Origin of the sequence: Ruegeria sp. HKCCA4633 (genome assembly GCF_013034605.1) — a bacterium.
Lineage (GTDB): Bacteria > Pseudomonadota > Alphaproteobacteria > Rhodobacterales > Rhodobacteraceae > Ruegeria.
Map to the genome: position 1 here is coordinate 168,936 of NZ_WQGJ01000004.1, position 56,776 is coordinate 225,711.

At 57.1% G+C, this 56,776-nt stretch carries 58 protein-coding genes and 2 tRNA genes (2 of these 60 only partly in view); 25 read left to right on the forward strand and 35 right to left on the reverse strand.

Annotated features, from left to right (window positions below; genetic code table 11):
- A protein-coding gene (locus tag GOV85_RS12140; RefSeq protein ID WP_171178460.1) for an AraC family transcriptional regulator crosses the window boundary here: on the reverse strand, positions 1-182 show its start. 769 nt of this gene lie to the left of the window's left edge; the window shows 182 of its 951 coding nt (coding positions 1-182); it begins with the start codon at positions 180-182; its stop codon lies beyond the left edge, outside the window.
- Between the two features lie 108 nt (positions 183-290).
- Positions 291-1,157: a branched-chain amino acid aminotransferase gene (locus GOV85_RS12145; RefSeq protein ID WP_171178461.1), complete on the reverse strand. Its 867-nt coding sequence runs from the start codon at positions 1,155-1,157 to the stop codon at positions 291-293.
- 158 nt (positions 1,158-1,315) lie between these two features.
- Between GOV85_RS12145 and GOV85_RS12150 the strand changes: the two genes are divergently transcribed.
- From GOV85_RS12150 to dxs, 6 genes are all read left to right on the forward strand, one after another.
- Entirely contained in the window at positions 1,316-1,828 is a 513-nt protein-coding gene (locus tag GOV85_RS12150; protein WP_171178463.1) for a MarR family winged helix-turn-helix transcriptional regulator, read from the forward strand.
- Positions 1,825-2,526, forward strand: coding sequence for a response regulator (locus GOV85_RS12155; protein ID WP_171178465.1), 702 nt, complete (start codon positions 1,825-1,827; stop codon positions 2,524-2,526). The genes GOV85_RS12150 and GOV85_RS12155 overlap by 4 nt, the downstream gene beginning before the upstream one ends.
- A gap of 69 nt (positions 2,527-2,595) precedes the next feature.
- On the forward strand, positions 2,596-3,522 hold the full coding sequence (locus tag GOV85_RS12160) for a histone deacetylase family protein (protein WP_171178467.1): 927 nt from the start codon (positions 2,596-2,598) through the stop codon (positions 3,520-3,522).
- Positions 3,519-3,761 (forward strand): exodeoxyribonuclease VII small subunit, encoded by a 243-nt coding sequence (locus tag GOV85_RS12165; protein WP_171178469.1) that lies wholly within the window; start codon positions 3,519-3,521, stop codon positions 3,759-3,761. The genes GOV85_RS12160 and GOV85_RS12165 overlap by 4 nt, the downstream gene beginning before the upstream one ends.
- A complete protein-coding gene (locus GOV85_RS12170) occupies positions 3,762-4,628 on the forward strand; it encodes a polyprenyl synthetase family protein (RefSeq protein ID WP_171178472.1) in 867 nt (288 codons plus the stop codon). It abuts the gene before it with no gap.
- Positions 4,629-4,641: 13 nt separating this feature from the next.
- A complete protein-coding gene (dxs, locus tag GOV85_RS12175) occupies positions 4,642-6,570 on the forward strand; it encodes a 1-deoxy-D-xylulose-5-phosphate synthase (RefSeq protein WP_171178475.1) in 1,929 nt (642 codons plus the stop codon).
- Between the two features lie 257 nt (positions 6,571-6,827).
- Here the strand turns inward: dxs and GOV85_RS12180 are convergent, their stop codons facing one another.
- On the reverse strand, positions 6,828-7,646 hold the full coding sequence (locus GOV85_RS12180) for a DUF2189 domain-containing protein (protein ID WP_171178477.1): 819 nt from the start codon (positions 7,644-7,646) through the stop codon (positions 6,828-6,830).
- 274 nt (positions 7,647-7,920) lie between these two features.
- Positions 7,921-7,996, reverse strand: a tRNA-Thr gene (locus GOV85_RS12185).
- Positions 7,997-8,222: 226 nt separating this feature from the next.
- Between GOV85_RS12185 and GOV85_RS12190 the strand changes: the two genes are divergently transcribed.
- Genes GOV85_RS12190 through arsB form a run of 4 tightly spaced genes read left to right on the forward strand, consistent with a single transcriptional unit; the run spans position 8,223 to position 12,332 of the window.
- Positions 8,223-9,056, forward strand: a complete 834-nt coding sequence (locus GOV85_RS12190) for a MarR family transcriptional regulator (protein WP_171178479.1) — start codon at positions 8,223-8,225, stop codon at positions 9,054-9,056.
- Complete coding sequence (locus GOV85_RS12195) at positions 9,053-10,051, forward strand: ArsJ-associated glyceraldehyde-3-phosphate dehydrogenase (protein WP_171178481.1); 999 nt, start codon at positions 9,053-9,055, stop codon at positions 10,049-10,051. The genes GOV85_RS12190 and GOV85_RS12195 overlap by 4 nt, the downstream gene beginning before the upstream one ends.
- Entirely contained in the window at positions 10,048-11,313 is a 1,266-nt protein-coding gene (gene arsJ / locus GOV85_RS12200; RefSeq protein WP_171178483.1) for an organoarsenical effux MFS transporter ArsJ, read from the forward strand. Before GOV85_RS12195 ends, arsJ begins: the two co-directional genes overlap by 4 nt.
- Entirely contained in the window at positions 11,310-12,332 is a 1,023-nt protein-coding gene (arsB, locus tag GOV85_RS12205; protein ID WP_171178485.1) for an ACR3 family arsenite efflux transporter, read from the forward strand. Before arsJ ends, arsB begins: the two co-directional genes overlap by 4 nt.
- Positions 12,333-12,360: 28 nt before the next feature.
- On the opposite strand, the gene GOV85_RS12210 is transcribed toward arsB, so the two are convergent.
- The 4 genes from GOV85_RS12210 to GOV85_RS12225 all read right to left on the reverse strand — a co-directional run bounded on the left by GOV85_RS12210 (position 12,361) and on the right by GOV85_RS12225 (position 15,093).
- Entirely contained in the window at positions 12,361-12,870 is a 510-nt protein-coding gene (locus tag GOV85_RS12210; protein WP_171178487.1) for a nuclear transport factor 2 family protein, read from the reverse strand.
- Between the two features lie 59 nt (positions 12,871-12,929).
- Positions 12,930-13,883: an alpha/beta hydrolase gene (locus GOV85_RS12215; RefSeq protein WP_171178489.1), complete on the reverse strand. Its 954-nt coding sequence runs from the start codon at positions 13,881-13,883 to the stop codon at positions 12,930-12,932.
- A gap of 113 nt (positions 13,884-13,996) precedes the next feature.
- Positions 13,997-14,884, reverse strand: coding sequence for an AraC family transcriptional regulator (locus GOV85_RS12220; protein ID WP_171178491.1), 888 nt, complete (start codon positions 14,882-14,884; stop codon positions 13,997-13,999).
- A 132-nt stretch (positions 14,885-15,016) separates the two neighbouring features.
- Positions 15,017-15,093 (reverse strand) — tRNA-Arg (locus GOV85_RS12225).
- Between the two features lie 115 nt (positions 15,094-15,208).
- On the opposite strand from GOV85_RS12225, the gene GOV85_RS12230 reads away from it, so the two are divergent.
- Both GOV85_RS12230 and GOV85_RS12235 read left to right on the forward strand, forming a co-directional pair.
- On the forward strand, positions 15,209-16,234 hold the full coding sequence (locus GOV85_RS12230; protein ID WP_171092978.1) for a LacI family DNA-binding transcriptional regulator: 1,026 nt from the start codon (positions 15,209-15,211) through the stop codon (positions 16,232-16,234).
- A complete protein-coding gene (locus GOV85_RS12235; protein ID WP_171178493.1) occupies positions 16,231-17,451 on the forward strand; it encodes a winged helix-turn-helix domain-containing protein in 1,221 nt (406 codons plus the stop codon). Before GOV85_RS12230 ends, GOV85_RS12235 begins: the two co-directional genes overlap by 4 nt.
- 3 nt (positions 17,452-17,454) lie before the next feature.
- On the opposite strand, the gene GOV85_RS12240 is transcribed toward GOV85_RS12235, so the two are convergent.
- Both GOV85_RS12240 and hpaR read right to left on the reverse strand, forming a co-directional pair.
- On the reverse strand, positions 17,455-18,153 hold the full coding sequence (locus tag GOV85_RS12240) for a fumarylacetoacetate hydrolase family protein (RefSeq protein ID WP_171178495.1): 699 nt from the start codon (positions 18,151-18,153) through the stop codon (positions 17,455-17,457).
- Between the two features lie 589 nt (positions 18,154-18,742).
- Positions 18,743-19,177, reverse strand: coding sequence for a homoprotocatechuate degradation operon regulator HpaR (hpaR, locus tag GOV85_RS12245; protein ID WP_171178497.1), 435 nt, complete (start codon positions 19,175-19,177; stop codon positions 18,743-18,745).
- Between the two features lie 222 nt (positions 19,178-19,399).
- Between hpaR and GOV85_RS12250 the strand changes: the two genes are divergently transcribed.
- Positions 19,400-20,170 (forward strand): HpcH/HpaI aldolase/citrate lyase family protein, encoded by a 771-nt coding sequence (locus GOV85_RS12250; RefSeq protein ID WP_171178499.1) that lies wholly within the window; start codon positions 19,400-19,402, stop codon positions 20,168-20,170.
- A 4-nt stretch (positions 20,171-20,174) separates the two neighbouring features.
- Here the strand turns inward: GOV85_RS12250 and GOV85_RS12255 are convergent, their stop codons facing one another.
- Complete coding sequence (locus GOV85_RS12255; RefSeq protein WP_171178502.1) at positions 20,175-21,317, reverse strand: DUF3095 domain-containing protein; 1,143 nt, start codon at positions 21,315-21,317, stop codon at positions 20,175-20,177.
- 141 nt (positions 21,318-21,458) lie between these two features.
- Here GOV85_RS12255 and GOV85_RS12260 point away from each other — a divergent pair, with 141 nt between their 5' ends.
- The 5 genes from GOV85_RS12260 (at position 21,459) to GOV85_RS12280 (ending at position 27,309) form a co-directional block, all read left to right on the forward strand.
- Entirely contained in the window at positions 21,459-22,631 is a 1,173-nt protein-coding gene (locus GOV85_RS12260; RefSeq protein ID WP_171178504.1) for an MFS transporter, read from the forward strand.
- A gap of 21 nt (positions 22,632-22,652) precedes the next feature.
- A complete protein-coding gene (locus GOV85_RS12265) occupies positions 22,653-23,684 on the forward strand; it encodes a glycosyltransferase family 4 protein (RefSeq protein ID WP_171178506.1) in 1,032 nt (343 codons plus the stop codon).
- Between the two features lie 103 nt (positions 23,685-23,787).
- Entirely contained in the window at positions 23,788-24,810 is a 1,023-nt protein-coding gene (locus GOV85_RS12270) for an aspartate-semialdehyde dehydrogenase (protein WP_171178515.1), read from the forward strand.
- A 375-nt stretch (positions 24,811-25,185) separates the two neighbouring features.
- Positions 25,186-26,127 (forward strand): hypothetical protein, encoded by a 942-nt coding sequence (locus GOV85_RS12275; RefSeq protein WP_171178517.1) that lies wholly within the window; start codon positions 25,186-25,188, stop codon positions 26,125-26,127.
- A gap of 264 nt (positions 26,128-26,391) precedes the next feature.
- Positions 26,392-27,309, forward strand: coding sequence for an endonuclease/exonuclease/phosphatase family protein (locus GOV85_RS12280; protein ID WP_171178520.1), 918 nt, complete (start codon positions 26,392-26,394; stop codon positions 27,307-27,309).
- A 93-nt stretch (positions 27,310-27,402) separates the two neighbouring features.
- Here GOV85_RS12280 and GOV85_RS12285 read toward each other — a convergent pair whose 3' ends face one another.
- Positions 27,403-28,053 carry a carbonic anhydrase gene (locus GOV85_RS12285; protein WP_171178522.1) on the reverse strand — a complete coding sequence of 217 codons (651 nt, stop codon included), beginning with the start codon at positions 28,051-28,053 and terminating at the stop codon, positions 27,403-27,405.
- Positions 28,054-28,198: 145 nt separating this feature from the next.
- On the opposite strand from GOV85_RS12285, the gene GOV85_RS12290 reads away from it, so the two are divergent.
- From GOV85_RS12290 to GOV85_RS12300, 3 genes are all read left to right on the forward strand, one after another.
- Positions 28,199-28,588 carry a hypothetical protein gene (locus tag GOV85_RS12290; RefSeq protein WP_171178855.1) on the forward strand — a complete coding sequence of 130 codons (390 nt, stop codon included), beginning with the start codon at positions 28,199-28,201 and terminating at the stop codon, positions 28,586-28,588.
- 63 nt (positions 28,589-28,651) lie between these two features.
- Positions 28,652-30,034: a M17 family metallopeptidase gene (locus GOV85_RS12295; protein WP_171178523.1), complete on the forward strand. Its 1,383-nt coding sequence runs from the start codon at positions 28,652-28,654 to the stop codon at positions 30,032-30,034.
- The gene (locus tag GOV85_RS12300; RefSeq protein WP_171178525.1) at positions 30,031-30,768 is read left to right on the forward strand and encodes a C40 family peptidase; all 738 of its coding nucleotides are present in this window, start codon (positions 30,031-30,033) and stop codon (positions 30,766-30,768) included. The genes GOV85_RS12295 and GOV85_RS12300 overlap by 4 nt, the downstream gene beginning before the upstream one ends.
- On the opposite strand, the gene GOV85_RS12305 is transcribed toward GOV85_RS12300, so the two are convergent.
- The 10 genes from GOV85_RS12305 to GOV85_RS12350 form a co-directional block, all read right to left on the reverse strand.
- Positions 30,765-31,115: a DUF2794 domain-containing protein gene (locus GOV85_RS12305; RefSeq protein WP_171178528.1), complete on the reverse strand. Its 351-nt coding sequence runs from the start codon at positions 31,113-31,115 to the stop codon at positions 30,765-30,767. The two genes, GOV85_RS12300 and GOV85_RS12305, sit on opposite strands and share 4 nt — an antisense overlap.
- Before the next feature lie 73 nt (positions 31,116-31,188).
- Positions 31,189-32,853, reverse strand: a complete 1,665-nt coding sequence (locus GOV85_RS12310) for an iron ABC transporter permease (protein ID WP_171178530.1) — start codon at positions 32,851-32,853, stop codon at positions 31,189-31,191.
- A 122-nt stretch (positions 32,854-32,975) separates the two neighbouring features.
- Positions 32,976-34,193: a phenylacetate--CoA ligase family protein gene (locus GOV85_RS12315; protein ID WP_171178858.1), complete on the reverse strand. Its 1,218-nt coding sequence runs from the start codon at positions 34,191-34,193 to the stop codon at positions 32,976-32,978.
- A 19-nt stretch (positions 34,194-34,212) separates the two neighbouring features.
- Complete coding sequence (locus GOV85_RS12320) at positions 34,213-35,046, reverse strand: ABC transporter ATP-binding protein (protein WP_171178532.1); 834 nt, start codon at positions 35,044-35,046, stop codon at positions 34,213-34,215.
- A 111-nt stretch (positions 35,047-35,157) separates the two neighbouring features.
- Positions 35,158-36,441, reverse strand: a complete 1,284-nt coding sequence (locus GOV85_RS12325; RefSeq protein WP_171178534.1) for an ABC transporter substrate-binding protein — start codon at positions 36,439-36,441, stop codon at positions 35,158-35,160.
- Positions 36,442-36,517: 76 nt separating this feature from the next.
- The gene (locus GOV85_RS12330; protein ID WP_171178536.1) at positions 36,518-37,594 is read right to left on the reverse strand and encodes a branched-chain amino acid ABC transporter permease; all 1,077 of its coding nucleotides are present in this window, start codon (positions 37,592-37,594) and stop codon (positions 36,518-36,520) included.
- 3 nt (positions 37,595-37,597) lie between these two features.
- On the reverse strand, positions 37,598-37,855 hold the full coding sequence (locus GOV85_RS12335; protein WP_171178538.1) for a hypothetical protein: 258 nt from the start codon (positions 37,853-37,855) through the stop codon (positions 37,598-37,600).
- A 3-nt stretch (positions 37,856-37,858) separates the two neighbouring features.
- Positions 37,859-38,845: a branched-chain amino acid ABC transporter permease gene (locus GOV85_RS12340; RefSeq protein ID WP_171178540.1), complete on the reverse strand. Its 987-nt coding sequence runs from the start codon at positions 38,843-38,845 to the stop codon at positions 37,859-37,861.
- 29 nt (positions 38,846-38,874) lie between these two features.
- Positions 38,875-39,693 carry an ABC transporter ATP-binding protein gene (locus GOV85_RS12345; protein WP_171092927.1) on the reverse strand — a complete coding sequence of 273 codons (819 nt, stop codon included), beginning with the start codon at positions 39,691-39,693 and terminating at the stop codon, positions 38,875-38,877.
- 52 nt (positions 39,694-39,745) lie between these two features.
- Positions 39,746-41,689: an AMP-binding protein gene (locus GOV85_RS12350; protein ID WP_171178860.1), complete on the reverse strand. Its 1,944-nt coding sequence runs from the start codon at positions 41,687-41,689 to the stop codon at positions 39,746-39,748.
- 294 nt (positions 41,690-41,983) lie between these two features.
- Between GOV85_RS12350 and GOV85_RS12355 the strand changes: the two genes are divergently transcribed.
- On the forward strand, positions 41,984-42,382 hold the full coding sequence (locus tag GOV85_RS12355; protein ID WP_171178542.1) for a hypothetical protein: 399 nt from the start codon (positions 41,984-41,986) through the stop codon (positions 42,380-42,382).
- 21 nt (positions 42,383-42,403) lie between these two features.
- On the opposite strand, the gene mutT is transcribed toward GOV85_RS12355, so the two are convergent.
- From mutT to GOV85_RS12370, 3 genes are read right to left on the reverse strand one after another with little or no spacing between them, the layout of a single operon-like run.
- Positions 42,404-42,802, reverse strand: coding sequence for an 8-oxo-dGTP diphosphatase MutT (gene mutT, locus GOV85_RS12360; protein ID WP_171178544.1), 399 nt, complete (start codon positions 42,800-42,802; stop codon positions 42,404-42,406).
- Positions 42,799-44,025 (reverse strand): bifunctional glutamate N-acetyltransferase/amino-acid acetyltransferase ArgJ, encoded by a 1,227-nt coding sequence (gene argJ, locus GOV85_RS12365; RefSeq protein WP_171178546.1) that lies wholly within the window; start codon positions 44,023-44,025, stop codon positions 42,799-42,801. Before argJ ends, mutT begins: the two co-directional genes overlap by 4 nt.
- 6 nt (positions 44,026-44,031) lie before the next feature.
- Positions 44,032-44,880 (reverse strand): peptidylprolyl isomerase, encoded by an 849-nt coding sequence (locus tag GOV85_RS12370; RefSeq protein ID WP_171178548.1) that lies wholly within the window; start codon positions 44,878-44,880, stop codon positions 44,032-44,034.
- Between the two features lie 176 nt (positions 44,881-45,056).
- On the opposite strand from GOV85_RS12370, the gene secA reads away from it, so the two are divergent.
- From secA to GOV85_RS12385, 3 genes are all read left to right on the forward strand, one after another.
- Entirely contained in the window at positions 45,057-47,774 is a 2,718-nt protein-coding gene (secA, locus tag GOV85_RS12375; protein WP_171178555.1) for a preprotein translocase subunit SecA, read from the forward strand.
- 100 nt (positions 47,775-47,874) lie between these two features.
- The gene (locus GOV85_RS12380; protein ID WP_171178557.1) at positions 47,875-48,792 is read left to right on the forward strand and encodes a hypothetical protein; all 918 of its coding nucleotides are present in this window, start codon (positions 47,875-47,877) and stop codon (positions 48,790-48,792) included.
- A 24-nt stretch (positions 48,793-48,816) separates the two neighbouring features.
- Positions 48,817-50,367: a phosphate ABC transporter substrate-binding/OmpA family protein gene (locus tag GOV85_RS12385; protein WP_171178559.1), complete on the forward strand. Its 1,551-nt coding sequence runs from the start codon at positions 48,817-48,819 to the stop codon at positions 50,365-50,367.
- Positions 50,368-50,370: 3 nt separating this feature from the next.
- Here the strand turns inward: GOV85_RS12385 and radC are convergent, their stop codons facing one another.
- The 10 genes in view from radC to thiO are tightly spaced (at most 35 nt apart) and all read right to left on the reverse strand, a layout consistent with a single transcriptional unit that may run on beyond the window.
- Positions 50,371-51,126, reverse strand: coding sequence for a DNA repair protein RadC (gene radC / locus GOV85_RS12390; protein WP_171178561.1), 756 nt, complete (start codon positions 51,124-51,126; stop codon positions 50,371-50,373).
- 35 nt (positions 51,127-51,161) lie between these two features.
- Positions 51,162-51,896: an ABC transporter permease gene (locus GOV85_RS12395; RefSeq protein ID WP_171178563.1), complete on the reverse strand. Its 735-nt coding sequence runs from the start codon at positions 51,894-51,896 to the stop codon at positions 51,162-51,164.
- Positions 51,893-52,621, reverse strand: coding sequence for an ABC transporter ATP-binding protein (locus tag GOV85_RS12400; protein WP_171178565.1), 729 nt, complete (start codon positions 52,619-52,621; stop codon positions 51,893-51,895). Before GOV85_RS12400 ends, GOV85_RS12395 begins: the two co-directional genes overlap by 4 nt.
- Positions 52,618-53,292 (reverse strand): thiaminase II, encoded by a 675-nt coding sequence (tenA, locus tag GOV85_RS12405; protein WP_171178567.1) that lies wholly within the window; start codon positions 53,290-53,292, stop codon positions 52,618-52,620. The genes GOV85_RS12400 and tenA overlap by 4 nt, the downstream gene beginning before the upstream one ends.
- Positions 53,289-54,224 carry an ABC transporter substrate-binding protein gene (locus GOV85_RS12410; RefSeq protein ID WP_171178569.1) on the reverse strand — a complete coding sequence of 312 codons (936 nt, stop codon included), beginning with the start codon at positions 54,222-54,224 and terminating at the stop codon, positions 53,289-53,291. Before GOV85_RS12410 ends, tenA begins: the two co-directional genes overlap by 4 nt.
- Positions 54,225-54,244: 20 nt before the next feature.
- Entirely contained in the window at positions 54,245-55,210 is a 966-nt protein-coding gene (locus tag GOV85_RS12415) for a HesA/MoeB/ThiF family protein (RefSeq protein WP_171178571.1), read from the reverse strand.
- The gene (locus tag GOV85_RS12420; RefSeq protein WP_171178573.1) at positions 55,207-55,803 is read right to left on the reverse strand and encodes a thiamine phosphate synthase; all 597 of its coding nucleotides are present in this window, start codon (positions 55,801-55,803) and stop codon (positions 55,207-55,209) included. Before GOV85_RS12420 ends, GOV85_RS12415 begins: the two co-directional genes overlap by 4 nt.
- Positions 55,800-56,564 (reverse strand): thiazole synthase, encoded by a 765-nt coding sequence (locus GOV85_RS12425; RefSeq protein ID WP_171178575.1) that lies wholly within the window; start codon positions 56,562-56,564, stop codon positions 55,800-55,802. Before GOV85_RS12425 ends, GOV85_RS12420 begins: the two co-directional genes overlap by 4 nt.
- 2 nt (positions 56,565-56,566) lie before the next feature.
- Positions 56,567-56,761, reverse strand: coding sequence for a sulfur carrier protein ThiS (thiS, locus tag GOV85_RS12430; protein ID WP_171178577.1), 195 nt, complete (start codon positions 56,759-56,761; stop codon positions 56,567-56,569).
- A protein-coding gene (thiO, locus tag GOV85_RS12435) for a glycine oxidase ThiO (RefSeq protein WP_171178579.1) crosses the window boundary here: on the reverse strand, positions 56,745-56,776 show its 3' portion. The gene runs 946 nt beyond the window's last position; the window shows 32 of its 978 coding nt (coding positions 947-978); the start codon falls outside the window, past its right edge — the gene reads right to left on this strand; the stop codon is at positions 56,745-56,747. Before thiO ends, thiS begins: the two co-directional genes overlap by 17 nt.

Below are 56,776 nucleotides of genomic sequence, written 5' to 3' on the forward strand. Positions count from 1 at the left end.
CTCAGTGTCTCGCCAGTCGTTGAGACATGCACCTTAAGCTCACCACGCTGCACAAAATGAAACCGCGCGACGTTTTCATAGCCCGGCACCTGAATGCCGAAGGGCGGTGTGAACGATGTGCGAAAGTAGAATGTGCCACGCAGGGACAGGCGCGTGAGAATATCGCTGAGAAGATCTAACATGCGCCAAAAATACGCTTTCCATACAAGCCGTCCAGATTGCTGGACGCATTGCATGGATATTTGCACTTTCTGCAATGAAAAACCCCCGCCGGAGCGGGGGGCTGAAGCTTACGAGCGGACCAGCTTTTCGTAGTCTTCCGCAATCTCGCGGGTCAGGTCGCCCACCTCGAATGTGTACTCCCCAATCTGCCCGACCGGAGTAACCTCAGCTGCGGTACCGGTCAGCCAGCATTGTTCGAAATCGGCCATTTCCTCGGGCTTAATACGGCGCTCATGCACGGTGATGCCTTTGTCTTTCAACATCTGGATCACCGTCTGGCGCGTGATGCCGTTCAAAAAGCAATCGGCCAGCGGCGTGTGAACCTCTCCATCTTTGACGAAAAAGACATTCGCGCCGGTCGCTTCAGCCACATATCCACGCCAGTCCATGAACAAGGCATCCGAGCAGCCTTTGGCTTCGGCTTTGTGTTTCGAGATGGTGCAGATCATGTAAAGGCCTGCGGCCTTGGCGTGAACCGGGATGGTTTCAGGGCTGGGGCGTTTCCATTCGGCAATGTCCAGCTTAGCGCCCTGCATTTTCGCGTCGCCGTAATAAGCACCCCAGGGCCAGACCGCGACGGCCATGCGCACCGGATTCTTGGCGGACGCCACGCCCATATCTTCGCCCGAGCCGCGCCAGACCAGAGCACGCACATAGGCGTCTTGCAGGCCGCTGGCTTTCAGCGCCTCTTCCTTCGCAGCTTCAATTTCGTCGACCGAATAGGGCATCGGCATATCCAGCGCCTCGGCCGATGCGATCAGTCGCTCGGAGTGCTCCCGGCTTTTGAAGATCTTGCCGTTATATGCGCGCTCGCCTTCAAACACGGACGAGGCATAGTGCATGGCGTGGGTCAGAATATGGACATTGGCCTCACGCCAGGGCACCAGCTTGCCATCCATCCAAATGGTACCATCACGATCATCATACCCCGCCATGCGAAACCTCCTGAACCGGGTGAATTTTCGATTATTGCGCCAATTAAGTCCGATACGAACATATTATTGCGCAAAAACTGCGATTCGATACCGCTCTACCCTTGGAATGTCAATAACGCTGACATAAACTCGGCCCCGAGTAACGAATGAGGCGCACCATGTCCGACATCCGCCCGGCCCCGCGTTATGGGGGCGAAAGCCTGTTGTTTTTGACCGATGAGCAATTACGGCAGGGGATTGAGGCCATGTTTTTCGCCTATCGCGGCTTTACTGCGGACCCTGATCGCATCCTAACCGAAATGGCATATGGCCGCGCCCACCATCGGGCAATCCATTTCATCAACCGTGCACCTGGGACTACGGTCAACAACTTGTTAGCGATCCTTGGTGTCACAAAACAGTCTCTAAACAGGGTTTTACGAACCTTGATCGAGGATGGGCTGGTGGAAAGCCGTGTCGGCACGGTGGACAAACGCGAACGCCACCTATTTCTGACTGAGAAGGGGCAAGCTCTGGAGACGACGTTGTCAGATGCGCAACGCTCCAGGATGCGCGCCGCTTACAAGGATGCCGGTCCCGAAGCTGTGGCCGGATTTCGCAAAGTGCTTGAAGCAATGATGGATGCTGATATGCGTCATGCCTATACGAAACTTCGGGATACGACCTCATGAGCGATATGGACGCCCATCTGCTGATTGTTGACGATGACGAACGCATTCGCGATCTGCTCAAGAAATTCCTGATGCGAAACGGGTTCTTGGTCACTGCAGCTCGGGATGCTGCCCATGCGCGGCGGGTCTTGTCAGGGCTGGATTTCGACATGATTGTCATGGATGTCATGATGCCGGGCGAAGATGGTGTCAGTCTGACAAAATCGCTGCGTGAGACGCACAGCACTCCCATCCTGCTTCTAACCGCCAAAGGGGAAACCGAACACCGGATTGCAGGGCTTGAGGCCGGGGCAGATGACTATCTGGCGAAACCCTTCGAGCCAAAAGAGCTGCTGCTGCGGATCAACGCAATTCTACGCAGGATGCCGGAAACGCCAGCCGAGGAAACAGCCGCGAAGATCCTGTACCTCGGCCCGATCCGATATGACATCGAGCGGGGAGAGATGTGGCAGGGCGAAGATCCCGTGCGCCTGACCGCAACGGAAAGCCAGTTGATGAAGATCTTCTCGGCACAGCCCGGCGAACCGATCAGCCGCGCAAAACTGGTAGAGGATCTTGGGCGCGACAAAGGCCAAGCGCAGGAACGTGCAGTGGACGTGCAGATCACGCGCCTGCGGCGCAAGATCGAGCAAGACCCGAAACAGCCCAGATATCTGCAAACCGTCCGCGGCGCAGGCTATATGCTGGCACCGGATTAAGCGTGCCGCTGCGCGGCGGTTTTGTGCCTTCGGCGAAGGTATTTGTAGCCAGATGAACAGGGGATCCCGATGACAACTGCCCTTTTGACCCATGCTGATTGCCTGGGCCATATCACGCCTGAGGGTCACCCCGAACGGGTGGCGCGGTTGGAGCATGTTCTGAACGCCCTGGAAGGGTTGGAACTGAAACGGATGACCGCTCCGTTGGCGGCTGATGACGATCTGCTTCGGGTGCATCCGGAAGGTTACATTCGCGATATTCGATCCACGCGCCCGTCAGATGGGTTTGCGCAGATTGACGGGGATACGTTCATGTCGCCGGGCTCGGTGGACGCAGCCTATCGAGCCGCAGGCGCAGTGGTGCGAGCGGTCGATCTGGTACTGAGCGGAGACGTAACGAATGCGTTCTGCGCCATTCGCCCGCCGGGGCATCATGCGGAAACAGACACTGCAATGGGGTTTTGCCTGTTTGGCAATGCGGCCTTGGCGGCGAAACATGCGCTGGACCATCACGGGCTTAGCCGCGTTGCCGTTGTTGATTTTGACGTTCATCACGGCAATGGAACACAGGATTTGCTGTGGGACGAAGCGCGTGCCCTGGTGATCACCAGCCAGCAGATGCCCCTTTGGCCCGGTTCGGGACGCCCGGATGAGACAGGGGTTCACGACACGGTTCTTAATATCCCGCTGGCTCCGGGCAGCGGTGGGGCTGACATGCGCGCAGCGTACGAGTCCCAGGCGTTTCCGCGCCTGCGGGCGTTCAACCCCGATCTGATCATCATTTCCGCCGGGTTTGACGCCCATCAGGACGACCCGCTGGCCAATCTGAACTGGTCCACTGGCGACTTTGCCTGGATCACAGCCGAGCTGTGCAAAATCGCCGATGAGGTTTGTGACGGTCGTATCGTCTCGACTCTGGAAGGCGGGTATGATCTGAACGCATTGGCCGCGGCCACACGCGCCCATGTGGAAGAATTGATGAAGGCAGCACCATGACCGATACCCCAGTTGAGCAGATGACATTCGAGCAGGCCATGAAAGAGCTTGAAGCCGTTGTGGGCCAGCTTGAACGCGGCGACGTGGCATTGGATCAATCGATCGCGCTGTATGAACGCGGTGCGGCCCTGAAGAAACGGTGCGAGGACGAGTTGAAGCGGGCTGAAGAGAAAGTGGCCGCGATCACTCTGGATGCCACAGGGCAACCCACCGGGACCACATCTGTCGACGGTCAGTAAATGTTTCGCGAAAGACTGGCGCAGGATGCAGCGCGCATTCAGGCGCATTTTGACCTGGTTCTAGGCGCACTGGACGATGTCGACGTAACGCGGGCCATGGCCTATGCCACGCAAGGTGGTAAACGGTTGCGCGGGTTTTTGGTGCGGGAAAGCGCGCGCTTGCATGACGTGGATGAGGCCCGCTCGATCTGGCCCGCAACGGGGATCGAAGCGCTGCACGCTTATTCTTTGGTCCATGATGACCTGCCCTGCATGGATGATGATGATTTGCGCCGAGGGCGGCCCACTGTTCATGTGAAATGGAACGAAGGGACCGGGGTGTTGGCCGGTGATGCGTTGCAGACCTTAGCATTTGAACTGTGCACTCGGCCCGAAGTTGGCGATGCCCAAACGCGTGCAGAATTGGCTCTGACTCTGGCCCAAGCCAGCGGGGCGCAAGGCATGGTTCTGGGTCAGGCGCTGGATATCGCAGCCGAAACAGCGGCCACGCCTTTGACACTGGAACAAATCACCCGGTTGCAGGCGGGCAAGACAGGTGCGTTGATCGAATGGTCTGCTTGTGCGGGTGCGCGGCTGGCGCAAGCCGGTCCGACCCCTCTGCGCGATTATGCGCAGGCTCTTGGGCTTGCCTTTCAAATTGCTGATGACATCTTGGATGTAGAAGGCGATGTGGAAAAGGCAGGAAAACGGCTGCAGAAAGACGCAGATGCGGGCAAGGCAACCTTTGTTTCGCTTTTGGGTCTTGAGGCGGCCAAAACCCGCGCGACAGATCTGGTTGAAACGGCCTGTGCTGCGTTGGACGGGTACGGTGCGTCAGCAGAAACCTTGAAGGACGCCGCCCGCTTCGTTATTGCCCGGGACAGCTAAGCCAGGAATTCCAATGTCTGACCGCCCGAACACGCCCCTGCTGGACCTTGTGAACCGCCCTGCGGATCTCAAGCAGTTCTCGGACGCGCAGCTGCATCAGGTGGCGCAGGAATTGCGAGCCGAGACAATCTCGGCCGTGTCCGTCACCGGCGGGCATCTGGGCGCAGGTCTGGGTGTGGTCGAGCTGACCACGGCGCTGCATGCCGTGTTTGACACGCCACGCGACAAGATCATCTGGGACGTGGGTCATCAGTGCTATCCGCACAAGATCCTGACCGAGCGGCGCGATCGTATTCGCACATTGCGGATGAAGGATGGTTTGAGTGGTTTTACGAAACGCAGCGAAAGCCCCTATGATCCGTTCGGTGCGGCACATTCCAGCACCTCGATCAGTGCAGCACTTGGTTTTGCCGTGGCGCGCGATCTGGGTGGTGTCACACCCGAGGGTTTGGGCGATGCGATTGCTGTGATCGGCGATGGCTCAATGTCTGCAGGCATGGCATTTGAAGCGATGAACAATGCGGGCCATCTGGGCAAGCGATTGATCGTCATTCTGAACGACAACGAGATGAGCATTGCGCCACCGGTGGGCGCCTTGTCCAACTATCTGTCCCGTATCTATGCGGAAGAGCCGTTCCACGATCTGAAAGCCGCCGCAAAAGGCGCGGTTTCGCTGCTGCCCGAGCCCTTCCGCGAAGGGGCCAAACGCGCCAAGGAAATGCTGAAAGGTATGGCCGTCGGCGGCACGCTGTTCGAAGAGCTTGGTTTTTCTTACCTAGGCCCCATAGACGGACATGATCTGGACCAGTTGCTGCCGGTGTTGCGGACCGTCAAGGCACGAGCGACCGGCCCGATCCTGATTCACGTTCTGACCAAGAAGGGCAAAGGCTATGCACCCGCAGAGCAAGCCCGAGACAAAGGACACGCAACAGCCAAGTTCGACGTCGTGACAGGCGAACAGAAGAAAGCACCTTCCAACGCGCCTTCTTACACCTCGGTCTTTGGCAAAACGCTGGTCGACGAAGCCGCGCGAGACGACAAGATCGTTGCCGTGACCGCCGCCATGCCGGACGGTACCGGCCTAAACCTGTTTGCCGAACGCTACCCGTCGCGCTGTTTCGATGTTGCGATCGCCGAGCAGCACGGGGTGACATTTTCTGCCGCGCTTGCTGCGGGCGGGATGAAGCCATTCTGCGCCATTTATTCGACCTTTTTGCAACGTGGCTATGATCAGGTCGTTCACGACGTGGCTATCCAGCGTTTGCCCGTGCGATTTGCCATTGACCGCGCAGGTTTGGTGGGTGCCGATGGTGCCACCCACGCCGGATCATTCGACATTGCGTATTTGGCCAACCTGCCAGGCATGGTTGTCATGGCCGCCGCAGACGAAGCTGAACTGATGCACATGGTGGCAACCGCTGTTGCGCATGACGAAGGGCCTATTGCATTCCGCTACCCGCGTGGTGAAGGCGTTGGCGTCGACTTGCCGGAACGCGGTGAGGTGCTTGAGATCGGCAAAGGCCGCGTGATCCAGAAGGGCGCGCGCGTGGCACTACTTTCGTTCGGTACCCGATTGTCTGAGGTGCAGAAAGCCGCCGAATCCCTTGCGAGCAAAGGCATCAATCCAACCATTGCCGACGCCCGCTTTGCCAAACCTTTGGACCGCGACCTGATCCTGGACCTGGCAGCAAACCACGAGGCTCTGATCACCATCGAAGAAGGCGCGATTGGCGGTTTTGGCAGCCATGTCGCACAGTTTTTGGCCGAGGAAGGCGTTTTTGATCAAGGGCTGAAATACCGTTCGATGGTCTTGCCCGATACGTTCATCGATCAGGCCAGCCCAACGGACATGTATGCCGTGGCCGGCATGAACGCCGAACAGATCGAAGCCAAAGTTTTGGACGTTCTGGGCGTTGCATCAATAGGGGAAAAGCGCGCCTGAGCTGCGCGCATCGGTCTGGTGACTTCCTCCGGCGCACTTGGGATGCCTGTGATGAGGATTTTGTTCGCTTTAAATGTTCTTAGTGGAAGGAGTATGGGCGTTCCCGTTTCGGCAGCCGAAATTGCTTTGCTGCACAAAAACAAACCTAAGCCGTACCATATCGGATACAGGCGCTAGAAAAGCAGCTTTATCCTCTTCGTTGTCAGTACAAAAAATGTGTGCCGCCGTTCGACTATCGCAGACGCCTTACCGTTAAATCACACCTCGTCCGGCGGCACCGCCCGCTGGTAAAGATGCCACGTGGTGTGACCAAGGATCGGTAGAGTAAAGATCAGGCCCAAAAATGCGGGAACCAGCGATATCAGCATGGTAAACGAGATGATTGCCGCCCAAGTGAGCATGACCACAGGGCTTTCCCTGACAACGTGGACAGAGGTGAGCATCGCGGAAACGAAATTGGTTTCCCGGTCCAGCAACATAGGCATGGCGACAACGGTTACTGTGAACAGGGCTGCTGACAGAAAAGCGCCGACGCACGTGCCAATAGCCAGGAACGTCCAGCCTTGGGGCGTAAATAGCACGGTGTTCAAGAACCCGTCGAAATCGGAAAAGGATGCATTCTGCAGGATGATCGCCAGCCAAAGCCGCACCTGATAAACCCACACCCAGAAAATGAACAAGGTCACAAAGGCCATCCAGCCCATTTCCCGCTTGCGTTGGTTGGCCATGACGGTGAGGATCTCGGACCACCCAAAACTCTCCCCTTTTTGCAAGCGACGCGACATTTCATAAAGCCCGGCGGCGGCAAAAGGCGCGACCAGCGGAAATCCTACAATTGCAGGAATGATCATCCAGATCTTGCCGAGCCAAACCAAGGCCCAAACCAACAGTATTCCGAAAACCGCATAGAACAGGCCGAAAAAACCGCTCATGACGGGGCGCGCCAGAAAATCGGAAAACCCAGCCTTTAGTGCGGCGGTGATATCATCCGCTGTCACTTTGTTGACCTCGGGCACGGCCTGTTGTGGCGGTGTCAGGTTGTCTGGTGGTGTGGAACCTGCGGTCTTGGATGTCATGACAAACTCCTCCCAAAGCATGGCGCCGCGCTGATCCGTTGACCGACAAACCCGACGGTGAACAGATACTCTTCCTGCGGAAGCAAGCATGCCTCAGGCAAGGCATTGGGGCAAGGTCGGGATACGGTCGACACTCGCGCGCAGACCGCCTTTGGGCATTGCGAAATGTGTCTTGTTGGAAAGAACGTCAAGTCGACGCCTGTGCAACGGGCACACTTAAAATTTGAAAGTACATTCGAATTCAACGCGAATTTTTTCAGAAAAGCGAGATGTGTGGTGCCTCAAGAGGGACTCGAACCCCCGACCTTGTCCTTACGAAGGACCTGCTCTACCAGCTGAGCTATTGAGGCAACTTATGGCAGCCAGAACTGGTTCTATCTGGGTGCGATGGATCGTTTAAACTGTCGGTCTGTTGCCTGCAAGCCCAGTTGAGCTTTTTGCGGCCGACCTGCCTGAATGGGGTCTTCTTTTGAGCCGGCAACCGACTCTGCCTGCGGCAGCTTCCGTATGTGAATTTTTTGTAACGCCAACGGGTTGAAATTGACTCCCGGTCATTAATTCAATATTTCATGAAATATGATAGAAGAAGTAATCGACCAGCTGGCCATTCTGGGTCACCCGCAACGCATCACCGTGTTTCGCATGTTAATGCGACGGTTTCCTGACACTGTTCCCGCAGGCGAGCTGGCGGCAGAGTTAGGTATCAAACCCAGCACAATGTCGAACTATCTGAATGCGTTGCAGCGGTCAGGGCTGGTCAAGCAGGAGCGATCCGGGACGTCTCTTCTCTATTCGATTGAAATGAAAAACGTGCAGCAAATGCTCGATTTCCTTATTGTGGACTGCTGCCGTGGCCGACCTGATCTTTGCATGCCTTCAACCAAAGGAAGTGACACCATGACTGACCGGAAGTTCAATGTGTTGTTCATTTGCGTGGGCAATTCCGCCCGCTCGATCTTTGCTGAATCTCTGCTGCGCGAGATAGGCGGCGATCGGTTCAATGTCTATTCGGCAGGAACATGGCCGTTTTCCGAACTGAACCCGTTTGCGATGCAGGTTTTGCAAGACAAGGGCCATGACACGTCAGTCCTGCGGTCAAAGAATGTGTCCGAGTTTTCGGGGCCGGATGCGCCTGACCTGGATTTTGTTTTTACGGTCTGCAACCAGGCTGCGAACGAAGAATGCCCGGCCTGGGAAGGTCAACCGATCAGTGGTCACTGGGGTATGGTTGACCCGGTCAAGACAGAAGGCACCGACGCAGAAAAAAGCCTTGCGTTTCAAAACGCTTACGGCGCGCTGAAGCGTCGGATCCAAGCCTTTACGTCGCTGCCGGTCGAAAGTCTTGACCGGATCGCACTGCAATCCGCTGTCGATGACATAGGGCGAGCATCTTTTGAGGACACGAAATGACGACCTACGCTCTGAACGGCCTTGGCCGGATGGGAAAACTTGCGCTGAAACCCTTGCTGGAACGGGGCGCAAAAATTGCATGGATCAACGACGCTGTTGGTAATCCCGAAATGCACGCGCATCTGCTGGAATTTGACACAGTGCACGGACGTTGGGATGCAAAGTTCAGCCACGATGCCGACAGCATCACTGTGAGTGGCACGCGCCTCCCCTTTGTTGGGACAAAAGACCTTTCAGCTCTGCCGTTGGACGGTGTCGATGTAGTGATCGACTGTACTGGCGTCTTCAAGACCGAAGCCAAGCTGGCACCCTATTTCGATGCAGGCGTGAAAAAGGTTGTTGTCTCCGCCCCCGTCAAAGACGGCCCGACAGCCAACATTGTTGTGGGTGTGAACGATGATACTTATGACCCTGCGACCCATAACATCGTGACAGCGGCCTCCTGCACCACCAACTGTCTGGCACCGGTTGTCAAAGTCATTCACGAAAATCTGGGCATTCGCCACGGGTCGATGACCACAATCCATGATGTGACCAACACCCAGACCATCGTGGACCGCCCCGCCAAGGATCTGCGCCGCGCGCGTTCGGCCCTGAATTCCTTGATCCCGACCACCACTGGCTCGGCTACGGCGATCACTTTGATCTATCCCGAACTTAAGGGACGTCTGAATGGTCATGCGGTGCGGGTGCCTCTGCTGAACGCATCGCTGACTGACTGCGTATTCGAGGTTCAGCGCGAAACCTCCGCCGAAGAGGTCAACGGCTTTTTCAAAGCTGCTGCCGAGGGTGAGTTGAAGGGCATTCTTGGCTATGAGACGCGCCCGCTGGTTTCGACCGATTACACCAATGACGAACGCTCTTCGATTGTCGATGCGCCGTCGACCATGGTGGTGAACGGGACGCAGGTTAAAATCTATGCCTGGTATGATAACGAGATGGGCTATGCGCATCGGTTGGTGGATGTGGCTTTGATGGTCGGATCGTCGCTGTGACCCAACGGCCCGAAGGATTGTCGGCCTATATCGCGGTTACGGCGGCCTATTGGGCCTTCATGCTGACCGACGGGGCGCTCAGGATGTTGGTGCTGTTGCACTTTCACACCATGGGCTTCTCGCCGGTTCAGTTAGCTTATCTTTTTGTGCTCTATGAGATCGCCGGGATTGTCACCAACCTGACCGCAGGCTGGATCGCAGCGCGGTTCGGATTGACCTCGACCCTTTATGCAGGGCTGGGGCTGCAAGTTATTGCGTTGCTTGCCATGACGCAGCTTGACCCGAACTGGACCGTCGCAGCGTCGGTCACATTCGTGATGATGGTGCAAGGCGCCAGCGGAGTGGCCAAGGATCTGGCCAAAATGTCTTCGAAATCGTCGGTCAAACTTCTGGCCCCTGCCGAGGGCGGCGGGTTGTTTCGTTGGGTGGCCCTGCTAACGGGGTCGAAAAACGCAGTCAAAGGTCTGGGCTTTTTGCTGGGCGCGACCATGCTGGCCACAATGGGCTTTATGACAGCAATTCTGGTCATGGCAGCCGTACTGGCGGTGATCCTGTTTGCAGTTATCCTGTTCATGCCAGCAGGCTTGCCGAAGGGACGCAAAGGGGCGAAGTTCTCCGAAGTTTTTTCGAAGTCCGCCAATGTAAACTGGCTGTCAGCAGCGCGTGTCTTTCTGTTCGGCGCCCGTGATGTCTGGTTTGTGGTCGGCATCCCAATCTATTTCTACGCCGTGCTCTCAGACGGTACCGAGGCGGGCAACCGATCTGCGTTCTTCATGATAGGAACTTTCATGGCGGTGTGGATCATCCTCTATGGTGTGGTGCAAGCCAACGCGCCAAGGATACTTCGCGCCTCGGATCGAACCGAAGGTGATCTGATCCGTGCTGCGCGCAGCTGGGCAGTGATCCTTTTCTGCATTCCTGCGGCTCTAACATTGGCCACTTGGCTGTCAAACGAGCCTGAGACCTGGCTGACCACGACACTCGTTGCTGGCTTGCTGGTCTTTGGAGCGGTCTTTGCCGTCAATTCGGCACTGCATTCCTATCTTATCCTGGCCTTCACCAAGTCCGAGCGTGTGACGATGGATGTCGGGTTTTACTACATGGCGAATGCAGCAGGTCGGCTGGTCGGCACCGTTTTGTCTGGCCTCACCTATCAGGTCGGGGGATTGCCGATGGTCCTCGGTACCGCGTCCGCTATGGTTGCCCTCGCCGCACTGACCTCTGGTAAACTCACAGATCAGACTTCCGAGGCGCTTTCATGAGCATTTTCGAACGATATCTCACAATTTGGATCGCGCTCGCCATGATTGGCGGTGTTCTGATCGGACAAGCCGCGCCAGGACTGGTTCAACTGGTTGCAGGGGCCGAAATCGCCAGCGTCAATCTGGTTGTAGCCGTACTGATCTGGGCGATGGTCTATCCGATGATGGTCAACGTCGATTTCCGCGCAGTCGCCGGGGTTGCCCGCCAGCCACGCGGTCTGATCGTGACGCTGGTGGTGAATTGGTTGATCAAGCCCTTCACCATGGCGCTGCTCGCCGTATTATTCTTTGACTATATCTTTGCACCCTGGATTGCACCCGAAGACGCTGCCCAATACACAGCTGGGCTAATTTTGTTGGGGGCAGCCCCCTGCACCGCCATGGTGTTTGTGTGGTCGCAACTCACCAAAGGCGACGCGACCTATACGCTAGTTCAAGTCTCGGTCAACGATCTGATCATGGTCGTGGCATTTGCCCCGATCGTCGCCTTTTTGCTGGGTGTCACCGATATTGAAGTGCCCTGGCAGACGCTGGTTCTGGCCACGGTTCTTTACGTGGTGTTGCCGCTGATTGCCGGGTTGATCACCCGTAACAAACTAGGCTCTAAACAGGCAGTTGAGGCGTTTTCTACCCGCGTAAAACCTTGGTCGGTTATGGGGTTGATTTCAACTGTGGTTATTCTGTTCGGACTGCAGGGTCAGACCATTTTGTCCAAGCCAATGGTTATCGTGCTGATCGCGGTGCCTATCCTCATCCAAAGCTACGGAATTTTTGCTATAGCGTATGGCGCTGCCTATGCACTGAAAGTACCCCATCGGATCGCAGCCCCGTGTGCCATGATCGGAACATCAAACTTCTTCGAACTGGCTGTGGCCGTTGCTATCAGCTTGTTTGGTCTGAACTCCGGCGCGGCGTTGGCGACCGTTGTAGGCGTTCTGGTCGAAGTCCCAGTGATGCTGTCCCTTGTTGCTTTCGCCAACCGCACACGCACGCGTTTTCCAGAACCAGGAACAAGGTAGACTTGGCGACCTCGGCTCACCACTTGGTTCAATTGGACTGTTGCGCGCGCTCGGCCGCGATTGCCACAAGACCACGATCACCGGTTTCCCAAAGCGCTGTCATGGTCAGTGATGTTACAACCCAACTATCCTCGGATTTCTCAAGGATATAGTCATATCGGCCGCCCAGCACCCACAAGCCATCCGCGATACGGTGGGTAGCAGTGAAATCAGCCTGCGCTGTGGCCTGGGTTTCGGACAGCGATCTGACGGTATGGTTGGTGACCATGTGATGTGTGCTTTCAAACCCAGGCAGGAATGCGGACCAACCTGCTATAAGGTCGTCAGCCGGTTGCGTGACTGGGTCACCGCCCCAAAGGCTGGTGTAATCGGTTGTCACCGTATCGGCAAAAGCGCCGCGCACACGAGTCCAGTCATGGCGGTCAGCTCCCGCTGCGATATCGGTGATTGCTGTCGAGATATTGGTGTGTTGCTCGGCAAACGCCGCGCTGCCAATCATTGTGACAGCTGCAAGTGTGGCGGTAAGGTTCTTGGGCATCGGTTTACTCCAGGGTAAGGGGCAGGCGCTGAAGACAACTTCGACGCCTGATCGAGAATTCAGCTGTCTAGGCCAGCACTGAAATGGTCGGCCACGGTATCCGCTGCTCGGGTCACGTCTTCGGGATTGTCGTAGAAATCGAACTGCGTGACATCTTCCAGCCATTGGGCTGTCGCTTCGCCTGCAAACCCTGCGAGAAAGGCCTGCACACCCTGAGGTATGGCCGCGCTTTCCGAGTGAACAATGGCGAGCGGCTTGTCCAAACGCTGCGGGTTGTCCGCAGGGTGATAGGTCAGCCAGCCTTCCCAGCCCGCATTGTTCCACTTGTCGTCATACTCGGGGATCGCGCCACGGTCGGCCTCGTAATAGTACCCACCGATCGGCATCAGAACGCCTTCGGCACCTTCCGGCCCTGCCGCAGGGATGATTTGCCCACCCACGGCTTCGGCAGCATGGGACACTTCGATCAGCCCGGCAACGCCATCCTTGCCGCCATAAACGGCCTCGACGATCTCTTCATTTTGAAGCCAGGGGGCGACAAGCCCAACACGTTGCACCAGCGGATTTCCGGAAACAGCGTCGACCATGTAACCGGCCGAAGCGCAGATACCCAGCCCGTTGATGTGGTCGGCATCCACTTCAGGCAGGGTTGCGACATATTCGAACGCGGCTTTGATGTCCGACGTCTTGGCCTTTGGGCTTTCGACAAAACGTACATTGTCAGGCAAATCGCCCGACTTGCCCCAACCGCGAAAATCGAAGGTGAATGCAGCAAATCCGCGTGCCGCCATTTCATGTGCATAGTTAGCGGGCATCTGTTCCTGCACCGAGGTCCAGGCACCGGTGACAACAACCGTGGGCAAAGGCGCGTCACCGCGTTCTTCCGGCAAATACAGCGTGCCGGACATGATGGTGCCTTCATTTTCAAAGGTCACGGTGCGGGTTTCGACCTGAGCTATCGCGGCAGTCGATGCCATTAGCGCAGCGGCGGTGTTCAAAGCGAGGGTTTTCATGGAGGTATCTCCCAAAATCTGTCAGGTTGGGCACAGGCCCGATGACATGAAAGATACGACGTAAGCGCCTGTGAAAATTGCACCATGCTGCCCGGTTTTTGAAAGATTCTGCTTCAACCGTTCAGCGCAACGCGAAAAGCACGTGGGGTCTGACCGGTCACTTGCTTGAAGCTGCGGGTGAAATGCGCCTGATCGGAAAACCCGCAAGCCAAAGCAATGTCCCCTAAGGGCCGCCTTGGATCTTCGATCATCTTCATCGCCTGCTCGATCCGAAACGACATGACATATTGCATAGGCGTTGAACCAAGCGTTTCCTTGAAGACACGGGCAAAATGCGACGCGCTCATTCCAGCCTCGGACGCCAGTTGGTCAACGGTGATCGTGCGATCCAGGCGCTTTTGTACATAGGCCAGGACACGTTGGTAATGGCGAGAGGTGAACCGCGATGACAATTCAGCATCTTCGGCGCGCCGCTTTCCGTATTTCTGCAGCAGCTTGACCAGAAAAACCCGACTCATGGCCTCGAACATAACGGCCGAGGACATGTCTTCAGTCTCCAGCGCATCCCGCAAGATGACACCGGCCGCGCAAAGGTCAGGGTCGGAAAACTGCGGCAAGTCCTTAAATTGTTGGGGATCGAGTAACATCCCAAGCTCAGACTGCGCGAAACGGTCCACCTTGTGCGGTTCTAGGGTAATGACGATCACGTCAGACGGCGCGAACCACCGCCAACCTGACCGCACGCCAGCGGGCGTTACAATGACCTCGTCCTTGCAGAAGGTGAAATCCCGCAATGTGCCGTCACGCCAATTTTGAACGCGATGCGGACTGTCCTGCAAATTTAGCAATACGTGGTGTTCCGCGAACACGTCCTCGGGCATTTCGTCCGGTTCCGCCTGAAAATATCGTACAGACATCAGTGCCGCTGCCGAAGGACGCTCCATCGAGTCGCTGTTGAGCAGTGGTTCAGAGGGGTAAATGTCTGCGTATCTGAGCGGCACTCGGATGGTCCCATGGAAAGTTTGCCCAATTTTTGCAGGTAAATGTGGATCGAACAACGTATTTGATGCGCATTCAGGGACCAATCTTGCCGCGTTTCAGCGCGCGTCGATTGACGGAAGACCATGAGAAATTGGCGACCCCGGCAGGATTCGAACCTGCAACCTGCCCCTTAGGAGGGGGCTGCTCTATCCAGTTGAGCCACGGGGCCGTGTGTGGCCTTCTGTAACCGGGATTTTCCGGGTTGTCATCGGCTTTGCACAATTGTTGTACACGCAGACTTGTTCACGCTACCATCGGGCAAAACAACAACACAGGTGCCTCCCGTGAACAGTGAATCCAAACGCCCGCTTACCCTTCGCGATGTGTCCGAGGCTTCTGGAGTATCCGAGATGACGGTAAGCCGGGTTTTGCGGAACCGGGGGGACGTGTCAGACGCCACCCGCACCCGCGTTCTGGCCGCCGCAAAAGAGCTTGGCTATGTGCCCAACAAGATCGCGGGCGCTCTGGCGTCCAGCCGGGTCAATCTGGTCGCGGTCATTATCCCGTCGCTATCGAACATGGTTTTTCCTGAGGTTCTGACAGGTATCAATCAGGTGCTGGAAGACACGGAATTGCAGCCAGTTGTGGGCGTGACCGACTACCTGCCCGAAAAAGAAGAAAAGGTGCTGTACGAGATGCTCTCGTGGCGGCCTTCAGGCGTGATCATTGCAGGGCTGGAACATACTGAAGCCGCACGCGCCATGCTGGATTCAGCGGGCATTCCTGTGGTCGAGATCATGGATACCGACGGCAAGCCTGTGGATGCGATGGTCGGCATCTCGCACCGCCGCGCCGGGCGCGAGATGGCGCAGGCGATCCTGAAGGCCGGGTATCAGCATATTGGCTTCATGGGCACCAAGATGCCTCTGGATCACCGCGCCCGGAAGCGTTTCGAAGGCTTCACCGAGGTATTGGGCAAGCACGGGATCGAAATCGAAGACCGCGAGTTTTATTCCGGCGGCTCGGCCCTTGCGAAGGGGCGCGAGATGACGCAGGCGATGCTGGAACGTTCTCCCGATCTGGATTTTCTGTATTACTCCAATGACATGATCGGTGCGGGTGGCTTGTTGTACCTGCTGGAGCAAGGCATCGACATTCCAGGGCAAATCGGGTTGGCCGGCTTCAACAATGTCGAACTGTTGCAGGGTCTGCCGCGCAAACTTGCGACGATGGATGCCTGTCGGCTTGAGATTGGTCGTCATGCCGCCCAAATCATCGCCGAGCGTTTGAAAGATCCCGACTCCGAGATTGAAACGCGCGCGACACTGACTCCCAAGATCAGCTTTGGCGACACCCTGAAGCGGCGATGACGGCACCCCTCAAACGGCTCGACAACCAAACAGCGCGGGCCGTTTTCATGGATTGCCACGCGCTGGCGGAACTGCCATCGGGTGAGGCCAAGGGCGGTGCGCTTCTGAATCTGATCCAGCGGTTGGGGTTTGTGCAGCTCGACAGTATCAACACAGTTGCACGCGCCCATGACTTAATCCTGTTTTCGCGCAGGCCCAGTTATCGCGGCGCGCACCTGAAAAGGCTCTATGAAAGGGAAAAAGAGCTGTTCGAACATTGGACGCATGATGCGGCCGTGATCCCGATGGAGTTCTACCCCCACTGGCATCTGCGCTTTCAGCGCGACGCTGATTTGCTGAAAGCGCGGTGGAAGAACTGGCGACGGGATGGGTTCGAACAACAGTTTGAAACGGTGTTGAAGCACATCCGTGACCATGGGCCGGTGTCGTCCTCGGACGTGGGCAAGGACGAAAAGAAAGGCTCGGGCGGATGGTGGGATTGGCACCCGTCAAAAACCGCCTTGGAGTTTTTGTGGCGGTCTGGCGCGCTTACAGTTGTTGGCCGCGAGGGGTTTCAGAAACGCTATGACCTGACAGAGCGAGTTATTGAAACCCAACTTTGTCCGGGAAACATGCATTGCGATGCAGAAGCGACTGTGGATTGGCTGTGCAACGCAGCACTGGACCGACTTGGATTTGCAACATCGGGCGAATTGGCTGCGTTCTGGGACACGGTCAGCGCAGCAGAAGCCAAAAGCTGGTGCGCAAGGGCGCTGGCCAAAGGCGATATAGAAGAGATCGAGATCACCTGCGCTGATGGGCGGCACCGCAAGGTCTTTGCCCGCTCAAACCTGGCGGACCAGAGTTTGGACCTGCCCCAGCCACCCGGGCGCATCCGCGTGCTCAGCCCGTTTGATCCAATGCTGCGTGACCGCAATCGCGCAGAACGGTTGTTCGGCTTTCACTATCGGATCGAGGTCTTCGTGCCGGAACCCAAGCGCAATTATGGTTACTACGTGTTTCCACTGCTGGAAGGTAACCGTTTAGTTGGCCGGATTGACATGAAAGCGCATCGCGACCGCGACATGTTACGCGTCAAAGCCCTTTGGCCCGAGCGCGGAGTGCGCTGGTCTGACGCCCGCACCCGACGCCTGAACGCCGAGCTGGATCGCGTGCGACGACTGGCGGGAGTCACACAAATCGAATTTGCCAACGATTGGCTAAAAGACCCTAAATAGGGTCTACTTTGCATCCGTCAGGGTCAATTCAATCGGCGCGAGCCCGTCTATCTCACCGCTCAGAACATCACCTGCCACAACCGGTCCAACACCCGCTGGTGTGCCGGTCAGAATCAGATCCCCGGGACGCAGGTGATAGAAGCCGGACAAGTGGCAGATGATTTCGTCGATTTTCCAGATCAGCTCCTCAAGCGTCGCGTCTTGTCGCAGTTCATCATTGACGCGCAGACGGATATGCTTGTCTGCGTCCGGCGACCATTTGCCTGCCGGTGTCAGCGGGGCAAATACCGCACCGTTTTCGACATCCTTGCCCAGATCCCAGGGCCGTTGCTTGTTTCGTTCGCGAATCTGCAGGTCGCGACGGGTCATGTCGAGGGCGCAGCCATAAGCATAAACTGCATCCCAAGCCTGCGCAGAGGTGGCACGGAATACAGGTTTTCCGATCGCCAGCACCAACTCCATTTCATGATGATAATTCTCGGTCCCTGCCGGGTACGGAACCATAGCCCCGGACAGAACCGCGTTGGCTGCAGATTTGGTGAAATAGAACGGTGCTTCGCGATCGACCTCATTCCCCATTTCGGCCGCATGGGCCGCGTAATTCCGACCGACGCAGAAAATACGCCCCACAGGATACTCTGCTGAGGCCCCAACAACAGGGATAGTAGCCGGGTCGGGAAGGGAAAACAGACTATTTGACATGGTGCTCTCGGACTATTGTGCTGGTTCATCTTACGACCGCCAGTCCGATCAGCAATACAAGAAAACACGCCGAATTTCGCCAAAGCTTTGTTGGTGTTTCAGCGCAAACCCGCCCAATTCCGGTATGCAGTGCAATGACCGTTTCACAGCAATGTCACTTCCGCCTTTATGACCTTGTCAAAAGAAGAACAAACGTGACTTGGCTCGGGCTTAAGTTGAGTTATGTCCTCAATTACAGATGTTGCAGCCGACAATATGGCCGAACTGAAGCCAGATGCACACACTTGGCAAATTACCTAGCCGATGCGACTTCAGAGGTCCCATTTGCAAGACAATCCATCGGTTGGCAGTTACCAACATCTATTTCGGAGAGCAAAGGCATGTGCCCGTCCCCGGGAGCAACGCTTTAATTAGAGTCTGTTTTGACTCGGCGCACACTCCGAATTGCAGGTCGGACCGTCAGACTACACATGACGCAACCGGCCTCGGGCCAGGCAATGATCCAGTACGAGTCTGGCCGCCCCGCTGGAGAATACCCCCTAAACTCTCCGGCGGGGTTTCTAAGAAGCGTCTTCGCTTTAGCCACTTGTCAGGCTTCGAGATTTTTCAGGTCATTGAGAAGATCCAGCAACAACTCGTGCTTTTCCTGCCCCAGCTGAGACCGAATGCGTTCTGCTTGGGCGATACTTACGGGCAAATTGGCGCGAATGATCTGGGTACCGTTTGTGGTGATCTCAATGATCTGGCGACGGCGATCTGCCGGATGAGAGCGCCGCGAGATCAAACCGCTTTGTTCCAGCTTCTGCAAAATCCGCGTCAGGCTGGGCAACAACAGGCAGGCGCGATCAGCGATGTGTGTCGGTTCCTGTGGGCCTTCTTCGTTCAAAACCCGCAAAACCCGCCACTGCTGTTCGGTGACACCAGCGTCAGCCAGCATTGCACGGATGGGTCCCATAACCTTTTCCCGCGCCCGCAACAGCGCTATGGGCAAAGATCGCGACGTCAGAGGCAGGTCGTCAGTCATAGGAAAATTATCACCGAATTTCAGCTTTTTCGCAAGCAATCCTCCCAGTTCTGGCAAGGCGCTAGTTATCATCATGCGGAGGCAAGGCGCCGCCAGCGTCGATTATGCCCCGTCAGAAAGGCTGCATTCAGACTGGACAATTCACTGTCATAAGAGAAGATGCAGAAAGGACCCGGCACCGGGTCTTTGATAATCATGGTTTGCAAAAGCAAGAGAGATCTGATGGCTGCCCCGGAAAACCCCTTCAAAAAGGCTCTAAATGAGGGAAAAACCCAGATTGGGTGCTGGATGAGCTTTGCTGAATCTGTCACCGCCGAGGTCATGGGCACAGCGGGTTTCGATTGGTTGGTAATTGACGGGGAACACGCCCCAAATGACATCCGTTCGATCCGGGATCAACTCATGGCTTTGGCCGCCAGCCCATCGCATCCGGTGGTGCGCGTTCCAATTGGCGAAACCTGGTTGATCAAAATGGTTCTGGATGCAGGGGCGCAGACCGTGCTGGTCCCAATCGTCGAAAGCGCCGAGCAAGCGCGCGAACTGGTTCGTGCGTGTCGCTATCCTCCGACCGGAGCGCGCGGCGTGGGTGCTATGGCGGCACGGGCGACTATGTATGGGGCTGTCGACGCGTATATTCAAACAGCGGATCAGGAAATCTGCCTGTTGCTGCAAGTTGAAACCCGCGCTGGATTGGATGCCCTGGATGATATTTTACAGGTCGAGGGCGTTGATGGAGTTTTCATCGGCCCCGCCGACCTGTCGACCGACATGGGCTATCAGGGCAACAGCGCCGCCCCTGAGATGCGCGAGGTGATCGCAGACGCGCTGGCGCGGATCAAGGCGTCTGGCAAAGCGCCGGGCATCCTTGCGACCAATGACGAGGCCCGGCAAGCCTATAAAGACATGGGCGCGCAGTTTTTGGCCGTAGGTATCGACGTGATGCTATTGGCGCAGACGGCCCGTTCGCTTTCGGAGCAGTGGAAGGTGTCTTGACCTTTCACGCGCGCATGGCCGCAGCGGCCTGAGCATACCCGCCCGACGCGCCATCAACAAAATGCACATGATCATCCCGGGTGGCCGACGGGACAATGCATGTCATCATCGCTTCGTTTTGTGCGTGCAAACCATAGCGTATCTTTCCACGCGACCGCGCTTGCTCCAGCATGTGTTCGATCCGTTTCAACGTGGACGCATCACAATCAAGCGTCATCTTCAAACCGTCATCAAACTTGCGAAAGTCCGCGTTGCCGCTGACCATCTTCTTGTAGTGGTCCGGCTCGAACTGACCCAGGCGTTTGCCCAGTTTAAACAGGGCTGCGATCAACAGATTCTGGAACAGCAGAACAGTCTTTTGCAATATCATGTTCCGTCCATTGCGTGACACATGCGCGTCAATGTCCAAGCCAGGCGGCGGCCATTTCATGGGCGGGCCGTTCTCGGGCACGGGGTGCCCTGCACGCTCCAGTTTTTCCGACATGGACAGAACGGATTGCACCAGATCGGCAAAATCACCCTCTGACGCTGATGCAGTGGGCTCAACAACCAGCGAGACGATCTGGCCATGCCGAGCCGTACTGTTGGACCATCTGCACGACAGGCCTGTCAGATTCGGCTGGGCGCCCGGTTCTGCTTGATCAACCATGTTGCGGCCAGCCTTCATCTCGGCTTCGGCCCAGGCCAGCCCACCCCCCGAGAACATGGCATAGTCCACGCCGGTAGATGGTGCATAGCGGGCCACGCGCACATCCCGACCGGCGGCTCGGACCTCGGCCATCGATACCATGGCCGCACGCAGAGGCATGGAAAACTCTTCTTCTGCCCAGCGTCGCAAAGCAGCCAATGCATCACGCGCAGCTTCGACCTGACTGGGCGGAACGGCAAAGCCAGCACCGTCGCCACCAAAAACATAGGGAAACAGCTTACCGTTCATGGCGTTGATCATGGCTGAAATCACAGCCGCCCCAACCGTGTTGACGGTTTTGTATCGGCCCCGGGCGATTTCTCCGGTTGAATCAACTATGTCGGCAACGCCGACGACCCATTCATCCGGCACAGCTGAAAACTGCGTCGGGTCCGCCACCAAAGTAAACTCCCGCAAAAGAGGGAGGTTTTCATAAAACTCGGAATGGAGGTCTTTCATGGTCCCCCTCAAATCAATGTTGAGCTTAAATTAGGCGGGCGTAAGTCCAAGTCCCGTTTCTGAAATATACTACACACGCTTGTGCGTTGCATCATGACATGCCAAGCCTTTCCCTAAAGCGCGCAAAATAAGGGGCAAGTTATGCAGGCAGGTTTGGTGGTTTTATGCCTGGGCTACGTACTCAGCCAGTTTTTCCGCGCGTTTCTGGCTGTTCTCAGCCTCGACCTGGAACAGGATATTGGCGCAACACCCGAGGATCTGGCGTTTGCCTCGGGCCTTTGGTTCCTGGTTTTTGCTGCGATGCAAATCCCGGTCGGCTGGGCGCTGGATCGGGTTGGCCCCCGCCTGACCGCAGCGGTGCTGCTGCTGATTGGTGGTGCAGGAGGGGCGGCGCTTTTTGCCGCTGCGTCTACGCCAATGCATATCAGCATTGCAATGGGGCTGATTGGCGTTGGCTGCTCGCCGGTCCTGATGGCCTCATATTTTATCTTTGCCCGAGAATACCCTCCGGCGCGGTTTGCCACTTTGGCGGCTGTGATGCTTGGCGTGGGGTCTGTTGGCAACCTCGTGGCATCCTACCCCACCGCACTCGCGGTCGAGTGGATGGGATGGCGCGCAACGATGGTTGGGCTGGCCGTGATTTCGGCTGCAATTTCTCTTGGCCTTTTGCTGACTGTGCATGATCCGAAAAAGGTTGAGACGGACCAAAAGGGGTCATTGTTGGACCTTGTGAAGGAGCCCGCTCTCTGGTTGATCCTGCCGCTGATGTTGGTCGCATACGCGCCTTCTGGCGCTTTGCGGGGCCTTTGGGCCGGGCCATATCTGAACGATATTTTCGGGTTAAGCACGACGCAAATCGGCACCGCGACCCTGATCATGGGGACCGCAATGATTGCTGGCACTTTTGTCTACGGGCCATTGGATCGCGTTTTTGGTACCCGAAAGTGGGTTGTTTTTGCGGGCAATGCGCTGGGGGCAGTGGCGCTGACCTTGCTGTGCCTGTGGATTGACAACGCAATCTGGCTGTCTGTTCTGCTGCTGGCCGTCATAGGCTTTGCCGGGGCCAGCTTTCCGGTCATCATGGCCCATGGTCGGGCCTTTGTACCACCGCACCTGGTTGGCCGCGGCGTGACCCTTTTGAACCTGTTCGGCATCGGTGGCGTCGGCGTTGCCCAGTTCGTCACCGGTCGGATTCATGCTGCCACCGTTCAGACTGGGTCAACCGCGCCTTACACGGCGATATTCGGGTTTTTTGCCATATCGCTTGCCATTGGTTGCGTGATCTATCTATTCAGCCGGGATAGTGTCGACTGAAGCAGCCATCAGGAGAGCCCGGTGAAAGACCCCGTCGTCATAGCCCCAAATCTGAAACGCAGGCTTTCGGGCGTGACCGCAACCATCGCAAGGCTGGTTCCGCTTCAGGCAAAATCAATCGACATCGCCGCCACGGGTCCGGGCCTGCCCGCCGACATCCCGCATATCCCACTGGGTCGCCTGCCCTTTCTGTCACGCCGTCCAACACGCGTTTGGCACGCCCGCCGCAACACCGAGATGCTTCTGGGCTTGATCCTGCGGAACGTGTTCCGCCTGAAACTCAAACTGCTGTTCACCAGCGCATCCCAACGTCCTCATACTGGCTATACAAAATGGCTGATCGGAAAGATGGACGCGATCGTGGCAACGTCACAAAAAACCGCCGGGTACCTTGAGCGCGACGCACAGGTTGTCATGCATGGTATCAACCTTGAGGACTTTACGCCCCCACAGGACAAGGCCGCCGTTCGGGCAAAACTGCGGCTTCCGGACGGACTGCTGTTGGGATGCTACGGCCGCATCCGGCACCAAAAAGGTACAGATGCCTTTGTTGACGCGATGATCGATCTGTGTGGGCGGTTCGACACCGTTTCAGGTATCGTCATGGGCCGGGCCACCGAGAAGCACACCGCATTTCTGGCCGAGCTGAAAGACAAGGTTGCTAAGGCGGGCTTGTCTGATCGCATCATATTCATGCCCGAGGTCACGGTTGATCAGATTGCCGAATGGTATCAGGTTCTGGACCTGTTCATCGCACCCCAACGGTGGGAGGGGTTCGGGCTCACCCCGCTTGAAGCCATGGCGTGTGGCGTACCGGTTGTGGCCACAGATGTTGGCGCGTTTTCCGAGATCGTGACCGACCCGTCGCTGGGCAGGGTGGTAGCCCCGGACGACATTCCCGCGCTGGCCGACGCAGCGGCGGAGATGCTGGAAAACCGTGATTCCCTTGCACTGTCCGGTCAGGCCGCCCGCACCCATGTCGAACAGAATTTCGATATTCACGGTGAGGCAGAGACGTTGGTTGCGCTCTACCAGCGTCTTCTGAGCGCTTGAAGCGCCTCAATTCGACCTCAAACGTTCGATTCAGCGCCAAAAGCTCTTTTTTCTTTGCCGCAACGCAGCTATGAACGCGCGTCCTTAACTTTGGAGACATGAAATGGGCTATCGCGTCGTTGTCGCCGGCGCCACGGGTAACGTGGGCCGCGAAATGCTGAACATCCTGGCGGAACGCCAGTTCCCGGTCGATGAACTTGCTGCTCTGGCAAGCCGTCGTTCGCTGGGGACAGAGGTAAGCTTTGGCGACAAGACACTGACGACCCAGGACATCGACACGTTCGACTTCACCGGCTGGGACATGGCGTTGTTTGCCATCGGCTCGGACGCCACCAAGACCTATGCCCCTAAGGCCGCAGCTGCGGGCTGCGTGGTGATCGATAACTCGTCGCTTTATCGCTATGACCCGGACATTCCGCTGATCGTGCCGGAGTGTAACCCCGAGGCGATCCACGACTATAAGAACAAGAACATCATCGCCAACCCCAACTGCTCGACCGCGCAGATGGTTGTCGCGCTGAAACCGCTGCATGACCGTGCCAAGATCAAACGCGTTGTGGTGTCGACCTATCAGTCGGTGTCGGGTGCCGGTAAAGAAGGCATGGATGAACTTTGGGATCAGACCAAGGCGGTCTACAACCCCACCACTGAGGTTGAGCCGAAAAAATTCCAGAAGCAGATCGCCTTCAACGTCATTCCCCAAATCGACGTCTTCATGGAAGACGGTTCGACCAAGGAAGAGTGGAAGATGGTTGTCGAGACCAAGAAGATCGTCGATCCGTCGATCAAGGTTACAGCCACCTGTGTCCGCGTTCCGGTGTTCGTCGGCCATTCCGAGGCCGTGAATATCGAGTTCGAGGAATTCCTGGACGAAGACGAAGCCCGCGACATCCTGCGCGAGGCACCGGGCATCATGGTGATCGACAAGCGCGAAGCCGGTGGCTACGTCTCGCCCATCGAATGCGCGGGTGACTTTGCTACGTTCATCAGCCGTATCCGTCAGGATTCGACCGTGGAAAATGGCATCAACCTGTGGTGCGTCTCGGACAACCTGCGCAAGGGCGCGGCCCTGAACGCGGTACAGATCGCTGAACTGCTGGGCCGTGAGGTTCTGAAAAAGGGCTGACGTTCCGGCCCCAATAAAGACCAAGAAGAAACCCGCTGTTTGGTCAGCGGGTTTTTTTGTTTCAGTCAGCCTAGATTGCAAGCCAAACGGGCTCTAGTCGCGCATACAGTTTCTTGGACAGGACATTGAGGCCACAGAACTGCCCTTCCAAATACTGCACCCCGACCTGATTAGTCATAAGCGGACGAAGCAGTCTTTCATACAGTGCCCAATTCCCCCGTCGCAGTTTACACAATCGGCGACGGTTCGAACCATTCGAAGTTCGAGATGCACAACCTTTCACTCCCATGTGTTCTTTTTTTTGTTCGGCACCTCCCTCAACTTACTTTAGGGCAAAAGACGTTCGCAGTAATACTTAATGCTGAGGTTTCTGACATGCTCAAAGGCATCTCGAAGCGTATCACAATAGGCGTATTGGTTGCCGTGGCAGCCGTAATCGGCGTAGGCGTCACTTGGTTCATACTTTATGGACCTGGGACTTGGACTGGTAACATCTCCAATCGCAAACTTTCCGATACGACCGCCAATGCTAGCCTGCCGAGACAGGCAAACGGGCAATCTGCCAATCTTCTATCGGCCTTTCACGGGCTTGACGCTTTGCCGCGGCTTTCCAATGTGATTTGCAAAGGTTCAAAGGGCTATTCTGGGATGCCTGTTATCTTCTCGACCGAGATAGACGTCGCCACGATGCAGGCGGGTGACTTTCAGGTCAGGACTAGGTCTGGCGAAATTGGGATCATGCACTGCGTGTCTGTTCTTCCCGCCACTGATCCGGGAGAGCTGCGTACCGTACTCTTGATCGGGCGGTTGGGCCCTTCGGACACGGACCCACCAGTCAGCGTTGAAATCGTGGGTCATCTGCATTCGATCGACGGGTCGATGGATTTTCGCGGAGCCAGTACGCCAGTAATACCCCTTGAAGACGGGCCATCGATCGCATGGGCTGAGGTTGTGGAAGACTGGACACTTGTTGGCACGCTGGGCCCACCTCGGGTCAGGGGCAGCCTCTGCCAAACAGAGGGCATCGTTCAGGCGGTCCGTGTTGTGTGGGAGGGCGGCGTGACGCTGGAAGACGGTACCGAGCCCGGCGAGGCTGAGCGCGATCTCTACGCGATCACCGTCGAAGCGGCGGATGGGACCCGGCGCGAGGTGAAGCCAGCAGAGCTGGCAAACTTAGGCGATGGAGACAACAACCACATGCTCTGTATGGATACGAAAGACCAACCCATCTCGGTATCCTTCCCAGAGGGAATCCTGACAGACCCAAATGGCGACCTTAACCCGGTCACAAAGGTGGCTATCACACCTCTACCTTGACCACTTGAAAACCGAAATTTGGGGTTTGGGACTCGCCTCCTTAGTGCACGCCCCGGATAACTTTAAGATCTAAACCCATGACAATCCTTACGCAACGCGTGCAAGTAACCGCTGTGGGCGCGAGGCGGCCCTCAATGAGGTAAATTTGCCCGGTCTGTTGACAAAGACGGGCTGGCTTGCCACCTAAATAACAAACCTTGATCGCGGCAGATGTGACCAATCACACCTCAGGCGGTGTCCCGCGCAAGGTGGCTGAGGCAGAGTATGCAGGTTTCGACCAAACGCAGAATTGGCAGAACTCTGACCATCGGATGCGCGAGTGTTCTGATGGCGCTTGTCTTCATTGGCTTTACCGGGCAAATCTTTGCCGTTGGGGACTCGATTGCCCTTTTGCGCCCGCAAGCTGGTATATTGCTGGTACTCTGTTCAGCGCTGTTGCTGTACCTGCGCGCCAGGTATCTCGCTTTGACAACCTTTGCCATTGCTGCGATGGCCCTTGGTTCGATCGCCACCAGCTATGCTGCACCCTCTGCCGATTGCAACGGCACTTGCCTGACGCTTTATCAGAAAAACCTGATGAGCAAAGCTTGGCCGCGCTATTCATTGGCGGACGACATTGTCGCATCCGACGCCCAGGTTGTGACATTGCAGGAAGTGTCCAGCCACAACCAGAAATACATGAGCAACCTGTTCGAACACTACCCGTCCAAGACTGTTTGCGGCTTTCGACCCGAACAAAGCGTTGCCATCCTGACAACCCTGCCCATCGTGGAAAACTCTGAGTTCTGTCTGAAAGGCTCGGGGCTGGTTGGCATTCAGGTCGAGGCCCCTGACGGTACTTCAGTCTGGATTGTATCGATTCACCTGAATTGGCCGTTTCCTTATGATCAAGCGCAGCAAAGTCAGGTTATCGCTGATCGCATTGCGGATTTGGACGGCCCTGTCCTGATTGCCGGCGATTTCAACATGGTACCATGGGGGGCAAGCGTTCAGCGGATCGCTGCGGCGGCGGACAATCAAAGCTTTGGAACCGCCCTGAATACGCATCATCTTGGCAGTTGGAAGGTGCCACTGCCGATAGACAACCTACTCTTCCCCAAAGGCACAATCGGAACGGTCGAATTGCGCCCTTTCATGGGATCGGACCATCTGGGAAAGCTTGCCAGGATTCGAATAGAGTGACGTACGCGGGCTGGGCGCTCACATGCTAAACAGGTGTGGTTTTCGACAGAGATTGTGCCGTCCACCGCAGGCCCAAATCAAAAAAGAGCCGCTTCAGACGGGAACAAACTTCTTCTGATAGGGATCAAAGCATTCCAGTCCGCCTGCACCGATATCTGTCCACAAGCCATGCAGGCTCAGCGCGCCTTGCCCGACCGCCTCCGAGATGAACGGAAAGGTCATCAGGTTTTCCAGAGACGCCACAACCGCATGGCGTTCGAACTGCCGCGCCTGATCGACACGGTCTTCGATATTGGCCACCAGTTCGTATTTGGGTTTGAGGATGTCCATCCACCGGCCCACAAAGCTTTCCTTGACCTCCAATTGGGGTGCTTCCCCTTTGCACATGTCGATGCACCCCTGAACACCGCCACATTGCGAATGACCCAACACGATCAGATGCGCGACCTTCAGCGCCGTGACGGCGTATTCGATTGCCGCGCTGGTGCCGTGATGATCACCGTCCGGCGCGTATGGCGGCACCAGATTGGCAATGTTGCGGTGAATAAAGAAATCGCCCTGATCGGCCCCGAACATGGAAGTCACATGCACCCGGCTGTCGCAGCAGGATATTACCATCGCACGAGGGCGCTGCCCCTCTTCTGCCAACCGTTTGTACCAAACCTGGTTCTCGGAATATGTCGTGGCTTTCCACCCGTGATAGCGCTTGACCAGATAGGTCGGCAAAGGCTTGGCAAAGTCCATTGTGTTGTCCCAGTTCTTCTCGCTTCAGGACGCTCTAAACCGAATTCAAGAAAAATTCGAGCCATTATCCAGATTCACTGCAAGGTTTTGCAAAGGAATTTCCCGCCAATATCAAAACAACGCCGTGGGGGCGTCAAAATTAAGGGTGAATGTGGTGGAAAAGATAATCGCGCTTGAACACAAGGAATCCGTCCGGCTGGACCCGGATCAACTCGGCGGGCTGTATAGCCAATTGGGGGACAAGAACGCGTTGGACGTGCTGTGCCGCACGGTTGAGGAACTGGCCGTGCGTCTTTCAAACTGTGAACGGTTTTGGCGGCACCGCGAATGGGCCGATCTGCGCAAATGTGCCAAATCGCTGGTTGCAATCTCTGAACAGGTCGGGATGACGGCGCTGGCGCGCGTAGCCGCTGATGTGGCCCAAACCGTCGATGCCGGTGATGCGGTGGCGGCTGCTGCGACCTTGGGGCGGCTGATCAGAGTGGGCGAACGTTCATTGACCGCCGTATGGGACCAGCAGGATCTTTCCGTCTGACGGGGGTTGCAGGTGGATCAGGCGCAGCTAGTCTGTGCGTGGAATTCTAACGCCGAGACGCCCATGACCCTGTCCTTCGCTCTACCCTCTGACACCTCTTTTCCGTTGCATGTGATTGCTCAGCCGGACCTGGAAAGCTGGTTGCAAAAGCAATCGCAGCACGTGCAATCTTGGGTCGCTGTGAACGGGTTTTCGGCGGCCCTGGGTCAGACTTTGTTGGTACCAAGCGCGAGTGGCGCAGCAGAGATGACGCTGGCAGGCTACGGAACCGAAGAAAAACGCACGCGCAAACGGTTCCCGCTGGCCGCTGCCGCTCTGTCTTTGCCAGAAGGAACCTATCACATCGCATCCGGCGTGCCCGCGGACCAGTTAGAGGTTGAATGCCTCGGCTGGCTGTTGGCCGGTTATGCGTTTGATCACTATGCCTCCCAAACCGGTGGGTCAGCGGAACTGGTCGCACCGGATGGGGTGGATGCAGCTCGTATCGAAGCAATGGCGCAGGCCGAGGCTTTGACACGCGATCTGGTCAACACACCCGCGTCGGATATGGGACCAGCACAGCTGCATCAGGCGGTCGAGGCTTTGGCCGCAGAGTTTGGGGCCACTTGCGACGCAATCCTTGGTGATGCGCTGCTGGATCAGAACTTCCCGATGATCCACACGGTTGGGCGGGCCGCGGAACAGGCCCCGCGATTGATCGAGCTGAACTGGGGCAACAGCAGCCCAAAGCTGACGCTCGTGGGCAAAGGTGTATGCTTCGACACAGGCGGGCTGAACCTGAAACCGGGTGCCTCGATGGGGCTGATGAAAAAAGACATGGGCGGGGCCGCCAATGTGCTTGGATTGGCTCGCATGATCATGGCGCTGGATTTGCCGGTGCAGCTGCGTGTCCTGATCCCCGCTGTTGAAAACGCGGTTGCGGGTAACGCGTTCCGGCCCGGTGACATTTTGACCTCACGCAAGGGCCTGACGGTTGAGATCAACAACACCGACTCCGAAGGGCGTCTGGTCCTGGCCGATGCCCTGACGTTGGCGGATGAGGGTGAGCCCGATCTGGTGATCTCGATGGCCACGCTCACAGGCGCGGCGCGCGTCGCCGTGGGCCCCGATCTGGCTCCGTTCTATACGGATGATGAAACTTGCGCGTTGGCGCTGTCCAACGCCGCAGTTGTTTCGGCTGATCCGGTCTGGCGTATGCCGTTTCACACACCTTACGAGGCGATGATCGAACCCGGCATCGCCGATCTGGACAATGCGCCTTCGGGCGGGTTCGCAGGTTCGATCACCGCCGCCTTGTTTCTGCGCAGGTTCGTGGGATCGCGCCGCTATATTCATTTCGACATCTATGCGTGGCAGCCCAGCAAGGAACCCGGGCGCAGCAAGGGTGGGCTGGGTCAAGGGCCGCGCGCGATTCTGAACGCTTTGCCCGAGATGTTGGGCCTATGACTCGCCTGCGCATATCCAAACCTGTGGTCGATCTTTTGCGCGACCCTGAAGGGCCTCGCGACAGGCAGGTGCTTTTCGGTGATACGGTTCAAGTCGCAGAAGAAAAGGACGGCTGGAGCCGGGTCATCGCCGACAAAGACGGGTACACTGGCTGGCTGCAAACGGATCAATTGACCCATGATATCCCCGCCACCCGTTGGATCAAAGCACCGGCGACGCATGCATATGAAAGCGCAAACTTCAAAAGCCGCGATCTGGTATCGCTCAGCTTTGGAAGCAAGATCCATGTTTTGGCGGAAACAGATCGCTATCTGGAAACCGAGTGGGGCTTTGTTCCAAAGGTACACACCGCACCAATCTCAGATACGCCACACGACCCGGTTGCTGTGGCCGAATTGTTCCTGGGGACGCCTTATTTGTGGGGTGGAAACAGCCGGTTTGGTATCGATTGCTCTGGGCTTGTCCAAGCTGCGTTGCTGGCCTGCGGCATTCCCTGTCCCGGAGACAGCGGTGATCAGGAACGTGCTTTGGGCACGACACTCGCCGACGGGTCAGCCGCACAAAGGGGCGATTTGTTGTTTTGGAAAGGTCATGTGGCCTGGGTATCCGGAGAAAACATGATTTTGCATGCCAACGCCAGCCATATGGCGGTTGTGTTTGAACCTATGGATCAGGCCATTGAGCGTATTCAGGCGCAGGGCGATGGTCCGATCACAGCTCACAAAAGGCTCTAATCAAGGTTGACCGCCCGGATCAACTTGCGTTCCAACACTCTAAGCACCGCGCGCAAATCGTGGCCGCGTTTCAGGATGCGACCGTCCATTCCGACCACAGAATACATCCCCTGCCGGGACCTAAGCCGCGGGTGCTTTTCGACACGATAGATCGGATGTTCAGCAGTGCGCCGGAAGATCGAGAACACTGCCATGTCGCGCAGGTTCGAGATACCATAGTCCCGCCATTCTCCGGCGGCGACCATCCGGCCATATACGGACAGGATTTGGGACATCTCATGCCGGTCAAAGGCGACGGGCATCTGCGCTGCACTTGCCGAAAACCGGCTGGGAGGCTGCATATTCATACCTCCAGCCTTGCCGGAAATCGCGTTTGAATCAAGCCTGATGCGTTATGAACCAAGAATTCAGGCGGAAGTGTTACCGGCGACCAACCTGACGGCAAATCAGGATCACAGGCAGCAGACCAACGGCTAGAATGACCAGAGATGGCACGGCTGCGCCCTCCAACCTCTCGTCCGAGGCCAGTCTGTAGGCTTGCACCGCCAATGTGTCGAAGTTGAACGGACGCATGATCAGCGTGGCGGGCAATTCTTTCATCACGTCCACGAATACGATCAACAGCGCCGTCAACAGGGAAGGCGTCAGAATAGGCAAATGAACACGCCGCAAGGTCCCCAGCGGTGACTGACCCAGTGACCGCGCAGCGGCATCCATATTGGCGTGCACCGTACTTTGCCCACCTTCATAGGCGCTGAGAGCAGCTGCCAGGAACCGCACCATATAGGCAGCGACAAGCAACCAGATCGAACCTGTGACCAGCAATCCGGTGGACACATCGAAGGTCTTACGCATCCAGGCATCCAGCGCGTTGTCGAACCCGGCGAATGGTACGATCAGACCCACCGCAATCACGCCCCCAGGCACAGCATATCCCAACCGCGCCAGATAAGCCGTCGCTGAGGATGCCCGCCCGGGCCTGAGACGTTGGAAGAACCCGATGCTGATCGCCGCAAAGACGGTGATGACCGCTGCCGTCCCGGCCAGAGTCAGCGAGTTCTGGATGAAACCGATATAGCGCCGCGACAGCAGGTTTTGTTCCGACTCCAGCCCCATCTCAACCAGAATGATCACAGGCAACAAGAACCCGAACAGAACCGGTATCGCACATAGCAGAAAGGCCCCTAAGGCGCGCAGGCCCGTCAGGTCGGCTGCCGGTTGCGCGACATGTTGTTTACCGGCCTGATAATATTTCGCCTTGCCGCGTTGCGTGCGCTCGGCCACGGCCATCACCAGAGCAAAAACCAGCAGGCACAGCGCCAATTGCGCCGCCGCCGCACGGTCCGCCATGGAAAACCAACTGGTGTAGATACCGGTCGCAAAGGTCTGCACGCCGAAATACGAAACGGTGCCAAAATCCGCGATGGTCTCCATCACCGCCAGCAGAACGCCGCCCGCAATTGCCGGCCGTGCCATTGGCAGCGAAACGCGCCGAAACGCCAGCCACGGGTTGTTGCCCAACGCCCGGGCCGCCAAAAACGCCGTTGCGCTTTGCTGCAGAAAGGCCGCCCGTGCCAGCAGATAGACATAGGGGTAAAGCACAAGGATCAGCATCACCGCCGCGCCCTCGGTCGAGCGTATTTCCGGGAACCAATAGTCGCGCGGCCCCCAGCCTGTCACGTCCCGCAATGTGCTTTGAACGATCCCCGGGTGGTCCAGAATGAACGTGTAGGCATAAGCCAAAACATAGGCGGGAAAGGCCAGTGGCAGCACAAGTGCGATTTCCAAAAAGCGTACGCCGGGGAAGCGGGTCATCGTAACCAGCCAAGCGGCTCCGGTGCCGATACTAAAGGTACCTGCTGCAACCAGTACAACAAGGATCAGGGTCGTGACCGTATAACTCGGCAACACCGTTTGCATCAGATGCGAGATCGTATCCGTCCCACCCGTCACTGCTGCCAATACCACGGCAAGCATGGGCAACAGGCAAGCCCCCGCCACGATATACGCGATCCCCGCCAACAGCCGGGTTCCGCGTACGCCACGATTGCGCGATCCGTTTTGTGAGTATTCGATTTCGGCCATCATCCCGGCTGTTAACTGACAAAGGCGAAGGGTCCGCCTTTAATCGACCAAAAAGCTCGGAAACACCAGTACGTAGGCCAATAAATCTGCGGCATTGAATGCCGCAGACCCATTTTCTAAGGCTATTCGTAAACCCGCTGGTCCTCGATGACCAAGCCATCTTTGGGAAGCGAACCCGGGGCCACGACCTCGATCGCGCCTTTCAGCTTCAGCACTTCGGCAACTGACTTGGCGTAGGCGGGGTTTTCGCCGCCCGCGCTTTCGATTTGGACGGTCATCGTGTCCATCTCACCCTGACGCATCGCGATGACGCGGGCTTTGACAATCTCGTCATGCTTGTCGACCAGCGCCGCCACTTGCTCTGGGCGAACGAACATACCCTTGATCTTGGTGGTCTGGTCCGCGCGGCCCATCCAGCCCTTGATCCTTGTGTTGGTGCGGCCGCAAGGCGAAACGCCCGGCATCACCGCCGACAAATCACCTGTTGCAAAGCGGATCAACGGGTAATCGGGGTTCAAAGAGGTCACAACAACCTCGCCCACTTCACCCGGAGCGACCGGAGTACCAGTTCCGGGGGTGACAATCTCGACGATCACATGTTCGTCGATGATCATTCCCTCCATCGCTGGGCTTTCATATGCAATGTTGCCCAGATCGGCTGTCGCATAACATTGTAGGCACGAAATCCCGCGATCAGCATATTCCTGACGCAGTGACGGAAACAGCGCCCCGCCACCAACGGCGGCCTTTGAGAAGTTCAGCGAAACGCCCATCTCATCGGCTTTGTCCAGAATGACTTTCAGATAATCCGGCGTTCCTGCGTAGGCCGTACAACCGACATCCCGCGCCGCTGTCACCTGCAATTCCGTCTGTCCAGTGCCCGCAGGCAAAACGGCTGCGCCAACCGCGCGTGCACCATTTTCAAAGATCATGCCCGCCGGGGTCAGGTGATAGCCAAAGCAGTTCTGCACGATATCTCCAACGCCCACACCTGCAGCATTCAGGAAGCGACCCATGCGCCACCAGTCGTGATCCGTGCTGCCCGGTTCATAAATTGGGCCCGGCGACTGGAATACATGATGAAAATGCCGCGCGGGCTTCACCGTAAACCCACCAAAGGGCGGCCGTTCGGCTTGCGCGCGGGTCAGGTCCGACTTTCGCAACACCGGCAAAAGCGGCAAATCTTCCGTTGAAACTACTTTATTAGTGTCTGAATCCGACAGGTGCGCCGCGAACCCGGGCGCGGATGACACGCGCCTGATCTGTTCCACAAGCGCTGCCGCCTGATCTGAGGCGCGTTGGTCTGCCGAGCGCGTTTCGAGTGCATCGAAATAGGTCATCGCCATATCCTCCATCCGCTCACAGCCACCTCTTGCGGCGGCGATAAGATCGCACGTCGCGGAAGCTTTTGCGGCCTTCATCTGACATGCCGAGGTAGAATTCTTTCACATCTGGGTTCTCGCGCAGCTCGGCAGCAGGGCCATCCATCACCACGCGCCCGGATTCCAAAATGTATCCGTAATGTGCAAACCGCAGAGCCACGTTTGTATTCTGTTCTGCCAAAAGGAAGGACACGCCTTCTTTCTCATTGAGGTCTTTAACGATCCCGAAAATCTCTTCGACCAACTGCGGCGCAAGACCCATCGAAGGCTCGTCCAGCAGAATCGTTTCAGGTCGCGACATCAAGGCCCGACCCATCGCGACCATCTGTTGCTCACCGCCCGAGGTATAGCCCGCTTGTGACTTGCGACGCTCTTTCAGGCGCGGGAAATAATTATAGACCAGTTCCAGATCCTGCTGAACCGCTGCGGACCCATCTTTGCGGGTATAAGCCCCCGTCAGCAGGTTTTCTTCAACAGTCAGGTGTTCAAAACAGTGGCGGCCTTCCATCACCTGGATGACGCCTTTTTCCACCAGGTCAGCCGGATCGCTTTCATGCACGCTTACACCGCGATACTTGATCGAACCTTTTGTAACTTCGCCCCGTTCCGAATGCAGCAGGTTCGACACAGCCTTGAGCGTTGTCGTCTTGCCAGCGCCATTGCCGCCCAGCAATGCCGTGATGCCCCCTTTTGGAACAGTCAGGCTGACGCCCTTCAGCACGAGGATTACGTGATTGTAGATCACCTCGATATTGTTGACTTCAAGCAGGGTTTCCGCCTGCACGTCAGTGGTATTTGCCGCATCCAGCATCAGCGCGTGTCCTCATGCCTGCCCAGCTTGGGGCGTCTGTAAGGAGCGGCAGCGAAACCGCCACTCCGAATGTTAGGGTGCCCCGGATAGGTTCCGGGACACTGGGTTGGCTTACTCGCAGCGCTGCGAGATGTTGTTTTCAGCCGCATAGGCTGCCGAGTCTTCCTCGATCAGCGCGTTGATGACCTCGACGTCAGTTGGCTTGAAATCCTGAACAGGGTTCCATGTTCCAGCGGCTGCATCCCACTGAACAACACCAACAAGACCCGGACCGCCGTGATTGTCACATGAGACCGAGAACTCGGGCCCGAACCCTGCCATGCCCAGCGCTTCCATCTTGGCGTTGGTGATTTCAAGCGCTTCCATGCCATCGCGCATCATCGACGCGTCGATATCTGCTGTGCCATGCATCTCTTGTGCAGTTTTGACCGCCTCGGCTGCCAGCATCGCCGCATAGAGACCGCGATTATACTGCACCGTGCCCAGCTGATCGCCTGCACCTGCGGCCTTACCAGAATCGACAACGTATTTCTGCAGGTCCTCATAAACCGGGTAGTCGTCACCCAGACCGGTGAAGGTCAGCGCCTTGTAGCCGGTGGCCTTTTCACCTGCGGGTTGCACGTCGAATTCAGCACCAGACCACCAGACACCGATGAAGTTTTCCATCGGGAAACGGATGTTGGCAGCTTCCTGAACCGCAACTTGGTTCATGACACCCCAGCCCCACATGATGACAAAGTCAGGCTTTTCACGACGAATTTGCAGCCACTGCGACTTCTGCTCCTGACCGGGGTGGTCGACAGGAAGCAGTGTAAGGTCATAGCCATGCTTTTCGGCCAGTGTCTCGAGCGTGCGGATCGGCTCTTTGCCGTAGGCCGAGTTGTGATAGACCAGCGCAATCTTCTTGCCGCTCAGGTCTCCGCCATTGCTATCCAACAGATAGTTGATCGCGCCGGATGCACCGTTCCAGTAGTTGGCAGGATAGTTGAACACGTGGCTGAACACTTTACCGTTCGCCGCTGAGGTTCGGCCATATCCCATCGTGTGCAGAGGAATGCCATCAGCCGTCACTTTTGGGATCAGCTGATACGTGATGCCGGTCGACAACGGCTGATACACCAGCGCGCCTTCGCCCTTGGTCGATTCATAGCATTCCACACCTTTTTCGGTGTTGTACCCGGTTTCGCATTCCAGCACGCGGGCAGGAACGCCACCGATGCCGCCATCGCGTTCGTTCAGCAGGGTGAAATAGTCGGCATAACCGTCAGCAAACGGGATACCGCCTGCAGCATAAGGGCCAGTCCGGTAGCTGAGCGACGGGAACACAAGGTCGGCCATGACCGGACCTGCGGCCATCACGGCGCCCAGCGCCAGGGTTGCCAGTTTCTTGTTCATCGGGTGTCTCCTCCCTTGATTAATCCGATGTTGGTTTTCGGGCTTGTTGCACCCGTCTTTTCGTTGGACCGGCCCCTCAATGCGGGAACGGCCAGAGTCTGAGTTTCTCTTTGGCCACGCGCCACAATTGGGCCAGCCCGTGTGGTTCGAGGATCAGGAACATGATGATCAGTGCACCCACAATCACGAGGTTAAGGTGCGCCACGATATCTGTCGGCCAGCCAAGCAGGTCGACGCCAAGCAGTTTTAGAACCACAGGCAGCAAAACCAGAAAGGCCGCCCCGGCGAATGACCCAAAGATCGAGCCTAACCCGCCAATAATCACCATGAACAGCACCAGGAATGATTTCTGGATACCAAAGACCTCACCCACTTCGACCGCACCCAGGTAAACCGCAAAGAACAGCGCGCCCGAGATGCCGACAAAGAACGAACTGACGGCAAATGCAGTGAGCTTGGCCTTGAGCGGGTTCACTCCAATGATTTCGGCTGCGATGTCCATGTCGCGGATCGCCATCCAGGTCCGACCCGTTGTTCCACGGGTCAGGTTACGCGCAATTATGGCGCAGACTGTCAGGAAGATCAGGCAGAACAGGTATGTGGCCCAGGCCGGCGCATTCGGACCGGTGATGATAATGCCGAACACGTCCCGCTCGGGCGCGTTGATCTGGCCTGATGCCGAATAGTTGTAGAACCACGGCACCCGGTTGAAGAGCCAAACCAGAAAGAACTGTGCCGCCAACGTGGCCACGGCCAGATAAAACCCTTTGATTCGCAGTGACGGTAAGCCGAACAAAACGCCCACAAAGGCTGTTATGCCCCCGGCAAGGATCACGTGGATGAACATGCTCACATCGGGGAAAGCGGTCATCAGCTTGTAGCAGGCATAGGCCCCGACCGCCATGAAACCACCGGTGCCCAGGCTGACCTGTCCGCAATAGCCAACCAGAATGTTCAGCCCGATCGCGGCAATCGCATAGATCAGGAACGGCAGCAGCAGCGCGTTGGCCCAATAGTCGTTGATGATGAAGGGAATAATACCAAAAGCCACCGCCAGGACGACGTAATACCGGTACCGGTCGAACTTGATCGGGAAGGTCTGGCTGTCATCAATGTACGAGGTTTTGAAATCCCCGGCTTCACGATAGAACATGTCTTACTTTCCCCATTCTTCCTGTGCCCGGTTACGGGCTGCGGCATCCAATTGGTTGGATCCTTTGGCATATCCGCTCGCCTCTGAGGCGCGCACCAGTTTCAAGTAGGCCAGAACCCCCATGATCAGGCCCGCAAAGGCTAGGATCGCGGCGATGGTCAGCTGGCCTTCTGTCAGGTCGTCTGATGTGAGGGCGATGTACCCGAAGGCCCAGAACCCGGCCCATGCGATCACGTTGATGATGGCGATCAGCTTGGTCATGCCCTACACCCTCTCAATGATCTTCTCGCCGAACAGGCCTTGCGGTCGAAACACCAGGAAGATCAGTGCAAGAACATAGGCGAACCAGTTCTCGGTCGCGCCGCCCAGCGCCGGGCCAAGCGCGAATTCGAACAGTTTTTCGCCCACACCGATGATCAGCCCGCCCACAATGGCACCGGGGATTGAGGTGAAACCGCCCAGCATCAGCACCGGCAGGGCCTTGAGCGCGATGAGCGAAAGCGAGAACTGAACGCCTGATTTGGTGCCCCACATGATCCCTGCGACCAGAGCGACGAAGCCTGCCACCGACCAGACCATGATCCAGATGAAGTTCAGTGAGATCCCGACCGACAGTGCCGCCTGGTGGTCATCCGCCACCGCGCGCATCGCACGGCCCTGTTTGGTGTACTGGCTGAACGCCACCAGCGCAGCCACCAACAGTGCGGCAATCACTGTGGCTACAATGTCCAGATTGTCGATGAAGAAGCCGTAATCGAATATGTTAAAGGTCGTCTCGTCGATCCACAGGTTGATCCCTTGTGGCAGACCAACATCAAGCGTCTTGATCTCGGACCCCCACATCAGGTCGGCCACGCCCTCAAGGAAATAGGCCAGACCGATGGTCGCCATGAACAGAATGATCGGCTCTTGCCCGACCAGATGGCGCATCACGAAGCGCTGCACCGCCCAGGCCAACAGCACCATGACCGCCATCGTCAGAATGATCGCCACCAGCGCAGGCGCGTTCCAGCCGAAGTAATGAATATGAGTGCCGAATATAGCGTTGATCAGATGCGCAAACGGCACCTGACCTTTCATGATCCCAACCAGCGTCATCGCAGCGAACAGGGCCATAACCCCCTGCGCATAATTGAAAATCCCCGAAGCCTTGTAGATCAGCACAAAGCCCAGCGCGACCAGAGCATAGAGCACCCCGGCCATGAGACCGTTGAGGATGACCTCCATCGCAAATACGAGTTGTTCAGGCATTTGCGCCTCCCCAAATTTCTGTCTGGATATCAATCATGGCTGACCCCCAGATAGGCGTCGATGACCTCTTGATTGTTGCGCACCTCGTCCGGTGTGCCGTCCCCGATCTTCTTGCCATAATCCATCACGACCACCCGATCGCTCAGGTCCATCACAACACCCATGTCATGTTCGATCAGGGCAATCGTTGTGCCAAACTCATCATTCACGTCGAGGATAAAGCGGCTCATGTCCTCTTTCTCTTCAACGTTCATGCCTGCCATGGGTTCATCCAGCAGCAGCAGCTTGGGTTCCGCAGCCAGCGCTCGCGCCAGTTCGACGCGTTTTTTCAAACCATAAGGCAGTCGGGACACCGGTGTTTTGCGGATGTGCTGAATCTCAAGGAAATCGATAATCTTCTCGACCGCCTCACGGTTCTCCGTCTCTTCCGCCTCGGCCTTGCCCTTCCACCAAGCCTGCTGAAACATGTTGGTTTTCATAAAGCTCAGCCGCCCGGTCATGACATTGTCCAGAACGCTCATACCTTCGAACAGAGCAATGTTCTGAAAAGTCCGTGCGATGCCTTGTTGCGCAACCTCATAAGGCCGCATTGGCGGGCGCTTTGATCCGTGGAACCAAACTTCGCCCTCTTGCGGGACGTAAAAGCCCGAGATCACGTTCAGCATCGAGGACTTACCCGCCCCGTTCGGCCCAATGATCGCGCGGATCTCACCTTCGCGAATGTCGAACGAGATATCCTTGATCGCCACCACACCACCAAAACGCAGCGTGATGTTCTTCATTTCCATCACCACACCGCCAATCTGGCGGCCGTCTTCGGTGACATATCCTTCGGAATTATCCAGCATCAGTTACTCCCTGACACAAAAACGAGAAGATGGGCGGCAGGTCGAGCGGCGCTCATTCCGCCGCAACCTTGTGCTGCGCGACCGGCACAACCGGTGCGTCTACAATCTCCAGAGTTGCAGAAATCGAGCCCTTGCGGCCATCCTCATAGGTCACTTCGGTGGTGGTCGAAACGCTCTCGGACCCATCATATAGCGCGGCAATGATGTCGTGGAACTTGTCCTCGACAAAGCCGCGGCGCACTTTGCGGGTCCGGGTCATCTCGCCATCATCGGCATCCAGTTCCTTGTGCAGAACCACAAAGCGATGCACCTGGCAGCCCGACAGCATTTCATCTGCCGCGACCGATTTGTTGACCTCTTCCACATGGCCACGAATCGTCTCTAACACGCGGGGATGACCCGCCAGTTCTTGATAGGACGCATAGGCCACGTTGTTACGCTCGGCCCAGTTCCCCACTGCCGTCAGGTCGATATTGATAAAGGCTACACAGCGATCCTTGCCGTTGCCAAACAGGACAACTTCAAGGATATCGGGATAGAATTTCAGTTTGTTCTCGACATATTTCGGCGCAAACATCGACCCGTCGGCCATTTTGCCCACATCCTTTGCACGATCGATGATCCGCAAGTGACCCGAGGTCTCTTCAATGAACCCCGCATCCCCGGTGGCCACCCACCCCTCGGCATCCTTTGTCGAGGCAGTCGAATCGGGATTGTTGTAGTACTCAACAAACACGCCAGGCGAGCGATAGTGAATCTCACCCTTATCGTCGATCTTCAACTCCACATCCGGCGCGGGAACGCCAACTGTATCGGCACGCACCTCGCCATCCGGCTGTACGGTGATGAAGACGGTTGCCTCGGTCTGACCGTAAAGCTGTTTCAGGTTGATGCCCAAAGAGCGATAGAAATCAAAGATTTCCGGCCCAATCGCCTCACCCGCCGTATATCCAACGCGGAAGCGGCCATAGCCCAGCGTATCCTTGAGCGGCCCATAAACCAGCAGATTGCCCAACGCGTATTTCAGCTTGTCGCCAAAGCCCACCGGCTTGCCGTCTAACAACAAACCACCAACCTTCTTGGCATGCGCCATGAAGTGATGGAACATGCGCTGCTTCAGCTTGCCCGCATCCTCCATCCGGATCATCACATTGGTCAGCTGCGTTTCGAACACGCGCGGCGGTGCGAAGAAATAGGTCGGCCCGATCTCGCGCAGGTCCGTCATCATGGTGTCAGCGCTTTCGGGGCAGTTCACGCAGAAGCCGCACCAATAGGCCTGACCGATCGAGAAAATGAAGTCACCCACCCAAGCCATTGGCAGATAAGACAGAATGTCCTCGTTCCGTGTCAGGTGATCAAATTCAGCAGAATTCTTTGCGCTTTCAATGACATTGCGGTTCGACAGCACCACACCCTTGGGTTTGCCTGTGGTGCCCGAGGTATAAAGCATCACGCAGGTATCGTCATAGGTGATCGCTGCGATGCGCTTGTCCAGTTCCGCGTCAAACCGTGCATGACCGGCACTGCCCTCGGCCATAATGTCATCAAGCGCGTTCATCTGGGAATGGTCATACTTCCGCATCCCGCGCTTGTCGGTATAGAGGATGTGTTTGACCTGATGAAGGTTTTCCTGAATTTCGATGACCTTGTCGACCTGCTCCTGATCGCCGCAGACCACGTATTTCGCGCCGCAATGTTCCAGCACATAGGCCATCTCTTCGGCGACTGAGTCCTGATACAGAGGCACAGGCACCGCGCCCACCATCTGCGCGGCAACCATCGACCAATAATGCGCGGGACGGTTGCGGCCTATGACGGCGATATGGTCGCCTTTCTCAACGCCCAATTCCAGAAACCCAAGCGCAATCGCTCGAATCTCTTTGGCGGCTTCCGCCCAGGACCAGCATTGCCAGATTCCGAATTCTTTTTCCCGATAGGCCGGGGCATCCCCGAACTGGGTCACATTGCGATGTAGCAGCGCCGGAAGAGACTGCATCCCTTCAGCGCCCGACTGCGTCTGAGCCAATCTTTCTCTCCTCCCCATCCGGCCCCTCCTCCGAGCCGGAAACGACAGATCGGGAACACGCCCCGGGTGTCGATGTCCCGATAAGGGACGCAGGAAAGATCAACGTCAAGTTTTGCCTGATGTTTTCTCAATTCTTACGAATTGTAACAGGGGTGAAAGGGTGTTCCTGAGAATTGAACGGTTTACAAGATCTCGCTTGGCGAGGCAGGCGATATGTGCGACCTCTAATGCATATGTGTTTTAGGCTATTTTTTAGGTAAGTTGATGACCAACACCATCTATCGGCTTTTCTTCATATTAAGCTTGCTCACGGGATCAGGGGCAGTTGCAGAGCAACCCTCGGAGGTACTGATCCAGGGGCATATTAAAGTTGAAGACGATGAAGTTGTTTTTCGGTTTACGTGTGAAGAGTCTGCGGATTGCAAGGTTGCTATGGGAGATTTTGAAAGCACTCTAAGGCCAGGGCTCAATATCGTTTTCTTCCAGATCGCAAAAAGTACAGGCAAGTTGCAGTTCATCGATGAACACGGTCACGCAATCATCCAATATGGAAAAGACGTCAAAACCTTCTCAATATTTGATGCAGCAGACGATGACTTTGTCAGAAATGGCGCAAATACTCCGGTCGGGTATCTCAAACTGTCAGCGACGCGCGTTGAATAAGTCCGGAACCAGCATGTGCGGCTACAACCAATCCCGCAAAATTGGGATCAGCGGTATGTCCGCCGCAGGCATCGGATAATTCCGCAAATCGTTCGCGCGCACCCATTTCAGCGCCTGACCCTCCTTGGACTGCGGTATCCCCTCCCACTTCCGACAAGCAAACAGCGGCATCAGCAAGTGGAAATCGTCATAGCTGTGGCTGGCAAAAGTCAGCGGCGCGAGGCACGAGGCCCAGGTGTCGATGCCCAGTTCCTCATGCAATTCGCGGATCAGGGCGACTTCGGGGGTTTCGCCGGGTTCGATTTTGCCTCCAGGGAATTCCCACAGACCGGCCATGGATTTGCCTTCGGGACGTTGGGCCAGCAGGACACGGCCCTCGATGTCGATGAGAGCGACAGCAGATACCAGTATAGTTTTCACGAGCGATAATCCGCGTTGATCTCGATGTATCCATGGGTCAGGTCGCAGGTCCAAACGGTGGATTTGCCTTCGCCCAGTCCAAGGTCGACCGCGATCACAAGGTCCTGACCCTTCATATATTCGGCCGCATCCTCCTCACGGTAGTCAGGGCTGACCCAACCTTTTTCCGCCACCAGAATGTCACCGAACGAGATGCTCAGAAGGTCCCGATCCGCCGCCGCACCGGATTTGCCGATGGCCATGACAATGCGGCCCCAGTTCGGGTCCTCGCCCGCGATGGCGGTTTTGACCAGCGGCGAGTTGGCAATTGCCAAACCATGCACCTTGGCGTCCATGTCCGAGACGGCCCCGGTTACGCGAATCTCCACAAATTTTGTGGCCCCTTCCCCGTCACGCACGACCTGTTGCGCGAGGTCCAGCATCACGGTTTCCAGCGCTTCGGCAAAGGCGGCATTGCCAGTGGCGTTCACGCCAGATGCCCCGGTGGCGCACAGCAACAGGCTGTCCGAGGTCGACGTATCGCTGTCCACGGTAATGCAGTTGAAGGTCCGGTCAGTCTGCGCGCTCAGTATGGACTGCAGCGCAGATTGCTCGAGTTGCGCGTCTGTGAAAATATAGACCAGCATCGTCGCCATATCGGGCGCGATCATGCCGGACCCCTTCGCAATCCCAGCAATAGAGACTGTTTTCCCGTCAATCTCGACCTGAGCAGACGCCCCTTTCGGGAAGGTGTCGGTGGTCATGATTGCCCGTGCTGCATCCTCGATAGCATGGCGGCTCAGGCCGGATTTCAACGTCTCAAGCTGCGAAACGATACGGTCATGGGGCAACGGTTCACCAATCACCCCGGTGGACGAGGTAAAGACGCGTTCTATCGGAACGCCGGTGGCCTTGGACACGGCTTGCGTCACCTCGGCCACCGAGGTCTGGCCATAGTGGCCTGTAAAGGCATTGGCATTGCCCGAGTTCACCAGGATCGCCGCAGGCCCTTCGCTGGACCCACCGATCTTGTCCTGACAGTCCAGCACCGGCGCAGCCCGTGTGGCCGAGCGGGTAAAGACCCCGGCGACCGAAGTGCCTGGGTCCAAAACGGCCAGCATGACGTCGGTACGGCCCTGATAACGCACCCCGGCCTCGACAGTTGCGAAGCGCACACCGTCAATCGCGGGCAGGTCAGGGAATGACGCTGGGGCCAGCGGTGAAACCTTGGTAATCTTGGCCACGGGTCTTTACTCCTGAATCAGGTCCAGTTGGCGCATCATTTCGTGGCCTGCACCATCCAGCGCGGGACGCTCGATCTGTGACTGTTGCGTAAGCTCATCAATACGGGCCTGAATGACGTCCTGCTGGATCGTCTGCACAAGTTCTTCGCGCACAATGTCCAATTCAGGCGCTTCGGTCTTGCGCTTGTCATTCAGCTTGACCAGATGCCAGCCAAATTGGGTCTGAACCGGATCCGAGACCTGCCCTTTTTCAAGCGCGATCACGGCGCCTTCGAACTCGGGCACCATTTGGCCCTTGCCAAACCAACCCAGCGCGCCCCCATTGGGGCCGGACGGCCCAGTCGAGTTTTCGCGCGCAAGCTCGGCAAAGTCGGCACCTTCATCCAGCTGCAGCTTAAGCTCTTTTGCTTTTTCCTCGGTCTCGACAAGGATGTGGCTGGCATCAAATTCGTCTTCGCCTGCGAAATCTTTGAATTGCGCATCGTAGGCCGCTTGAATGGCATCATCCGTGACCGCAGCCTCTGTCAACGCGGCGACCGTCTGTACCGCACGCAGCGATCGCTCTTCATTCTCTAAACGCAGGGCGTTTTCAGTGTTCAGGTCATCTTGCTGCTGACCTAGCAATTGTTGCTGGATCAATTGTTCCAGAACAAAGTCGAACAAAACGTCGTCTTCTGCCTGCTGATACTGCGGGGGCAAAACGGCAACGGTCGCTATCACGTGACCAAGTGTGATCTCGTCACCGTTCACACGCGCAACAACTGTGGACGCATCGGGTTGGGTTTCGGCGGCCAGCGGCAGCGCCATCATGGCAGTCAGAGCCAGCGATGGCAGAAAAGTGAGGCCTTTGGGCATTGAATCATCCTATTTCCTTGCCGCGACAGGGCGCAGCGTTGACACTCTGGAACCTGCCGCTTACATCGCTTTGAAGCCTTGGACAGGGCCGCCTTTCACCCCCCGTATCTATGGGTTGCGCGCAAGGTGGGCAAGCCTGTCGCAACCAAGACAAGAACAGATCCGCTGGAGTGAACATGCTGGGACTCGGAACGCTCGCCAAAAAGGTGTTCGGAACACCGAACGACCGCAAGATCAAGGCGACCCGCCCCCTGATCGAAAAGATCAACGCATTGGAACCCGAATTTGAGAAACTGTCGGATCAGGGTCTGATCGAAAAAACGGAAGAACTGCGCAAACGGGCGCTGGATGGCGAAAGCCTAGACAGTCTGCTGCCCGAAGCCTTTGCCAACGTGCGCGAAGGTGCAAAGCGCGCGCTTGGTTTGCGGGCCTTTGACGTGCAGTTGATGGGCGGAACCTTCCTGCATCAGGGCAATATCTCGGAAATGAAAACGGGTGAGGGCAAGACACTGGTCGCGACCTTCCCTGCCTATCTGAACGCTTTGACCGGCAAGGGCGTGCATGTGGTCACGGTGAACGAATACCTGGCCAAGCGCGACTCGGAATGGATGGGCAAGGTGTTTGCCGCCGTGGGCATGACCACCGGTGTGATCTGGTCGGGCCAGCCCGATGATGAAAAGATGGCCGCTTATAAGTGCGACATCACCTATGCCACCAATAATGAGCTGGGTTTCGATTATTTGCGCGACAACATGAAGGCAGATCTGGAACAGGTTTATCAGAAACACCACAACTTCGCGATTGTGGACGAGGTCGACTCGATCCTAATCGACGAGGCGCGGACGCCGCTGATCATCTCGGGGCCTGCACAGGACCGCTCGGATCTGTACACAGCGATTGACGCGCTGATCCCAACGCTAAGCGATGACCATTTCAGTTTGGATGAAAAGTCGCGCAACGTGACCTTCACGGACGAGGGCAACGAGTTTCTGGAAGCTCAGTTGTTACAGGCAGGCCTGATTCCCGAAGGCCATTCCTTGTATGACCCCGAAAGCACCACGGTCGTGCACCACGTGAACCAGGGTCTGCGCGCGCACAAGCTTTTCCAACGGGACAAGGATTACATTGTCCGGGACGGCAACGTTGTTCTGATCGACGAGTTCACTGGCCGTATGATGCCGGGTCGCCGCCTGTCGGAAGGCCTGCATCAGGCGATTGAGGCCAAGGAAGGTGTGCAGATCCAGCCCGAAAACGTGACGCTGGCCAGCGTGACCTTCCAGAACTATTTCCGCTTGTATGACAAGCTGGGTGGTATGACCGGGACTGCGTTGACCGAGGCTGAGGAATTTCAGGAAATCTACGGTCTGGGCGTGGTCGAGGTTCCAACCAACAAGCCAATTGCCCGTATCGACGAGGATGATCAGGTTTATCGCACCGCAATGGAAAAATATGGCGCGATGATCAGCGAAACCCAAAAGGCGCAGGAAAAAGGTCAGCCGGTTCTGCTGGGTACCACTTCGATCGAGAAGTCCGAGCTGCTGAGCCAAATGCTGACCAAAGAAGGCATCGAGCACAACGTTCTGAATGCCCGTCAGCACGAGCAAGAGGCGCAGATCGTTGCAGATGCAGGCCGTTTGGGTGCCGTGACAATTGCCACAAACATGGCCGGTCGCGGCACCGACATTCAGCTGGGCGGCAATGTCGAAATGAAAGTGCTGAAGGCGCTGGCCGAAAACCCCGAGGCTGATCCATCGGAATTGCGAGCCGCAGAAGAAGCGCGCCACGCTGAGGAAAAAGAAAAGGTTCTGGCTGCTGGTGGTCTGTATGTCATGGCGTCTGAACGCCACGAAAGCCGCCGCATCGACAACCAGCTGCGCGGTCGTTCAGGCCGTCAGGGCGATCCGGGCCGCACTGTGTTCTACCTGAGCCTCGAAGACGATTTGATGCGCATCTTTGGCTCGGAACGTCTGGACAAGGTGCTGACCACGCTGGGCATGAAAGAAGGCGAGGCGATCGTCCACCCTTGGGTGAACAAGTCGCTGGAACGCGCGCAGTCCAAGGTTGAAGGCCGCAACTTCGACATGCGGAAAAACGTTCTCAAATTTGACGACGTGATGAACGATCAGCGTAAGGTGATCTTTAGCCAGCGCCGCGAAATCATGTCGGCCAATGACCTGTCCGAGATCGTCTCAGATATGCGCGAGCAGGTGATTGACGATCTGATCGATGAGTACATGCCGCCGAAATCTTATGCCGATCAATGGGATACCGATGGTCTGCATGAGGCGATCAAGGATAAGCTGACCATCGACGCCCCGGTTCAGGACTGGGCCGCCGAGGAAGGCGTGGATGACGAGCAGGTGCGCGAACGTCTGATCAAATCCGCTGATGAGATGATGGCCCAGAAAGCCGTCGCCTTCGGGCCTGAGAACATGCGCAATATCGAAAAACAGGTATTGCTACAAACTATCGACAGCAAATGGCGCGAGCATTTGCTGACGTTGGAACATTTGCGTTCGGTCGTCGGTTTTCGCGGTTACGCACAGCGCGACCCACTGAACGAATACAAGAACGAAAGCTTCCAACTTTTCGAAAGTATGCTGGACAGCTTGCGCGAAACCGTGACTCAGCAATTGTCGCGCGTGCGTCCGCTGACCGAGGAAGAGCAGAAAGAAATGCTCGCCCAGATGGCTGCGCAACAAGCGCAGGCGCAACAGGCGGTGGACAAGGCCGCTGGTCAGGCCGAAGCCAAAGCCGAAGCTACAGCATCCGGTGATGCGCTGCCGGGGTTTGATGAGAATGACCCGTCAACCTGGGGTAACCCGTCGCGAAACGACCCCTGCCCCTGCGGCTCTGGCAAAAAGTTCAAACACTGCCACGGCCGATTGACCTGACGTCAACACACACTGATCACAATGAGTCCGTCTCGCGGCCACAAATTGGCCGCGATTCGTAACGAGAGTGCAAGCTGCTCCTTCAACTGGGGAGGGTGTCTTGTTTGTAGTTCGCAACTACGTGACCATGTGCGGTACCGTCGCCTGTGCTTTGGGCATCGGCTACCTGATGCAAAACGGATCATCTGCGCAGCCCAACGGCGCGCAGGCTGGAATTGATGTCGCTTCGGCATCCGAACAGTCTTCGGTTCTGTCGGGACTGGAAGATATTGTTTTGACGTCTGCCACGCCCTCTGATGCAAATCCCGGCAATGCAGCTTCGGCACCTCGCGGGGTTCCTTCCGCGCTCAAACCGTCGGATTGTAATATCAGTGCCCGTGCAATTGCGGTTTCGGGCGCGATGGCGCGTGTTTCGCTCAAAGCGCCCTGCAACGCGGAAGAGCGGGTTGAGATCCACCACAGTGGCCTGACGGTCAGTCAAATGACCGATGCCTCTGGCGGGTTGCAAATGACCATCCCGGCCTTGTCGGAATACGCGATTTTCCTGATTTCGTTCGAAGACCAAACCGGCACTGTCGCCACCACTCACGTTTCTGACATTGTCGAATACAATCGCGTTGCCCTGCAATGGCAGGGCGAGACCGAATTGCAGATCCATGCTCTGGAGTTCGGCGCCAGCTATGGCGGTGATGGCCATGTATGGGATGACGCATCGGCCAAAGGCGCCGGAAAGGTTTTGCGCCTGGGTCAGATTGGTCACGAAAAGGCACAGAATATCGAAGTGTATTCTTTTCCTGCAGGCGCATCGGATCAGTCCGGTACAATTGACCTGACGGTCGAGGCCGAAGTGACAGAAGCAAATTGTGGGCACACGCTGAACGTGCAAGCTTTAGAGCTTCTGCCAGACCGTCGCTTGCGGTCACGCGACATGTCGCTGACCCTGCCCGATTGTTCACAGGCTGGTGAGTTTCTGGTGTTGAAAAATCTGCTCTCAGACCTGACAATTGCGGCAAAGTAATCCGCAGGCAGGTTCGGCTCTCTTATGACATTATTCCGTGTAGCGGCAGCTGCGCTGATTTCATTTGCCACTGGCGCTCTGGCGCAGGACATCACGCTGACGTCGCATGACGGCAAGGTCGAAGTGACCGGCAATCTGCTGGGCTTTGACGGCGAGTTTTATCGCGTTGAGACGCAGTTTGGCGCACTCACGGTGGATGGATCGGGCGTTACATGTGACGGTCCAGCCTGCCCGAACCTGACCGATTTTGTGGCCGAGCTGTGGTTTTCCGGCTCATCCGTTATGGCTGAAACGGTACTGCCCGCGCTGATCATTGGCTTCGCGCAACAAGAAAGCCTGACCGCAATCCCGGCGCGTGTGGATTCGGACAGCTTTGTCTACGAACTAAGACAGGCTGAGCGCTCGGCACCGCTGGCACGGTTTTATTTTGATGTGGGCACGACGGCGCGTGGATTCAGTGATCTTGTTGCGGATCAGACAGATATTGTGATGGCCCAGCGGGAAGTGCGTGAGTCAGAACGAGAGGAAGCCGAAGCTGCCGGTTTGGGTGATCTGAAACGGGCGCGGCGCTCGCGCGTCATTGCGTTGGACGCAATGGTCCCGGTGGTCGCTGCCGACAACATGATGCAGCAAATCTCGATGGCGGATTTGGCCCGCATCCTGTCCGGGGAAGTGACCAATTGGGCGGATTTGGGCGGCCCAGACGCGCCGATTGCTTTGCATGTCCCGGAAATAGGATCCGGACTTTCGCAAGCTGTTGAAGACCAGGTTTTGAAAACCGTGGATGCAGAATTGTCACCGACAGCGACCCCGCACAGCCGAATCCGCGATCTGACAGACTCTGTCGCAAAAGATCCCTTTTCAATTGGGATAGCCAGCAAAGCTACAGCTAATACCACCCGCATCCTGCCACTGACCGGAGGATGCGGACATCCTCTTGCCGCGACCCGACAATCTATCAAGACCGAGGATTATCCGCTGACTCTGCCGATGTTCCTTTACCTCCCGGACCGACGCCTGCCACGGATCGCGCGACAGTTTCTGGCATACACCCAAAGCCCAGAGGCTCAGATGGCGATACGGGGCGCGGGGTATGTGGATCAATCGCCCGAAAACCTGCCGGTTGACGTGCAGGGCGACCGGCTGGCCAATGCCATCTTAACAGGCGGCTCCGAGGTCGGGTTGGAGGAGTTGCAGCGCATGATCGACACGCTGCGCCCACTTTCGCGCCTATCCTTGTCTGTTCGATTCGAACCCGGCTCTTCGCGCCCCGACGCACAGTCTCGTTCAAACATTCAACAACTGGCCCAGATGCTTGAGACCGGAACGCTGAAGGCGCGCAAGCTGGTGTTTGCGGGCTTCAGCGACGGTGACGGCGGGGCCGCCACCAATGCCCGCATCGCCTTGCGGCGCGCGCAAACCGTGCGCAACGGTGTGCTGGCGGCTGTGGAATCGTCACTGCCCGAAGGTATCGAGGTTTCAGCCGAAGGGTTTGGTGAGGCGATGCCAATGGCCTGCGATGACACGGAATGGGGCCGCAAAGTTAACCGTCGGGTCGAAATCTGGGTTCAGTAAGCGCTACAGGAATCCTTCCGACCGAAAGCTCAACTCGGTCGATTTTCCTATGATCAGGTGATCGTGCAGGGTTAGCCCCAAGGCCGAACAGGCATCCTGAATACGGTTGGTCATGTCGATGTCCGACTGCGAGGGCGTCGGGTCACCAGACGGGTGGTTATGGACCAATATCAAGGCCGAAGCATTCAGCTCCAGCGCCCGTTTTGCAACCTCGCGCGGATAGACCGGTACGTGATCAACGGTTCCTTTGGCCTGTTCTTCATCAGCGATCAGAACGTTTTTTCTGTCCAGATAAAACACCCGAAACTGCTCGGTTTCGCGATGGGCCATGGTGGTGTGACAATAATCCAGCAGCGCATCCCAACCCGAGATCACATGCCGCTGCATCACACGTGCACGCGCCATCCGATGGGCGCAGGCCTCGAGGATCTTGAGATCCGTGATCACCGAATCCCCAACGCCTTTGATCTTGCGCAGACGTTCTTCCGGCGCGGTCAACACGCGGTTGAAATCGCCAAACGCATCCATCAAACCACGCGCCAGCGGCTTGACGTCCTGCCGGGGTATCGACCGGAACAACACCAGTTCCAGCAACTCGTAATCCGGCATCGCCGCTGATCCGCCTGCCATGAACCGTTCGCGCAGCCGCTTGCGGTGGTCTTTTATGTAGGAGGGTAACCGACCTGACGGCAGCGGCTGCGCGGGCGCTTCGTCCGTGTCAAACAGCATAGGGGCTTCGGCAAAGGCGTTCTGGGTCATAGCTTCACCCTGACGCAGAATCAGTTTCTGATTGGTTAACGCCCCTCTCCTTCCATATGCGCGGTGGCGCGGCGGACAATCATGTGCAGAAGGATCGAGAACACACCCAGCGTCAGCATCGCCGCGAACATCAGGTCGGTCTTGGCGCGACCATTGGCCAGCAGCATCAGATAGCCCAAACCTTGCGACGAGCCGACCCATTCTCCAATCACCGCCCCGATCGGAGCATAAACCGCCGCCAGACGCATACCCGAAGCCAACGATGGCAGCGCCGCCGGAATACGGATGTGCCACAGGACCGAACGTTTGCTGGCCTGCATCGTGCGCGCCAAATCCAGATAACCCGGTGGCGTGCGCATCAAACCATCAAAGAAAGACGAGGTGATCGGGAAATAGATGATCAGCACCGCCATCGCGACTTTGGACCACAGACCATAGCCAAGCCACAGGGTCAGCAACGGTGCCAGTGCAAAAACCGGCAGCGCCTGAGTAAACACCAGCATGGGCTGCACCAAAACTCGCGCGGCGCGCGAATTCGCCAATTGCAGTGCTGTGATGACGCCCAGCACCGTACCGACAGCTAAGCCTATGACAACTTCAACTGCGGTGATCCACGCATGCTCGGCGATTAACCACCTGTTCTGCCACCAAGTTTCAGCCACCACGGCTGGTCCGGGCAGGATGAATTTTGGCAATCCGGTCAAGGTTACGATCCCTTGCCAGATGAGCAGAGCAAACAGAGTGGCTGCCAGCGCCGACAGATACCTCATGCTGCGTCCTCCCGCAGAAGCCGCAGCAACGCACCCTGAGTTTCCAGCGTTTCCAGATCATCCACGCTGCGCGGGGCCGGAGCATGAGGCGGGTCGCAAGGGGTCAGGCCGTGTTCGGTCATGACAACAATGGACTGCCCCAAGCGCGCGGCTTCACCTGGGTCATGCGTGACCAAAAGGACAGTTCGCCCCACCAGCGCTTCGGCCGCCAGATCCTGCATATCGGCGCGAGTCCGGGCGTCGAGCGCTGAAAAGGGCTCATCCAGCAGCACGATGGGCCGGTCTTCCATCAACGTACGGGCCAGCGCGACGCGCTGTCTTTGCCCCCCCGACAGCTCGGTCGGTTTCTTGGTCATGTGATCCTGCAGGCGCATCCGTTTGATCAGGCGGTCACGCCGATCCAGATCAGGCTTTTCGCCCCGCAGCCGCGCACCAAGCGAAACGTTCTGAGCCACTGTCGCCCAGGGCAACAGAAGATCATCCTGCGCCATGTAAGCTACCCGATCCGAGACCGGCAAACCGTCGCTTGCTGTGATCTGGCCCAAGAACTTGGCCCCGGTTTCCAGCCCGGCAATCAACCGCAAAACGGTGGTTTTTCCCACGCCCGATCCGCCCAGCAAACAGGTCCAAGCACCCGCGTCCAGGTTCAAGGTCAACGGAGCAAACAGGGTCGCATCATCGATTTTGGCTGATCCGCTGATTGTCAGACCGGGCGCACGGGTCATGGTGTTAGGCCCATTTGCCAGAAGTTCACTTCCAGCTCAGTCGCCGTCCGGAAGGTTTGACACAGACGATGCCAGCGGGGTGAAGGTTCAAAATCCGCCCCAAGTCGCCTTGTTAGAGCCGAATTCAGCAACTCACCTACCGCTTGGCACGCGCCTTGATACTCTTCACCGGCATAGGTGTTGATCCAATCGCGATAGGTCTCGGACGTCGCTTCCTCCGCCAGCCGGGTACCGATCTCACCATAGCCCATAACGCAGGGGGCCAACGCTGCCAGCAGGTCCAGCAGATCACCGCTGTATCCCGCTTCGAGGACGAACCGCGTATATGCAAGATTTTCGGCGCGTTCGGGGGTGGCGAACAATTCATCCTGTGAGATTCCAGCAGCCTCACAGATACCGATGTGCAGCTGCATTTCTTCCGCAACCAAAGCGTTCACGGTGCCGACCGCTGTCAGCATTTCGGAATGCGTTTCCGATTTCACAACTGCCAAAGCCCACGCACGAGAAAAATGGATCAGAAACACGTAATCCTGACGCAGATAGTGAAGAAACGCCTCACGCGGCAGCGTTCCATCCTTCATTCCTTCGACAAAGGCGTGGCGGGTATAGTCCCGCCACGGCCCCTGCGCCGCATCACGCATCAGCGTGAAGGCTTTGCCATACCCGTTCATTGCGCGGTAACATCGATGGTCAGATCACTGACCGGAAGGATGCTATCGATCATGCCGCTTTCGTTCAGGAACGCCTCGAACCGGGCATACCGACCGGCATCAAAACCTGCAGGGCGCAGTGCAAAACGTGGCAACGTATCGACCCAAGCGCGGGCGTTCAGCTCATCTTGCAGTTCAGGCGACGTGCTTGCGAAGATCTCCCAGCTTTTTTCCGGGTTGTTGACGATATACTGGGTCGCTTTTTCGGTCGCAGCCAAAAAGCGGGCGATCTTGTCTTTGTCCATCGTCTCGGGGTTGGCGACATAAATCAGCTCGTCGTAAGATGGCACGCCCTCTTCCTCGATGTAAAAACAAGTGCCCGGACGACCTTCGATATCCATCTGATTGAGTTCAAAGTTACGGTACGCGCCGATCACCGCATCGACCTGGCCAGTCATCAGCGAGGGCGAGAGTGAGAAGTTGACGTTGATCATCTCAACATCGTCCAGAGCAACGTCATATTTGCCCAGAACGGTGCCAAGGATGGCCTCTTCGACACCCGCAACCGAGAAACCGATCTTCTTACCCTTGAGGTCTGCGGGCGACTTGATCGGGCCATCTTCCAGCACCAGAAGGCAGTTCAACGGTGTTGCAACCAGTGTGCCAACGCGTTTCAGGGGCAGCCCTTCGTGGATTTGCAGATGCAGCTGGGGCTGATACGACACGGCCAGGTCCGCCTGCCCAGCAGCAACCAGACGCGGCGGGGCGGACGGATCCGCGGGCGGGACGATTTCGACCTCAAGGCCCTGCTCGGCAAAATAGCCGTTTTCCTGAGCCACAATAATAGGGCCATGGTCAGGGTTGATGAACCAATCCAGCAGGACTGTCATCTTGTCTTCGGCCCAGGCTGGCGCGGCGGCCAAAAGGGCTATGGCTGTCATCAGCTTCTTCATGTCTCGCGTTTCCTTTTCATTCACGAGGTTGAGGCCGCGACGAGGACAATCTCGCCTGGCCAATTCGGTTGCATGTGTTCCGCCGCACGCCACGAGCGCAGGCCTGTCGCACAGCAAAGAGCAAGCCGTTTCCCTTTATTAGGGTCTATCTGTTGCAAGTTTTCAGGTGATATACGGATGGCGTCAGGGTGTGCTGGAACTGGTGCTTCTTCTATACCGCGCAACTCCACGATTTGGTCGGCATCCGTCAGTTGATTAACAGATAGGAAGCGGAAGCACGTATTCGGCTCGGGCGCATCGTCAAAGCGGAACCCCGTACTGCGCAGGGTTTGCGCGTCATACTGCACAATCTGGCCCAAGGGCGAAGGCTCCAGCCCAAGGATCAGGTTGAGCGCCATCTGCGCCTGCATCGCCCCGATCACACCAACCACAGGACCCAGAACGCCCGCCGTAGCGCAGCTGGCCCCACTATCGGGCGCGTCCGGGAACACAGCGCGCAGGGATGGGGCTCCGCCGCAGAAGCCACCGACATAGCCCGAAAGCCCCAGAACCGAAGCGCTGATTAACGGTTTGCCTTGCGCGAGGCACGTGTCCGACAGGATATAGCTGGCCGCGTAACTGTCGGCGCAATCCAGAACGACATCGGCTTGCGCCACCAGGGAAGCCGCGTTTTCGCTTGTAAGGGCGTGATTGAGGGCGACAACTTCAACTTCGGCATTCAATGCACGGCACCGGTCAGCAGCGCGTTCGGCTTTTGGATGTCCACAGTCTGCCTCAGCAAACAAGGTTTGCCGATGCAGATTCGACAGATCCACAGTGTCACCATCTACAATCGTGATCCCCCCAACGCCGGCCCCGGCCAAAAGCGGCAGGACCGGCGCGGCCAACCCGCCTGCTCCCACCACCAGAACACGAGCTGAAGACAAGCGGCCCTGTCCTTCGGCGCCCACTTCGGGCAGAAGCGTCTGACGGTTATAGCGGCTCATCGCGTCGCCTCGATCCACGCGCGCACCCGTGCTTCGGGATCCGCGTTTAGGGTGATGTCCGTCACGGCCGAGACAATATCGGCCCCGGCCTCCAGCACCCCCGCTGCGCGCTCGACGCTCATGCCGCCGATACCAACCAAGGGAATGTCGCCAACACGTGCCTTCCATTCGGTCACGCGGGGCAGGCCCTGTTGATGCCATTTCATCTTTTTCAGGATGGTTGGATAGACCGGTCCCAGTGCCACATAGTCGGGATCCATTGCCAACACGCGCTCAAGCTCATCATCGTCATGAGTTGAAACACCCAGCTTTAGACCCGCTTTTTGGATGGCTTTCAGGTCAGCATCATCCAGATCCTCTTGCCCAAGGTGAATCCAGTCGCATCCCAGATCGATGGCATGTTGCCAATAATCATTGATCACCAGAACTGCCCCATGATCGCGGCACAAATCGCGCGAGGCCGCTATCTGGTCGCGAACCTCATCATCAGGCTGATCCTTTACGCGCAATTGCACCAGTTTGACACCCAACGGCAACATCCGGCGCAGCCAATCCGAGTGATCAAAGATCGGATAAAAACGGTCCAGCGTCATGACAGAAATGCCTTTCCAACAACGGGGGTCGAGGGTTCAGCCATATCGCGCGCCTCAATCGGGTCCGCCTGATGGGCCAATTGCCCGGCCAGTGTCGCCTGCGCCATCGCTTTGGCCATCAGAACAGGATCCCCGGCGCGAGCCACGGCCGTGTTCAAAAGGACGGCGTCATAGCCAAGTTCGATTGCGTGGGCCGCATGGCTGGGCAGACCGATACCGGCATCGACCACCAACGGAACATCCGGAAACTCGGCCCGCATAGCGCGCAAGGCGTATTCGTTGTTCAGACCACGCCCAGACCCAATGGGCGCACCCCAAGGCATAAGCACCTCGCACCCTGCTTCTAACAAGCGTTCGCCCACGATCAGATCGTCAGTGGTATAGGGGAACACCTGAAACCCGTCTTCGGTCAGGATACGGGCGGCTTCGACCAACTGGAACACATCCGGTTGCAGGCTGTCGGTGTGCCCAATCAGTTCCAGTTTGATCCACGGGGTCTCAAACACCTCGCGGGCCATATGGGCTGTGGTCACGGCCTCTTTTACTGTATGACAGCCAGCTGTGTTAGGCAGGATCAGGACGCCAAGCTCCCGGATCATCTGCCAAAAGGTCTGCCCCGCACCGGATTCACGGCGCAGGGATACGGTTGCAACACCCGCACCGCTGTCACGGAAAGCCTGCTCCAGAATGGCAGGGCTGGGGTATTGGGCCGTGCCGAGCATCAGCGGGTTGGGCAGTTCCGTTCCATAAAAGGTTTTCATCCTTATCCCCCCTGCATCGGCGCAACGACTTCGACCCGGTCGCCATCGGCCAGTTTGTGCGCGACGCGCAGGCTGGAAGGAACGAAGTCTTCGTTCACTGCGGTGGCAACGCGGCCAGTGAAGCCGCATTCCTCTAGCAGCTCGGCCAGGGTTTCGGCGCGCACATCCCGCGTCTCGCCATTAAGCACGATCTTCATCGACCATCTCCGTAT

Coding starts and splice junctions, on each gene's coding strand:
- GOV85_RS12145 (WP_171178461.1), bottom strand. CDS start 1,157: ATGGCGGGGTATGATGATCGTGATGGTACCATTTGGATGGATGGCAAG.
- GOV85_RS12150 (WP_171178463.1), top strand. CDS start 1,316: ATGTCCGACATCCGCCCGGCCCCGCGTTATGGGGGCGAAAGCCTGTTG.
- GOV85_RS12155 (WP_171178465.1), top strand. CDS start 1,825: ATGAGCGATATGGACGCCCATCTGCTGATTGTTGACGATGACGAACGC.
- GOV85_RS12160 (WP_171178467.1), top strand. CDS start 2,596: ATGACAACTGCCCTTTTGACCCATGCTGATTGCCTGGGCCATATCACG.
- GOV85_RS12165 (WP_171178469.1), top strand. CDS start 3,519: ATGACCGATACCCCAGTTGAGCAGATGACATTCGAGCAGGCCATGAAA.
- GOV85_RS12170 (WP_171178472.1), top strand. CDS start 3,762: ATGTTTCGCGAAAGACTGGCGCAGGATGCAGCGCGCATTCAGGCGCAT.
- dxs (WP_171178475.1), top strand. CDS start 4,642: ATGTCTGACCGCCCGAACACGCCCCTGCTGGACCTTGTGAACCGCCCT.
- GOV85_RS12180 (WP_171178477.1), bottom strand. CDS start 7,646: ATGACATCCAAGACCGCAGGTTCCACACCACCAGACAACCTGACACCG.
- GOV85_RS12190 (WP_171178479.1), top strand. CDS start 8,223: ATGATAGAAGAAGTAATCGACCAGCTGGCCATTCTGGGTCACCCGCAA.
- GOV85_RS12195 (WP_171178481.1), top strand. CDS start 9,053: ATGACGACCTACGCTCTGAACGGCCTTGGCCGGATGGGAAAACTTGCG.
- arsB (WP_171178485.1), top strand. CDS start 11,310: ATGAGCATTTTCGAACGATATCTCACAATTTGGATCGCGCTCGCCATG.
- GOV85_RS12210 (WP_171178487.1), bottom strand. CDS start 12,870: ATGCCCAAGAACCTTACCGCCACACTTGCAGCTGTCACAATGATTGGC.
- GOV85_RS12215 (WP_171178489.1), bottom strand. CDS start 13,883: ATGAAAACCCTCGCTTTGAACACCGCCGCTGCGCTAATGGCATCGACT.
- GOV85_RS12235 (WP_171178493.1), top strand. CDS start 16,231: ATGACGGCACCCCTCAAACGGCTCGACAACCAAACAGCGCGGGCCGTT.
- GOV85_RS12240 (WP_171178495.1), bottom strand. CDS start 18,153: ATGTCAAATAGTCTGTTTTCCCTTCCCGACCCGGCTACTATCCCTGTT.
- hpaR (WP_171178497.1), bottom strand. CDS start 19,177: ATGACTGACGACCTGCCTCTGACGTCGCGATCTTTGCCCATAGCGCTG.
- GOV85_RS12250 (WP_171178499.1), top strand. CDS start 19,400: ATGGCTGCCCCGGAAAACCCCTTCAAAAAGGCTCTAAATGAGGGAAAA.
- GOV85_RS12255 (WP_171178502.1), bottom strand. CDS start 21,317: ATGAAAGACCTCCATTCCGAGTTTTATGAAAACCTCCCTCTTTTGCGG.
- GOV85_RS12260 (WP_171178504.1), top strand. CDS start 21,459: ATGCAGGCAGGTTTGGTGGTTTTATGCCTGGGCTACGTACTCAGCCAG.
- GOV85_RS12270 (WP_171178515.1), top strand. CDS start 23,788: ATGGGCTATCGCGTCGTTGTCGCCGGCGCCACGGGTAACGTGGGCCGC.
- GOV85_RS12275 (WP_171178517.1), top strand. CDS start 25,186: ATGCTCAAAGGCATCTCGAAGCGTATCACAATAGGCGTATTGGTTGCC.
- GOV85_RS12280 (WP_171178520.1), top strand. CDS start 26,392: ATGCAGGTTTCGACCAAACGCAGAATTGGCAGAACTCTGACCATCGGA.
- GOV85_RS12285 (WP_171178522.1), bottom strand. CDS start 28,053: ATGGACTTTGCCAAGCCTTTGCCGACCTATCTGGTCAAGCGCTATCAC.
- GOV85_RS12295 (WP_171178523.1), top strand. CDS start 28,652: ATGACCCTGTCCTTCGCTCTACCCTCTGACACCTCTTTTCCGTTGCAT.
- GOV85_RS12300 (WP_171178525.1), top strand. CDS start 30,031: ATGACTCGCCTGCGCATATCCAAACCTGTGGTCGATCTTTTGCGCGAC.
- GOV85_RS12305 (WP_171178528.1), bottom strand. CDS start 31,115: ATGAATATGCAGCCTCCCAGCCGGTTTTCGGCAAGTGCAGCGCAGATG.
- GOV85_RS12310 (WP_171178530.1), bottom strand. CDS start 32,853: ATGGCCGAAATCGAATACTCACAAAACGGATCGCGCAATCGTGGCGTA.
- GOV85_RS12315 (WP_171178858.1), bottom strand. CDS start 34,193: ATGACCTATTTCGATGCACTCGAAACGCGCTCGGCAGACCAACGCGCC.
- GOV85_RS12320 (WP_171178532.1), bottom strand. CDS start 35,046: ATGCTGGATGCGGCAAATACCACTGACGTGCAGGCGGAAACCCTGCTT.
- GOV85_RS12325 (WP_171178534.1), bottom strand. CDS start 36,441: ATGAACAAGAAACTGGCAACCCTGGCGCTGGGCGCCGTGATGGCCGCA.
- GOV85_RS12330 (WP_171178536.1), bottom strand. CDS start 37,594: ATGTTCTATCGTGAAGCCGGGGATTTCAAAACCTCGTACATTGATGAC.
- GOV85_RS12335 (WP_171178538.1), bottom strand. CDS start 37,855: ATGACCAAGCTGATCGCCATCATCAACGTGATCGCATGGGCCGGGTTC.
- GOV85_RS12340 (WP_171178540.1), bottom strand. CDS start 38,845: ATGCCTGAACAACTCGTATTTGCGATGGAGGTCATCCTCAACGGTCTC.
- GOV85_RS12345 (WP_171092927.1), bottom strand. CDS start 39,693: ATGCTGGATAATTCCGAAGGATATGTCACCGAAGACGGCCGCCAGATT.
- GOV85_RS12350 (WP_171178860.1), bottom strand. CDS start 41,689: ATGCAGTCTCTTCCGGCGCTGCTACATCGCAATGTGACCCAGTTCGGG.
- GOV85_RS12355 (WP_171178542.1), top strand. CDS start 41,984: ATGACCAACACCATCTATCGGCTTTTCTTCATATTAAGCTTGCTCACG.
- GOV85_RS12370 (WP_171178548.1), bottom strand. CDS start 44,880: ATGCCCAAAGGCCTCACTTTTCTGCCATCGCTGGCTCTGACTGCCATG.
- secA (WP_171178555.1), top strand. CDS start 45,057: ATGCTGGGACTCGGAACGCTCGCCAAAAAGGTGTTCGGAACACCGAAC.
- GOV85_RS12385 (WP_171178559.1), top strand. CDS start 48,817: ATGACATTATTCCGTGTAGCGGCAGCTGCGCTGATTTCATTTGCCACT.
- radC (WP_171178561.1), bottom strand. CDS start 51,126: ATGACCCAGAACGCCTTTGCCGAAGCCCCTATGCTGTTTGACACGGAC.
- GOV85_RS12395 (WP_171178563.1), bottom strand. CDS start 51,896: ATGAGGTATCTGTCGGCGCTGGCAGCCACTCTGTTTGCTCTGCTCATC.
- GOV85_RS12400 (WP_171178565.1), bottom strand. CDS start 52,621: ATGACCCGTGCGCCCGGTCTGACAATCAGCGGATCAGCCAAAATCGAT.
- tenA (WP_171178567.1), bottom strand. CDS start 53,292: ATGAACGGGTATGGCAAAGCCTTCACGCTGATGCGTGATGCGGCGCAG.
- GOV85_RS12410 (WP_171178569.1), bottom strand. CDS start 54,224: ATGAAGAAGCTGATGACAGCCATAGCCCTTTTGGCCGCCGCGCCAGCC.
- GOV85_RS12415 (WP_171178571.1), bottom strand. CDS start 55,210: ATGAGCCGCTATAACCGTCAGACGCTTCTGCCCGAAGTGGGCGCCGAA.
- GOV85_RS12420 (WP_171178573.1), bottom strand. CDS start 55,803: ATGACGCTGGACCGTTTTTATCCGATCTTTGATCACTCGGATTGGCTG.
- GOV85_RS12425 (WP_171178575.1), bottom strand. CDS start 56,564: ATGAAAACCTTTTATGGAACGGAACTGCCCAACCCGCTGATGCTCGGC.
- thiS (WP_171178577.1), bottom strand. CDS start 56,761: ATGAAGATCGTGCTTAATGGCGAGACGCGGGATGTGCGCGCCGAAACC.